Origin of the sequence: Nonomuraea sp. NPDC005983, from assembly GCF_040614375.1 — a bacterium.
In the GTDB taxonomy this organism is placed as follows: Bacteria; Actinomycetota; Actinomycetes; order Streptosporangiales; family Streptosporangiaceae; genus Nonomuraea.
In genome coordinates this window covers 1-41676 of record NZ_JBEXUP010000079.1, presented here as the reverse complement: position 1 = coordinate 41676, position 41676 = coordinate 1, and the positions used below count along the sequence as shown (strand labels likewise).

Genomic DNA, 41676 nt, shown 5'->3' with positions numbered 1-41676 from the left:
CCGCTCACCCGCAGCCCGCCTGCCCGCCCGCAGTTGGTGGAGGCTCTGGCGCGGCGAGGCGACGAACTCCATCGCGCCCAGCACGTGCGCGACCACCGGACGGCACGCGGAGGCGAAGCGATGACCGGCACCGGCAAGCTGATCCGCCTCGCGCTGCGGCGTGACCGCGCACTGCTCCCGCTGTGGGTCTTCCTCCCGTGGCTGTTCCCGCTGGCGTTCGTCGCAGCCTTCAACAGCGGGTACCCCACCGCACAGGCGCGCCAGGAGTACGCGGAGACGAGCACCCACAACACGGCCTTCACCGTGACATACGGCGCGCTGCACGGATCGAGCCTGGGCGAACTGGTCGCCTGGCGTGCGGGCTTCATCCCGATCGTGGTCGGGCTGATCAGCATGCTGACGGTCATCCGGCACACCCGCGCGGAGGAGGAGGCAGGCCGGCGCGAACTGATCGGCGCGACCGTGGTCTCCCGCCACGCGGGCCTGGCAGCCGCCCTGATCACGGCCGGTGGCGCGAGCCTGGTCCTCGGCCTGCTGGCGGCGCTGGGGCTGATCAGCCAGGGCCTGCCCGCCGCCGGTTCGCTGGCGTTCGGATCCGGGCTCGCTGCCGTCGGGTGCGTCTTCGCCGCGGTGGGGGCGGTGGTCGCCCAGCTCACTACCGGCGCGGGGAGCGCCCGCGGCATCGGGATCGTCGTCCTCGGCGCCGCGTTCCTGCTGCGCGGCATCGGCGATGTCAGCGGCAAGGCCGGCGGCGGGCTCGGCTGGGTGTCCTGGCTGTCGCCGATCGGCTGGGCCGGTCAGTTCCGGCCGTTCAGCGGCGAACGCTGGTGGGTCCTCGGGCTCGCCGCCTGCGCGGTCGCCGCGCTCACCGCGGTGGCCGTCACCCTGTCCGGACGGCGGGACCTCGGCGGCGGCCTGTTCCACGACCGTCTCGGTCCTGCCGACGCCGCACCCGGGCTGCGCACGCCTCTGGCGCTCGCATGGAGGCTGCACCGCGGGGCACTGGTCGGCAGGGTCGCCGGCTTCGCCCTGGTCGGATTCGCTCTGGGCAGCATCGCGGAGAGCCTCGGCGAAATGATGAACAACAGCACTCCGGCAGCGCGAGAGGTCCTCGCCCGGATAGGCGGTCCTGGCACCGTCGTCGACCAGTTCCTCGTGGGCATGATGACCATGCTCGGCGTGGTCTCCGCCGGGCTCGCCATCCAGGCCGCGCTCCGACTGCGGGCGGAGGAGAGCGGCGGGCGCGTGGAATCCGTCCTGGCCACCGCGGTCGATCGGCTGCGGTGGGCGGGCGGCCACCTGACCTTCGCGCTGCTCGGCAGCGCACTCGGACTGGTCGTGTTCGGAGCGGCGGTCGGACTGGCGTACGGGACGAGCACCGGTGACGTCGGCCGGCAACTGCCGCGCATGCTGGGCGCCGCTCTCGTCCAGCTGCCCGCGGTATGGGTGTTCGCCGGGGTCGCGTTCGCGCTGTTCGGCCTGCTGCCCCGCCTTTCCGCAGGCGCGTTCGCCGTACTCCTGGTGAGCACGCTGTTCGGTTGGGTCGGCGCGGAGCTGCAACTCAGCCAGTGGGTGATCGATCTGTCGGTGTTCGCCCATATCCCGCAGCTTCCCGGCGGTGAGGTCAGGGTGCTGCCGCTGGTCGTGCTGACGGCGATGGCGGTGGTGCTCATCGGGCTCGGCCTGGTGGGCCTGCGACGCCGTGACCTGCCGATCGGCTGAGCCCGCACAACCTCACAGATGACGACCAGAACCAGGAGGGCTCATGGACAAGATCCCGGCCGACTTCACCGGCGTGCGGGCAACCGCGCTCCTCGAGTTGTACCTTCGATGGCTGGACAGCCGAGATCGGCGCCCCATCCTCCGCGATCCCTGGCCATACCGGGCCGTACAGCGCCTCGGCTTCGACTTCTCTCCGTTCAAGTCCATGGCCATCGCACGGTTCGCCGTGGCCGTCCGGTCACGCGTGATGGACGGGTGGGTCGCGAAGTATCTGGCGAACAACCCGGATGCGGTCGTTCTGGATCTCGGGTGCGGGCTCGACTTCAGGGTCTTCCGGATCGATCCGCCGCCTGGCCATCACTGGTACGACGTGGACTTCCCCGACGTCATCGAGGTAGCGCGGCAGCTCTACCCCGAACGCGCGGAACACAGCACCATCGGCGCGTCCGTCGTCGATCCGGGCTGGCTCGCGCAGATCCCGGGCGACAGACCCGTGGTGGTGGTGGCCGACGGCCTGTTCGGGTTTCTCAGCGAGGACGAGGCACGACAGGTCTTCCGGCAGATCATGGACCATTTCCCGCGAGGGGAGTTCGTCTTCAACAACATTTCGTCGTCGATCAAGAAACGACATGAGAAGCGACCGTCAGCGCTCTTCACGAAGTTCGGCATCGAAGAGAAATGGGCGCTTGACGACGCGCGAGGAGCCGAGAAGCTCGATGACCGCCTGCTCTTCGTGGACAAGGAGAACCAGCTGGACACGCCCTTGCTCGCACGCACTCCGCTCTACTATCGGGCACTGTGCGCCTTGATCAGGATGGTTCCGTCCTGGAGGGAGAGCGGCTGGATACTCCGCTACCAGTTCTGACCAGGTGAGGAGATGGCTGCCCCTTTCCTCGCCCAGCCGGCGCTTTCCTCCTTGCCGCGAACCGCGTGGTTCGCCCGCTTTCGATGGCTCTAGGCTGTGCGCTGTGACTCCCGGGCGGATGGTGATCGACGGCCGTTTCGAGCTGCTGGAGCAGCTGGGCAGCGGCGGCATGGGCACGGTGTGGCGGGCCTACGACCTCGCCCTCCAGCGCGAGGTGGCGCTGAAGGAGGTGCGCGCGTCCGGCCCGGAGGAGCAGGACCCGGGCAGGGCGCGGATGCTGCGCGAACGGGTGCTGCGCGAAGCGCGCGCGCTGGCCCGGCTCCATCACCCCAACGTGGTGACCATCCACCACATCGTGGACGCGCCGAACATGCCGCACCCGTGGATCGTCATGGAGCTGGTACGCGGCCGGTCCCTGCAGGACCTTCTCGCCCGGGGGCCGCTCCCCCCGGCGGAGGCGGCACGGCTGGGGCGCGGGATCCTGGCCGCGCTGCGGACCGCCCACGCGGCGGGCATCTGCCACCGCGACGTGAAGCCCGCGAACGTCCTGCTGCGACCCGACGGCAGCCCGGTGCTCACCGACTTCGGCATCGCGGCGCTGCACGACTCGCCCGGCCTGACGGCCAGCGGCGACGTGGTCGGCTCGCCCGAGTACATCGCGCCGGAGCGGCTGCGCGGCCAGGAGGGCAACCCGGCCTCGGACCTGTGGTCGCTGGGCATGCTGCTGTACGTGGCCGTGGAGGGCCGCCACCCGATGCGCCGCGACACGCCCATCGCCACGCTCGCGGCCGTGCTCAACGGCCAGCTCCCGCCGCCCCGTCAGGCGGGTCCGCTGACGAACGTCCTCAGGGCGCTGCTGGTGCCGGACCCCGCCGCCCGCCCGCAGGCCGCGGAGCTCGACTGGATGCTGGCGCAGGCGTCCGGCCAGATCTCGGCCGCCGACACCACCGCCCCGGGGTCGCGACCCGGCTCGCGCCGGGGCCGCGCGGTGACGATCGCCGGGGTGGCCGGGGTCGGCGCGATCCTCACCACGGTCCTCGTCCTCCTCCCCAGGCTCCAGGACGGCGCCGTCGCCAGGTCGACCCCCGATCCCTCGACGCCCGCCACCGCGACCATGAAGCGCAAGACGCCCGCCACCCCGACCACGGCGCGCGAGACGCCCTCGACCTCCGAGACGGAGCCGGAGAGCCCCGAACCCGGCACACTGCTGACTCCCAGCCGGATCAGGGACGTGATCGGCGTGCTGGAGAAGGAGGCGCACGGCGCCCAGTTCGCCGACTTCACCGTGTACGACGACTTCGCACGCGCCAAGGTCCTCCTCCGCGGCTCGAAGAAGCTCCACGACATCCTCACCTACCGCGACGGGCAGGTCAGCCGGGATGTCGGCGGAAGCTTGCTGATGCCGGGCGAGGGCCCGGTCAGGCTGGGATCGTTCAACTGGAACGCGCTCCCGGCGCTGCTGCGCACGGCCGACCGGAAACTCGGCGTCCGCAAGCCGACCAGTCACTACGTGACGGTGGAGGCCGCCTGGCCGTTCGCGGACAACCAGCCGGTCCTGCTCGTCTACGTCATGGACGATTACGGCGGCGGCTACCTCGCGGCGGACAGGAAGGGCAACGTGCTGAAGTTGATGCCGCGGTAGGGCTACGTGCATCGCGGGCGGTGGGTCGACGCCTGGGTTAGCTCCCCTCTCCGCGAGGAGCTACCCGCCCCCGACGCCATCCCGGCCCCGCCGGCGGTCGGCGGTCGCGGCATCATAATGACGTCATGGACCTCGCGCCCTACGTTGACTATCTCCGCCGTGAGCTCGCGGTCGCCGCCGACGCTGGCGGCCCCGACGCGCGCGCCCTCGCCGAGCGGCTGGCCGCGCCGCTGGAGTCGGCCGCCAGGCTGGCCCTGCTGGAGGCGCTGTCGGCCGCCGCGGACGAGATCACCCGCGATCTCGCGCCAGGCTCGGTCGACGTGCGGCTTCGCGGACGCGACCCCGACTTCGTCGTCACCGCGCCGCCGGGCGGCCGGATGTTCGAGGAGGCGGCCGAAGGCGCGCAGGCCGGTGTGCCGACCACCCGGCCGCCGGTCCAGCCCCCGCCGCCGGAGGCCGACGAGGGTGGCACGGCGCGGATCTCGCTCCGCGTCCCCGAGCATCTCAAGCCGCGCATCGACCAGGCGGCCGCCTAGGAGGGGCTGTCGGTCAACGCCTGGCTCGTCCGCGCCGTCTCCGCCGCGCTCGAAGGAGACGACCGCCGTTCGGGCCGGCGCGAGTCGCAGATGGGCCGGCACCACACCGGCTGGGTCCGCTGACACCATCCGGCTCACCGGCCGTCAGTTGTCACTCGTACCGGCAGCCGTGACTGCCGCCGTCAGGAGGGGAGCGTCATGCCGGCGTTCGACACGCCCGAGCCGATCGACGTCACCATCGACCTCGCCGTCGGCGACGTGCGCGTGTACGCGAGCGACCGCGCCGACACCGTCGTGGACGTGCGGCCCAGCGACCCCTCCAGCGACGCCGACGTCCAGGCCGCCGAGCAGACCAGGGTCGAGTACTCCCACGGCAGGCTGCTGGTGAAGGGGCCCAGGAAGAGGGCCTGGTCGCTGCTCGGATGGGGAGGCTCGGTGGACGTGACGGTCGAGCTGCCGTCCGGGTCGGGGCTCGACGCGAAGAGCACGGGCCGCTTCCGCTCCGACGGCCGGCTCGGCGACTGCAGGCTCACCACCGCCTCCGGCGACATCTGGCTGGACGAGACCGGCAGGCTGCGGCTGAACACGGCCTCCGGCGACATCTCGGTGTCCGGCACGGCCGGGCAGGCCGAGGTCACCACGGCCAACGGGGAGATCCGGATGGGCCGGATCGACGGCACGGCGGTGGTCAGGACCGCCAACGGCGGCATCTCGCTGGGCGAGGTGACCGGCGACCTGCGGCTGAACACGGCCTCCGGCGACATCGCCGTGGACCGGGCCCTCGCCGGGGTCGACGCCAGGACCGCCTACGGCAGCGTCCGGATCGGCGAGGTGGCGCGCGGCTCGGTCACCCTCCAGACGGCCTACGGGGAGCTGGAGCTCGGGGTGCGCGAGGGCACCGCCGCCTGGCTGGACGTCCGCACCCTGTCCGGGGCCGTCCGCAGCTCCCTGACCCCGAGCGACGGCCCCGAACCCTCTGACGAGACCGTCGAGGTGCACGCCCGCACGTCCTACGGCGACATCGTGATCCGCCGCTCCGCCCGCCCCTGAGCGCGCCGACAGGCGTGGTGAGGACCAAGGTCCCACCGGGGCAGGGCCGCTCGACCCTACGGGCCGGCTCCCGGCTGCTGGACGCTGGCATGGGACCCTCGACCGACAGGAGCGAGCTGACATGAACCGCGTCGTGGTCGGCTATGACGGTTCGGACTTCTCCATGCAGGCGCTCGACTGGGCGATGGACGAGGCCGAGTACCGGAAACTGCCGCTGACCGTCGCGCACGCCTGGCAGTGGCCGTACGGCGAGGCCGACGACGAGGCCAAGGCGCACCTGCGCAAGGCGGCCGAGCACGTGCTGTGGCACGGCGCCGAGTGCGCCCGGTCCACCAGTTCGGTGGTGGACGTCGAGACGGACCTGTTCGAGGGGTCCGCCGCCCGGCGTCTGGTCTCGCTGTCGGACGGGGCGGCCCTGGTCGTCGTCGGTTCGCGCGGGCTGAGCACGCTGCCCAGGGCGGTCATGGGCTCGGTGGCGGAGTACGTCGCCGCGCACGCCGGCTGCCCGGTGATCGTGGTCCGGGGGCCGGGCCCGCTACCCGCCCCGACCCGGCCGGGGCCGGTCGTGGTCGTCGACAGGGAGCCGTCCGAGGCCGTTTTGGAGTTCGCGTTCGACGAGGCGGCCATCCGCCAGCTCGCCGTCGTCGCCGCCGGGGACCTCGCGGCCTGGCGGGCGGGCCACCCGGACGTGGAAGTCAAGGCGGCCCCGGACCCGGGCCGGCCGGCGACGCTCATGGTGGTGGGACGCGGCGAGAACGGCCATCTCGGCGGCGCGGAGACGGTGCTGCAGCACGCGCCGTGCCCGGTCGCCGTCCTGGGCTCGCACCCCGCGAGGGCGTGACCGAGGGCCGACGTCCTGCCGGGAAAGGACTTTAGACCCTCACGCCGCCCCCTCCGCTCCTGTTCAGCTGGACGTACGAGCAGGCAGAGGGGGCCTAGCATGATCGTAAAGCAGCGTGCCGAAGCGGTACACGCTGCGCTGGAGGCGGCGCGTTCCGCGTCGTCGGTGCACGACGAGCAGCCGTTGTCGTTCGACGTCGCAGGCGAGGAGATCGGTGTGTGCGCCGATGGCGACGGGGGGCAGCGCCCGGCCGACTCGGCCGGGAGAGAGTTGCTGATCAATTGCGGGGCGGCTCTGTTCAACATGCGGACCGCGTTGCTGGGTGAGGGGTACAGGCCGGTAGTGCGGGTCATGCCCGATCCGGACCGGCCGTGCTTGCTGGCCACGGTCGACGTGGGGTCGGAGATGCCGGCCGACGCCCAGGCACGGATGCTGGTCCAGGGGTACGAACCGCGGCTCATCCATCGGGTCGGGTTCACCGGGCTGCCTGTTCCCAGCGTCGTGGTCCAGTCGCTGGCCAGGCACGCGGCCGGTGAGGGGGCCAAGCTGACCGTGATCGGCTCGCCCGAGGCGGTGCGCGTCCTCGCCGCGCTGACCCAGGCCGCGCAGGCGGTGCAGGCGCAGGGCAGGGGGCGGTTCGCGTTGGAGATGCTGCACTGGGCCCGGCCTCTGGGGGCGTCCCACGTCAACGGCCACAGGCGCAACGAGCGGGACGGCCAGGCAGATCACCGCGCGCTCGGTGAGACCGGGGTGGTGGCGCTGCTCAGCACCCCGCGCGACACCCAGCAGGAGTGGATCGCGACCGGGCAGGCGTTGCAGAGCGTCCTGCTGCGCGCGTCGGCTCGCGGGTTCAGCGCCGCGTTCCACAGCCAGGCTCTGGGGGTGCACTACCTGCGCGAGTTCCTGCGCCAGGAGCTGTGCGCGGGCGAGTACCCGCAGGTGATCATGCGGCTCGGGGTCGCCGCCGACGACGAGCAGTCGGTCTGCCGCCCGCTGCCCGGCGTCCTGGACTGACAGTGATGATGTAGATGAGCGCTTCCCGCCAGGGGCACAGCCCTTCGGTGGGATCGGGCTGGATACCCGCGCACTACCTACGTAGAAATAGGTACCGATATGGGGATTTCTCACGTCCCCCGTGTGCGGGTTGTGGGGAAGGCTGACGAGAACAGGTATCTCCATCGCTGGAAGTGAGGATCGAAGGTACGAGCCATGTGCCAGCACCAGCCCCCATGTCCGCCCGCGGATGCTCCCAACCGCGAGGCAGCGCGTCTCGTGGCGTACCACCCGGAGCAAGGATGGGGTCTGCTCTGCAACGGGGTGGTGTGCTTCGACGACGCCGGGGAACTCCTGCCCGACGGACGCAGCATCCCCGCCTGCACCTGCCCCTCCGGACATGCGGCATGATCGCACGAGTCTGGGGCAGGTTCGTCGCCCGGCTGAGCGGCCACCCCGTCGTACCCCATCGTGCCTCGTGGACGTTCGCGGCCAAGCCCGTCTCCATCCCCCGGGCGCGCAGGCTGACGCGCGCCCAGCTGGAGGCGTGGGGCTTCGACGGCCCAGGCGAGGTCGCGGAGCTGCTGGTCACCGAGCTGACCACGAACGCGATGCGGCACACCCGAGGCACCTTCCGGCTGAGCCTGTCGGTCGAGGACGGCCTGCTGCGCTGCGAGGTCGAGGACGCCGACCCGCGGCCGCCGTTCGTGCGGACGGCCCGCCTGGACGACGACAGGGGGCGCGGCCTCCACCTGGTGGACATGCTGGCGTGCTGCTGGGGCACCGAGCCCGCCGGCCCTGGGAAGATCGTCTGGTTCGAGCTGCCCGCGCTCGTCCTCCCCACATTGAGCCCGTGCAGCCCCGCGCTGCGGGCCTACGAGCCATCCTGAGCCCCCACCCTGGGGAACGCCGGGGCCGAGCAGGTCATCGATCGGCCCCGGCGTTCTTCGAACGTGCTCACGCGCCGGGCGAGTACAGCCACGGCTCGCGCAGGTCGACGTAGGCGGGCCGGCCCTCGAACAGGCCCATCCACTCCTCCAGCGCGCCACGCAGCTCGGGCGGAGGCTGCATGCGCTCCCCTTCCCTGGCCTCCTTCTCGGAGGTGAAGTAGGCGGTCTCGGTGTATCCGTCGTCCTCGTGCAGGGCGATGGTGCCGCCGATGAGGTCGGGCCGGAACGCGGCCAGATCCCGCTCGGTGCGGCGGACGATCTCGCTCATCCGCTCAGGATCGCGGGTCCGCCCCTGGATCACCTGGACGAACCCCGCCGAGTCGGACCCTCCGCCCAGATACTGGTGGACCCGGACGCAGTCATGGAAGACGATCTCCCCGGCGAACAGCTTCGCGGTCTCGACCCACCACTGGGTCTGCTCGGGCCGGTCGGCGTTGCGCTGCGCCGCCTCTCGCGACTCGAAGCGCACCGCGGCGATGAACTGGCCGTCCTCCGTCAGGCCCGCCGTCGTGCCGAGCCAGCCGGGCGCCTCCGGCGACAGCTCGCGGGCCCACCGGCCCAGGGCCGACCGCAGCTCTCCGGCGTCGGCCGGCCGACCTTGAATGAGCTGGATGAACATCACGCCTCCCCCTTGAGGCTCTGTGACCTCACCGTCCACGCTAGGAGCGCCACCGTCAAGGTCGGGACGCTGAGCGCCCATACCACGTCAAACTTCGCACCCGCCTCAGGTTGCGCGCTGATGAGCACAGTGCCGCACAGGAAACGGCCTTCGCATAACCTGAATAGTGACGGTCCAAATCCAGCATCACGGTGACCGGCTGGATGGGCCGTCATAAGGCGGCTGATGACATCTGTTACAGGCACCTCCAAGCGGCAGCAGACAGGCAACCTGCCCGCCGAGGTGACGAGTTTCGTGGGACGTCGGCACGAGGTGGCCGAGGTCAAGCAGTTGCTGTCCGGCTCACGCGCGGTGACCCTGACCGGGATGGGCGGGGTGGGCAAGACCCGGCTGGCCCTGCGCGTCGCGCACGAGGTGCGGCGGGCGTTCCGCGACGGCGTGTGGCTGGTCGAGCTCGCCGTGCTGGAGAGCCCCGACCTGCTCGGCCAGGCCGTGGTCGAGGCCCTGGAGATCCGCGACCACAGCGCCGACCCCGTCCTGCAGATTCTCATCGAACACCTGCGCGACAAGCAGGCGCTGATCGTCCTGGACAACTGCGAACATCTGGTCGAAGAGTGCGCCATCCTGGCCGAGACGCTCCTGCGCTCCGCCCCCGAGCTGCGCATCCTCGCCACCAGCAGGCAGGCGCTGGGCATCGCGGGTGAACAGACCCTGCCCGTACCGACCCTCGCGCTGCCGGACCTCGAAGGGGCCCGGCAGTCCGTCGAGTCGCTCATGCAGTTCGACGCGGTGCGGCTGTTCACCGAGCGCGCCAAGGCCGTGCTGCCGACGTTCGCCGTCACCGAGGACAACCAGAGCCTGGTGACCCGGATCTGCCGTCGGCTGGACGGCCTCCCGCTCGGGATCGAGCTGGCGGCCGTCCGGCTGCGGGCGCTGTCCGTCCAGCAACTGCTCGACCGGCTGGACGACCGGTTCCGGCTGCTCACCGCCGGATCGCGGGCCACACTGCCCCGCCACCAGACGCTGCGCGCGCTGATCGACTGGAGCTACGGCCTCTGCTCGGACAAGGAACGGCTGCTGTGGGAGCGGGTGTCGGTGTTCGCCGGCGGTCTGGACCTGGACGCGGCGGAGGCGGTCTGCTCCGTGGACGGCATCGACCGCGACGAGGTCGTCGACCTGGTGATCGGCCTGGTGGACAAGTCCGTCCTGATCAGGGAGGAGTACCGGCTGGGCGTCCGGTACCGGCTGCTGGAGACCATCCGGCAGTACGGGCGCGACTGCCTCGTCGAGTCCGGCCAGGAGGCCGTGATGAAGGCGCGGCACCGCGACTACTACCGGGACCTCGCCGCTCAGGCGCGGGAGGAACTGTTCGGGCCGTCGCAGGTGGACTGGTTCACCCGGTTGCAGCTGGAACACGCCAACCTGCGGGCCGCGCTCGAACACTGCTTCACCGAACCGTCGGAGGTCAGGTCCGGCCTCACCATGGCCACGGACATGCTCTACCACTGGATCACCAGCTACTACCTCGGCGAGGGCCGGCGCTGGCTGGACCGTGGGCTGGCCGCCGACACCGACCCCACCCGGGTGCGCGCGCGGGCGCTGTGGGCCAACAGCTGGCTGGCCATCATCCAGGCCGACATCACCGCCGCCACGACGATGCTGGACGAGAGCCGCCGCATCGGCGAGCAACTGGAGGACGACTCGGTCCGCGGGTACGTGGCGCTGTACTGCGGCATGATCGCCATGTACGGCGGCGACGCCGAATACGCGATCAAGCTCTACGAGGAGGCGCTGTCGCTGCTCCGGGCCGTCGAAGACCCCGTGGGCATGGCACTCGCGCTCATCCGGCTGTCGCTCGCGCACTCCTACCTGGGCGACTCGGCCCTCGCGATCTCCCTGGGCGACGACTGCCTGGCCGTGTGCGACTCCTACGGGGAGGGCTGGCACAAGGCGTACACGATGATGGCCCTCGGCGTGGAGGTCTGGCGGCAAGGGGAGGCAGAACGCGCGATCGACCTGGAGAAACAGAGCCTGGCCGTCAACCGCTCGCTGGACGATCCGCTGGGCGTCGGGGTCAACCTCGAGGTGCTGGCCTGGGTCGCGGCGACGCAGGGGAACTTCCAGCGGGCGGCGCGGCTGCTGGGAATCCTGGAGACCCTCTGGGGTTCGATCGGAGCGCCCCTGTCCGGGTACGGGCACCTGGTTCAGTATCACGACGAATGCGAGCGCCGTACGCGCAAGGCGCTGGGGGAGCCGGCGTTCAACTCCGCGTTCCGGCAGGGCGCCCGGCTCGGCTACGACGACGCGATCGCTTTCGCGCTCCACGACGAGATGCCCGGCGAGACGCAGGCGGCGAAGCAGGCGGCGAAGGGCGGCCCGGCGGCGAGGAAGGAAGCGGCGCCGCTCACCCGGCGGGAGATGGAGATCGCCGGGCTCGTCGCCCAGGGGCTGACCAACAAGGAGATCGCGGCCTCGCTGGTGATCGCCCAGCGCACGGCCGAAGGGCACATCGAGCACATCCTGAACAAGCTGGGCTTCAACTCGCGCGCCCAGATCGCCGTGTGGGTGGGTGAGCAGGCCCGAGCCGTGGACGAGGACCCGGCGTCCCGCCAGACTCCTGGCGACAGCGGCAACCAAGGAGCTTGAGGCGCGCGGCGCTCAACCCGGGAGGTGCGAGTGGGAAGCCTGAGCCCGGCGGCTATCTTGGGCTGCAGACCTTTCGCCCCCGACAGGAAGGCACCCATGCATCTCGTCCGCTGCGCGGGCTCCGCTCTCTGGGCCGTCCGCACCGAAACCGGCGACCGTCCCCTGCCTGACGGCTTCTCGCTCGGCGAGGCGCTCTCCGCCGACCTCGGCCACTTCCGCGACCTGCTGGAGAGCGCGTCCGGCGAGCTCGGCGAGGTGTCGCCCGCCGCGCCCGTGGACCCCGACACCGAGGTGTGGGCCGCCGGTGTCACCTACCGGCGCTCCCGCGAGGCCAGGGTCGAGGAGAGCACCCAGCCCGACATCTACCAGCGGGTCTACGAAGCCGAGCGGCCCGAGCTGTTCTTCAAGTCGGTGGGGTGGCGGGTCCGCGGCCCGGGCCGGACGATCGGCGTGCGCCCCGACTCCACCTGGGACGTCCCCGAGCCCGAACTGGCCGTGGTGGTGGCGGCCAGCGGCGAGATCGTCGGCTACACCGTCTGCGACGACGTCAGCTCCCGCTCGATCGAGGGGGAGAACCCGCTGTACCTCCCGCAGGCCAAGATGTACCTGGGGGCGACCGCGATGGGGCCGGGGATCCGCCCGGTCTGGGAGGTCGCCGACCCCTACGACCTCGCGATCGAGATGTCCATCTCGCGTGGCGGCGAGGTCGCCTGGTCGGGGTCCGCGAGCACGGCCGACCTGCACAGGCGCATCGAGGAGCTGGTGGAGTACCTCTTCGTGGCGGATCGGCACCCTCGCGGGGTGATCCTGTCGACCGGCACCTGCCTGGTGCCGGGCCAGGAGTTCACCCTGCTGCCCGGCGACCGGGTGGAGATCGGCATCGCCGAGATCGGCGTCCTGGTCAACGAGGTCGTCCCGGTCGGGAAGATCGAACTGCCGTGATATTGACCGGTTCTTGACGCTCTCACCGGCCGTTTCCCCCTCCTGGCGTGAGTAAGGTGCCTTGCGGCCTTTGATGTGGGGGTGGCCGGAATGGTGCTGGCGGGGCGGCCGGGGCCGACGGAAGGAACGCTGCGGTCATGGCTGTTGGAGGGTCTGCAGACCGACCGTAAGCAGATCGAGCACGGCCCGCACGTGAAGCACCCGTGGTGGCGGGTGATGTGCCTGACCGGCGTCGACTACTTCTCCACGCTGGGCTACCAGCCGGGGATCGCGGCGCTGGCGGCCGGGCTGCTGTCGCCGCTGGCCACTCTGTTCCTGGTGGCGCTGACGTTGCTGGGCGCGCTGCCGGTCTACCGGCGGGTGGCCGCGGAGAGCCCGTACGGGCAGGGCTCGATCGCGATGCTGGAGAAGCTCGTCCCGCAGTGGTGGGGCAAGTTCTTCGTGCTGGCCCTGCTCGGGTTCGCGGCCACGGACTTCGTGATCACGATGACGCTGTCGGCGGCCGACGCCACCGCGCACATCCTGGAGAACCCGTTTGTCCCCGGCTTCCTGCAGGGGCAGCGGGTGCTGGTCACGCTCGTCCTGCTGGCGCTGCTCGGCGGGGTGTTCCTGATGGGGTTCACCGAGGCGATCGGCATCGCGGTCGTGCTGGTCTTCGTCTATCTGGGGCTGAACGCGGTGGTGGTGGCCGCCGCGATCGTGCACGTCCTGGAGCTGCCGGGCGCCGTCGTGAACTGGAAACAGGCGCTGACCACGAGCTACAGCAGCCCGCTGGCGATGATCGGGCTGTCGCTCCTGGTGATGCCCAAGCTCGCGCTGGGCATGTCCGGGTTCGAGACCGGCGTGGCGGTGATGCCGGTGGTCGAGGGCGACGTCCAGCAGCGGATCCACGGCGCCAGGAGGCTGCTCACCACGGCCGCCGTGATCATGAGCGTCTTCCTGATCTCCTCCAGCTTCGTGACCACGGTGCTCATCCCGCACCACGAGTTCGCGGCAGGCGGCAGGGCGAACGGCCGCGCCCTGGCGTACCTGGCCCACGCCTATCTGGGCAACTGGTTCGGCACCGCGTACGACGTGAGCACGATCGCGATCCTCTGGTTCGCCGGGGCCTCGGCGCTGGCGGGCCTGATCAACCTGGTGCCGCGGTACCTGCCCCGGTACGGCATGGCGCCGGAGTGGACGGGCGCGGTGCGCCCGCTCGTGCTGGTGTTCTCGGTCATCGGGTGCGCGATCACGATCATCTTCCGGGCGAGCGTGGACGCGCAGGGCGGCGCGTACGCCACCGGCGTGCTGGTGGTCATGCTGTCGGCCGCGGTAGCGGTGACCCTCTCCGCCAGGGACAAGGGCCAACGCGGGGCGACGGCCGGGTTCGGCCTGATCGCGGCGGTCCTGGCGTACACGCTGGTCGGCAACGTCATCGAGCGTCCCGACGGGGTCAAGATCGCCTCGTTCTTCATCGCGGCCATCATCGTCACGTCGCTGATCTCGCGGGCCACCCGCTCCACCGAGCTGCGCGTCACCGACGTGCACCTGGACCCGCTGGCGGAGGAGTTCGTCAACGAGGCGTGGGGCGACATCCACCTGATCGCCAACGAGCCGCAGGAGCGCGACCAGCGTGAGTACAACGACAAGCTCCGCGAGACCTGGCTCAACCACCGCCTGCGCAGCTCCGAGCCGATCATGTTCGTCGAGGTGTCGGTCTCGGACGCCTCGGAGTTCGAGACCGAGCTGCACGTCCAGGGCGATGAGCGGTACGGGCACAAGATCCTGCGCATCGAGAGCTCGGCGGTGCCGAACTCGCTGGCCGCGCTGCTGCTCTACCTGCGCGACCGCACCGGCGGCGTGCCGCACATCTACTTCCACTGGGCCGAGGGCAACCCGATCCTGGCGATGCTGCGCTACCTGGTCTTCGGCGGCGGCGACGTGCCACCGGTGACGCGCGAGGTGCTGCGCCAGGCCGAGCCCGACCCGGAACGCAGGCCGCACGTCCACGTCGGCTAGAAACACTACACTCCATTGACGTCGCGAGATGAACATGTCGAGAATGAGAAGGGAGCGCAGACCAGGAAGGCGGCGTGATGTCCGTTACCGAAGCCGTGGCGGCGCCCGAGGTGTCCTTCGACACCGACCCCGCCCGCTACCGCCACCTCCGGATCGAGCTCGACGGCGAGATCGCCCGCCTGGTCCTCCAGGTCGACGAGGGCGGCGGGCTGAGGCCGGGCTACGAGCTGAAAGCCAACTCCTACGACCTGGGCGTGGACATCGAGCTGTACGACGCCGTGCAGCGGCTCCGCTTCGAGCATCCCGAGGTCCGCGCGGTCGTCGTCACCGGCGGCCTGGAGAGGGTGTTCTGCGCGGGCGCGAACATCCGGATGCTGGCGAGCTCCCCGCACGCCTGGAAGGTGAACTTCTGCAAGTTCACCAACGAGACCCGCAACGGCATCGAGGACGCGACCGAGCACTCCGGGCAGACCTACCTCGCCGCGGTGAACGGCACGGCGGCCGGTGGCGGCTACGAACTGGCCCTGGCCTGCGACCGGATCATCCTGGTCGACGACGGCTCGTCGGCGGTGTCCCTGCCGGAGGTGCCGCTGCTGGCCGTGCTGCCCGGCACCGGCGGGCTCACCCGGCTGGTCGACAAGCGCGGGGTGCGCCGCGACCTGGCCGACGTCTTCGCCACCAGAAGCGAGGGCGTGCGCGGGAGCACCGCCGTGACCTGGCGCCTGGTGGACGAGGCCGTCCCCCGCAGCCGCTTCGAGGAGACCGTGCGGCAGCGCGCCGCCGAGGCCGCCGCCCGCTCGGACCGTCCCGCGGACGCCAAGGGGATCGCGCTCACGCCGCTCAGCCGCGAGCAGGACGCCGACACGATCACGTACTCGTCGGTCAGGGCCGAGCTGGACCGCGCGTCCGGGCTGGTGACGATCACGGTCAGCGGCCCGCGCGAGGACGCGGTGGCCGTCCGCGAGCTGGACACCGGATTCTGGCCGCTGGCGATGACCCGCGAACTGGACGACCTGATCCTGCGGCTCCGCACCAACGAGCTGGAACTGGGCACGTGGGTGATCAGGACCGAGGGCGACCCCGGTCGCGTCCTGTCCTACGAGCCGCTCCTCGACGGCGACGGCTGGCTGCCGCGCGAGATCCGCCACTACTACAAGCGCACGCTCAAACGGCTCGACGTCACCAGCCGCAGCCTGATCGCGCTGATCGAGCCCGGCAGCTGCTTCGCCGGGCCGCTGCTGGAACTGGCCCTGGCCTGCGACCGCCAGTACATGCTGGACGACCAGGAAGGCGAACCGGCCCGGATCACGCTCACCGGGTCCTCCAACTTCGGGACGTACCCGATGGGCAACGGCCTGTCCAGGCTCGCCACCCGGTACCACGGCGACCCCGAGCGGCTGGCCGGGCTGCGCCAGGAGACGGGCCGGGCGATCGACGCGGCGGAGGCGCTGGAGCTGGGCCTGGTGACGTTCGCCCCCGACGACCTCGACTGGGACGACGAGATCCGCATCGCCCTGGAGGAACGCGCCGCCCTCAGCCCCGACGCGCTGACCGGCATGGAGGCCAATCTGCGCTTCGCCGGCCCCGAGACGCTGGAAACGAAGATCTTCGCACGGCTCACGGCCTGGCAGAACTGGATCTTCAACCGTCCCAACGCCTCCGGCCCCGAGGGTGCCCTGCGGCGCTACGGGACCGGTCAGCGAGCCGTCTTCGACAGGAAGCGGGTCTGACGACATGTCCATCGACTACAGCGAGCGCATCCCCAACAACGTCAACCTCGCCGACGACCGCCGGTTGCAGCGGGCCCTGGAGTCCTGGCAGCCCCGCTTCCTGCAGTGGTGGGGCGAGATGGGCCCGACCCTGCCCACTCAGGACGTCTACCTGCGCACCGCCGTGGCGGTCGGCCGGGAGGGCTGGGCCCACTTCGGGCACGTCGCGCTGCCCGAGTACCGGTGGGGGATCTTCCTGGCAGAGCGCGACACCGACCGGCGCATCGCGTTCGGCCAGAACAAGGGCCGCCCGGTCTGGCAGCAGGTGCCGGGCGAGTACCGGGCTGAGCTGCAACGGCTGATCGTGGTGCAGGGCGACACCGAGCCGGCCAGCGTCGAGCAGCAGCGCCGCCTCGGGCTGACCGCCCCTTCGCTGTACGACCTGCGCAACCTGTTCCAGGTCAACGTGGAGGAGGGCCGCCACCTGTGGGCGATGGTCTACCTGCTGCACGCCTACTTCGGACGTACGGGACGGGACGAGGCCGAAGCCCTCCTGCTCCGCAACTCCGGCAGCGAGGACTCTCCCCGCATCCTGGGCGCGTTCAACGAGGAGACCCCTGACTGGCTGTCGTTCTACATGTTCACCTACTTCACGGACCGCGACGGCAAGTACCAGCTCGGCACCCTGAAGGAGTCGGCGTTCGACCCGCTCAGCCGTACCTGCGAGTTCATGCTGAAGGAGGAGGCCCACCACATGTTCGTGGGCACCACCGGCGTGGACCGCGTGGTGGAACGGACCGCCCAGCTCATGCGGGACCACGACACCGACGACATCCGGAAATTTGGCGGTATATCGCTCGATGTCATCCAGAAGTACATCAACTTCCACTACAGCGTGAGCCTGGACCTGTTCGGCGGAGAGACCTCGACCAACGTGGCGAACTACTACACCGCCGGCCTCAAAGGACGCTGGCAGGAAGAACGCCGCAAGGACGACCACCAGCTCACCGAGGCGACCGCCGCCATCCAGCAGGTGGAGCACGGCCGCCTGGTGGACGTCCACGTGCCGGCGCTGACAGCGCTCAACGCCGACCTGCGCGCCGAGTACGCCGCCGACTGCCGCAACGGCGTCACCCGCTGGAACCGCATCCTCGCCGACCACGGCGTGGACACCAGGCTGAGCCTGCCGCACCTCGGCTTCAACCGGCATGTCGGTGCCTTCGCCGCCCACCACCTCACCCCAGACGGCCGCCTGGTGGACCAGGCCACCTGGGAGGCGGGCAGGTCACGCTGGCTGCCGACGGCCGACGACAAGCTCCACGTCCAGTCCCTGATGCGTCCCGTCTACGAACCGGGCAAAATCGCAGCCTGGGTCGCCCCGCCCCGCAACGGCATCAACGGCCGGCCCTTCGACTACGAGTACGTCCATTTCTGAGACCTTTCCAGGCGCAAAGGCCTTCGCAAGCGGCGCTTCGCGCCCACCGGCTCAGGCGGCCTTCCCTTCGGGCCAAGGCCCGACCTCTGCCCGGCCGGACGCATGGTGAATGCCTCGGCAGCGAGTGCGCGGCGCGCGCTATTCGTCGGTGGGCCGGCATGGGCTATCTGGTGGCTTTGCTGAGCAGGTGCCCGGCTTGAGAGGTGATCGTCGTCACGATCTGCCTGGCCGGGGCCTGGCCGTGGATGAGGCCGACCGCCTGACCGGCGTAGAGAGCCAAGGCCGCGGGGTCTCCGGTCATGCCGGGGATGGGAATCATGTCGCTGTAGCGCAGGTGGGTACGGCCGTGGGCATCGGTGGCGACCACCTCTTTCTCGCCGGGCCGGTGCGGGGCCGCCGGGCATCCGGCGGCCTCCCACCTGGCGATGGTGGCGTTGCGGATGGTCCGGTGAGGAGCGTTCGGCCAGCCGCCGTCGAAGCAACGGGTGTGTACGGCGTCCTGCCCGGCCGCGTCGACTATGGCCTGGCGGTAGACCCGATGGGTGGCTGCCTCCTCGGCCGTCAGGAACCGCGTGCCCAGCCAGCCCGCCTGAGCGCCCAGGGCGAGCACGGCGGCCAGTCCGCGCCCGTCGCCGATGCCGCCGGCGGCGATGACCGGTACCGCTCCTACCGCGTCCACCACCGCCGGGATGAGCGCCATCGTGGTGATCTGGCCTCGGACGTGTCCTCCGGCCTCCCAGCCCTGCGCGACCACGATATCGACCCCAGCCCTCCGGCGTTCGAGACAGCCGCGACGAGTTCAGGCGTGACGGCCGAGCCGACCGGGGCCTGAACAATGGGCAGGTCGATGGCAGCGCTCGACCTGTTCGGGAGGCGCTGGAGCCTGCAGATCGTCTGGGAGCTCCACGACGGCCCGTCAGGTTTTCGCTCGCTACAGCAGCGCTGCGACGGCATGTCCTCCAGCGTGCTGCGCCAACGGCTTCTCGAACTGGCCGAAGCGGGCCTGATCCGCCAAGCGGACGACAGGCGCTACGCCCTCACATCCCTTGGCGAGGACGCGTACCAAGCGCTGCGCCCACTCGTGCAATGGTCCCAGCGATGGGCCGACACGCTCACCGACCACGACCCCGGCGAGTAACGCTAGAGGTCTGCACTCCGAACACGCCCCGGGCCGTCCTGGCGACGCGATTCCGCGGCGAGGTCGCGGGGCGAGGTGGTGCGGCGGCGGTAGTAGTGCACGGTCACCAGGGCGAGCAGAGGGCTCCAGGCCGCCAGCGGCCAGTACATGACGTTGAAGATCACCGTCTGCCAGCCGTTCGTGACCATCCCGCCGGGATCCCCGTTGATCTTCATCCCGAAGCTGATCATGATCATCGCGTACGGAAAGATCAGCAACGCGAGGGCGCCGAGGCCCGCGGGGATGACGGCGGCCATGACCGGCACCCGGCGGCCGCGCAGGACCGGTACCCAGCGCGGCCACGCCTCGCCCCACTCGCTGACCAGCCCGACGGCGAGGAAGGCCACCGCCTCGCTGACCACGCTGAGCAGCAGGATGTACCACCACCCGCCGGCCGGCCCCTCCGGGGCGCCGCCGGGAGGCGTGGCGTCGAACTCCAGCAGCGGCACTTTGACGACAAAGGCGGCGATGCGCCACACATCCCGGCGTCCGCTCCAGAGCTGCGAGAAGCCGTCGCCCTGCTCGCCCGCCGCCTGGCGGCGATGGCCGGGACCGGCGGACGCGCTCAGCCCTTGGTCGGGTTCTGCGACTTGAGGGGGTGTAACAGAGGGTGAGGGGCCGGATACCACCCCGGCCGCCGTCACCGCAGGGCAAAGAGCTCCGCGAAGAGTCAGCGCCGGTCTTCGACAATACCCTCTGCTCGCGACTGAATGCGCAGAGTAATCAAAAGGTGGCTCCAGAGAACTTCTCGGATTTCGTCTCGTGTGGTGACACACTCGCCCGGATCTTCAGGCGTACAGTTTCTACATCGACAATCTGTAGTCGGTCAAGTACCAACCGTCACAAATACGGACATTGTCGATATAGCTCCGCGAAGCAGTCAAAAGGGGGCTTTCCCCGTGTCCGGAAGGGGGCACACCAATGTCCCAGCTGTCTCTTCTGTACGCCGCAAGCGTCATCCTCGCCGTTCTCTGGCTGACCTACTACGCGATCCGGCGACTCTCCGCTGTCGCACCGACGACGATCGCAGCCGTCATCACGGCCCTCGCCGCGCTACTCACCGCTACGGCCCACCTACTCGGACTCCTGCCTGCTTGACCGTGTCCAGGCGGTCGCGCATGCGGCCTGGCCCTTCTCGGCCAAGGGCCAGGCCGTCCCGGGCGCTGCGCGAGCCCACATGCGCACTCCGATCAGGCGCTCTACCCTCACACCGTGAACCTCGATTTCCAGCAGTTGCTCGACGACGCCGGCCAGGACGGCATCACCAAGGTCGTGGCCGGCGCTGTCGTCCACTCCGGTGGCCGGGTTCTGATCCTGCGCCGCTCCGCCACCGATGATTTCCTGCCCGGCATCGAGGAACTGCCCTCGGGCGGCGTCGAGGACGGCGAGGGCCTGCTCGCCGCGTTGCGGCGGGAACTCGCCGAAGAGATCGGCTGGACCGGCCCGCTCGTCCTCGACGTCGGCTTCGTCACGCACTTCGACTACGTGTCCGGGTCCGGGCGCAGGGCGCGCCAGTTCACCTTCGGCCTCGCCCACGACGGACGGCCGGTGACGCTGTCGGCCGAGCACGCCTCAGCTCGCTGGATCGTTCCGCAGGACGTGGACGACACGGATCTCACCAACGAGAGCATCCAGGCCATCCGCGACTGGGCCGCCGCGCAAGGGGCGTAGCCGGGAGATGCGAGGAAGCCGCTGTCGCGCGGAGTAGGCGTCCCCGATCGGAGAGCAGCACGGAGTCGTTCGGGCCCGCAGTACGGCCACTGTCTGGGGTTGGGCCGCTCAGGTCGGGCGGGCTCAGTGGTCGGGGCGGTTGCGGCGGTCGAGGAAGGCGGTCATGCGCCGGCGTTTCTCGTCGGTTTCGAAGAGGACGGCCTGGGCGACGTCGTCGAAGCGCGGATGCGCGCCCGGTGGGGCCGCCAGGGCCAGTTTGGTCAGGCGCAGCGCGAGGGGCGCGCCGGTGAGGATGCGGTCGGCCCACCTGTTGGCCGCGTCCAGCAGGTCCTCCTCCGGCACCAGCTCGTTGACCAGGCGCACCTCGGCGGCTTCGGCGGCCGACAGGACACGGCCCGCCAGCAGGACCTCCTTGGCCAGCGGTTCGCCCACGAGATCGCGCAGCCGCCAGCAGGCTCCCGCCGCGGCCATGATGCCGAGACCCGTCTCCGGGTTGCCGAAGCGGGCGCGTGGGGTCGCGAGGCGGAAGTCGCAGGCGTAGGCCAGCTCGGCTCCGCCGCCGAGCGCGGGGCCGTCGACGGCGGCGATGGTCGGCAGCGGGAGCCGGGCGACACGGTCGAACAGGCCGCTGTTGATGCCTGCGAGCGCGTCCTCCCGGCCGCGTTCCCGCAACTCTCGGATGTCGGCGCCGGCCGCGAACACGCCCGGCGCGCCGGTGAGCACCAGCACCCGGGGGTCTTCTTCCAGGTCGGCGCAGACCTCGTGCAGGTCGGCCACCATGGCGGCGTCGATCGCGTTGCGCACGTGTGGCCGGTCGAGCCGGACCAGCAGGCGGCCTGGCGCCTCTTCGATTCGCAGGGTGCCGTTCACGAGGGTCATGCTACAAGTTCTTGACGTCGCTTGGGGGAATCGTGGAACGTGTGGACCGCTCCCGCGCTGTGCGGCGACCATGTGGAACGCGCCGGGCAGGTGCCGGGTGCGATGGGGGCGCGCAGGCGCAAGTGCTATGCGGAGCGGGCGTCGGCGTGACTTACGGGCTCTGTCGCGGGTGGGGACAGGGTGCGCCAGTGGCGTTGGGCGGGCTCGTGCCAGGCGTGGTGCAGGTCGGCGAAGACGTTGGCCGCGCGGACGCCGATCCAGCCGGGCGGCAGCAGGTCCAGCGGCAGCTGCGGGTCCAGCATGGGGAAGCGCCGCCACTCGTGCACCAGGCGGATCTGGGCGAGCAGCGTGGCGTCGCCGGGTTCCGGACGCAGCCCCGCGAACTCCTGGATGAACCCCTCGTAGTCGGCGGCCAGCTCGTCCAGGTGCCAGGCCTGCTCCACCAGGGTGCGCTCGGAGCCGATGCCGCCGTACGGGCCGTTGAAGGACAGGGCGCCCACGTCCAGGCCCAGTTCGGTCACGACCTGCTTGGCCTCGCCCTCGCGTGAGGTGTGCGGGCTGACCCACACGCCGGGAGCGGGGCTGCCGAAGCCCGCCCACGTCAGCCGGGTGCGCAGCTGGTGGCGCAGCTCGCGCCTGCTCTCCGGGACGGTGACGACGAGCACCACCCATCGGCCGTCCCACGAGTCGCGGTCGCGGCCGAAGGAGTAGATGCGCTCGGCCCCCTCGGTGAGCAGGACGCGCCCGGGACGCGTCAGCGACCAGCGGACCCGGCGCCCCGATCGTTCGGCGACGATCCAGCCGTCGGCCGCCATCCTGGCCAACGCCTGCCGGGTCGACTTCTCCTCCACGCCCAGGCCGCCGAGGACGTGCAGCAACGTCGACGTCCACGCCGGCTCGCCGCCCGGCAGCACGTACTCGCCGAGGACGGTGAGCAGCAGCGACCTGGCGCTCCCCGACCCGGCCTGGTGGCGGCGGGAGTAGGACGGCTGGACGGGCGCGCGGGACATGACCGGCGGGGACTCCTCTCGTGGCAGCTACCGGCAAGTATCCCATGAATGCTACAGGTCATTGACGCTGCATAAATTCTGTGTAGAGGATTTGCCTAGGATGCACCCGTCGGCAGATAAGGGACGGCCATGCCCGACACCCCCGAGTCGTTCAACGCCAGCGTCTATCTCGTCGACCGCCAGGTCGAGGCCGGCCTAGGTGATCGCACCGCCGTCACCGGACCGTCAGGGACCCTCAGTTACGCCGAACTGGCCGGACTCGTCGCGGAGCTCGCCGCCGGGCTCAGGATCCACGGGATCAGGCCTGAGGAACGTGTCCTGATGGTCATGTCCGACCGGCCGGAGACGCTCGCCACCATCCTCGCCGTGATGCGGATGGGCGCGGTCGCCGTGCCGGTCTCCACCATGTGCACCGGCGCCGAGCTGGGCGCGCTGTTCCGCGACGCCCGCGCCAGGACGGTGGTCGCCACCCCCGAGTTCGCGGACGCCGTCAGCATCGCGCTCGGCCAAGCGCCGGAGGTCGCCACCCTGATCCTGGCAGGCGACCAGAGGCCGGGCGGCCGCGAGCAGGCCAGCCACGAGCGGGGCGGCCGTGAGCCGGGTGGCCGTGAGCGGGGCGGCGAGGAGCCGGGCAGCCACGAGCCGGACGCCGGTGTCGCGGTCCTGGCCTGGACGGACGTCCTCGCCGCAGGGCGGGCGTCCGGAGCGGAGGGCGCCTACCCGACCTGGGCCGACTCGCCCGCGCTCTGGCTGTACACCTCGGGCACCACCGGCGCGCCCAAGGCGGCCATGCACCGGCACGGCGGCGTCAGGGGCGTCTGCGAGGCCTACGCCCGCCAGGTCCTCGGCATCACATCCGGGGACCGGTGCTTCTCCGTCGCCAAGCTGTTCTTCGCCTACGGCATCGGCAACTCGCTGTTCTTCCCGCTGTCCGTGGGCGGCGCAACCGTCCTGGAACCGTCCAGGCCCACCCCGGCCGGGGTCGCGGAGCGGGTGCGGGCGGAGCGGCCCACCCTGTTCTTCGCCGCCCCGACGTTCTTCGCCGCGCTGCTCGCCGCCGACCTCCCCGCGGACACGTTCGCGTCCGTGCGGCTCGCCGTCTCGGCCGGTGAGGCCCTGCCTCCCGAGATCTACCGGCGGTTCACCGCCCGCCACGGCGTGGACGTCATCGACGGCATCGGGTCGACCGAGGCCCTGCACATCTTCATCTCCAACCGTCCGGGGCAGGTCCGGCCGGGCACGTCCGGCACGGAGGTGCCCGGCTACGAGGCCAGACTGCTGGACGCGGAGGGCGCGCCCGTCAAGGACGGCGACCCCGGCGACCTGTACGTCAGGGGCGACTCGATCGCGACCGGCTACTGGTGCCGCACGGCCACCACCCGCCAGGTGTTCCAGGGGGAGTGGCTGCGCACCGGTGACACCTACGTCCGCTCCCGGGACGGCTACTTCACCTGCCTGGGCCGGTCCAACGACATGATCAAGGCGAGCGGCATCTGGGTGTCGCCCATGGAGGTCGAGGCCCGGCTGCTGGAGCACGTCTCGGTCGCCGAGTGCGCGGTCGTCGCCTTCACCGACGCGGACGGCCTGGAGAAGCCGGTGGCGTGCGTGGTGCCCGCGGCGGGCGCGACGGTCGACGCCGGGGAGCTCGTCGCCTTCTGCCGCGAGGGCCTGGCCTCGTTCAAGCGTCCCCGGGAGGTGCTGGTGCTTGAGGGGCTGCCGAAGACCGCCACGGGCAAGATCCAGCGGATGATCATCCGGGGGATCGCCGCCCGGATACTGGGCGGCTCCTAGCGAGAGGCCCCGCCCCCGCGCGGCAGGACGTGGGGGCGGGGCCGTTTCAGGGGGTCAGCGCAGCGCGTACGCGCGAGGTCCTGACTTGTCGTGATTCCGCCGTCGGCGCGAGACGGATGGGTTGACATGTCACGACGCGTCCCAGGAAACTCTCCGGAAACACCAGACGCGTGTTCGGTAAACGTTTACAGGGAGCGGTCGATGCCCGTAACTCGATGGGGTGGTGGCGTCGGCGCGCTCGCGGCCCTGGCGCTCGTCCTCCTGCTGGCCGTGCCGGGCGAGGCCCGCGTCCAGCCGTCCAGGACCGGAACCGTCACGGCCCGATCCGCCCCCTCCCAGGCGCTGGGGGAGAGCATCGCGTACAACGTCTACCTGCCGTACGGCTACGACACCGGCGCCCAGCGCTACCCCGTGCTGTACCTGCTGCACGGCCGGGGCGACACGATGCAGGCGTGGACCCGGGTCAAGGACACCCTGGACGAGATGATCAGGACCAGGAGGATCCCGCCGCTCATCGCCGTCCTGCCCGACGCGCCGTGGAGCGAGCGGGGCAGCTGGTACGTCGACTCCCGGTACACCGGCGCCGACCTGCCCGGACGCCCGGTCGAGACGGCCCTGACCCGCGACCTCGTCGGCCACGTCGACGCGACCTACCGGACGGCCGCGATCCGCGAGGCCCGCCTGGTCGGCGGCTACTCCATGGGCGGCGCGGGCGCGCTCCGCTACGCGCTGGCCCACCAGGACCTGTTCAGCGGCGCCGTCGTCCTCAGCCCGGCCGTCTACACGCCGCTGCCGCCGTCCGACTCCTCCACCCGCGACTACGGCGCGTTCGGGCGCGGCGGCGAGAAGTTCGCCGACGAGGTGTACCGCGAGCTCGGCTACCCCAGCCTGCTGCCGAAGCTCGACCCCGACCTGCCCGTGCGGCTGTTCGTCGCGGTCGGCGACGACGAGTACGCCAACCCCGACCCCGCCGACGCCCACCACGACCTGGACTTCGAGTCCGCCGCCCTGTACAACGCCGCCAGGCGGTCACCCACCGTCTCCGCGCAGCTGCGCGTCCTCGACGGAGGGCACGACTGGACGGTCTGGGCCCCCGCGTTCGAACAGGCCATGGCCGAGCTGGGCCCCGGCCTGAGCACCACCCCGGCCGTCGGCCTGCCCGCTCCGCTGCTCGGCACGTCCGCGACCGACTGGGCGGGCGGCGTCGCCGCGCACGCCGACGGCTCGCTCACGACCGGGTTCGCGGCGGGCGGCCCCGTCGACGGCCAGCCGCACGCCGGACGCCTCGACGCGGTGCTGACCCGCACCTCCGGCGGCACGACCCGCTGGACCAGGCAGCTCGGCACCGCCGCCGACGAGCGGCTGTACGGCGTCGCGGCGCTGCCCGACGGCGGAGTGCTCGCCGCCGGGTACACCAAGGGCGACCTCGACGGCCGCCACCCGGGCAACACCACCGACGACGCGTTCGTGGCCCGCCTCGACGCCGACGGAGCCGTCCGCTGGATCACCCAGTTCGGCGCGCCCGCCGCCGCAGACCGGCTCTACGGCCTCGCGGCCGCCCCCGACGGCGGCGCCTACGTGGCCGGATACACCAAGGGCGCCCTGGACGGCCCCAACAGCGGCGACAAGGACGCCCTGGTGGCCCGCCTCACACCCGGCGGCGAGCTGTCGTGGGTCCGCCAGTACGGCGGCGCCGGGGAGGACAAGGCGTACGGCGTGGCCACCGACGGCACGAACCTGTACGTGACAGGCAGCGCCACCGCGTCCCTGCCGGGGACGGCCGCGCTCGGCGGCCTCGACGGCTGGCTCGCCGCCTACGACCAGGACGGGACCCGCCGCTGGGCCACCACGGTCGGCGGCACCGCCGACGACCGGCTGAACGCGGTGGCCGTCACCACCTCCGGCCTCGCGGTCGTCACCGGCTCCAGCGGCGGCGACCTGCGGGCGGCGGCCTACACCTCCAAGGGCGAGCAGAGCTGGACCGCCACCGTCGCCACTCCCGCCGCCGACGAGGGCGCCGCAGTGGCACCCCTGCCGGGAGGGGAGGTCTTGATCGCCGGCTACACGCGGGGCCGGGTGGGCGTGACGGCGGGCGGCGCGGACGTCCTCACGGTCCGGCTGGACGGCAGGGGCAAGCAGCGCGCGTCCGCGCAGCTCGGGACGGCCAGGGACGACGCCGTGGACCCGTTCGCCGAACCCAACCTGTACGCCACGACCACCGCCTCGGGCCAGGTGGCGATCACCGGCCTCACCTACGGCACCCCGGCGGGCGGCGACTCCCTCGGCAACGGCGACGTCTTCCTCGCCACCATCACCCCCACCACCGGCCTGCCCCCCACCGCTCCCCAGCCCTGACAGAGCGTGAAGCGGCTCACTTGACGATCTCAAGGACCGCCATCATGCCCGCGTCCTCGTGGTTGAGGATGTGGCAGTGCAGGACGGTCTTGCCGGTGTAGTCGGCGAAGCGGATCCGGACGACGATCTGCCCCTTGGGGAGCACGCTCGCGGTGTCCTGCCAGCCGTGGCCCTGATGCCGCCGGCCGTTGATGCTCATCAGCTGGAAGTCGTTGGTGTGGACATGGAAGGAGTGCTCCTCGTTGCTGTCGTTGCGGACGGTCCACTCCTCGACCGTGTTCAGCTTCGACCGGATGTCCACCCGGTTCATGTCGAACTGCTTGCCGTTGATGTAGTACTTCGTCCCGGCGGTGTTCTCGGAGAACACGATGGTGCGCCGGGCGGCGACGGCGGCGTGGCTCAGGTCCACTGTCGGCGCGAAGGTCGTGGGCAGCGCCTCCGGGTGCACCGGAGCGCCTTCGGAGACCATGGTGGCCAGGGTCGCCTGCGGGAAGTTGTTACCGGCGGGCCCGGTGCTGTAGGGGAGCGTCTGCAGCTGGGTGCGTCCGGGCGGACCGCCTCGTACCAGCACGTCGAACCTGGCGCCGGCCGCGAGCAGGAGCGAGTCGGCGGGCCAGATCCGGTCGACGGGGTTGGCGTCGTGCGCGATGACCTGGAACCGCTGCCCCTGCAGGTGGACCTTGTAGTAGATGTTGGCGCTCACATTGGCCAGCCGCCAGAGCTGGATCTCCCCTGGCCGGATGTGGATGGCCGGGTTCAGCTGGCCGTTGACCGTGCGGTTGGTCGGCGCGCTGATGTGCAGATCCTTGGTCTTCACCGCGTCGCCCTGGACCTGGAAGTCCTTGAGGGCGATGACGCGCTCCTTGATGCCACGCAAACCCGGCGGCAGGTACCGCTTGAGCCCGTTGACGACGATGACGCCCGACATCCCGCCGGCGACCTGCGGCCCCGAGATCGGGTGCGCGTGTGAGTGATACCAGTAGGTGCCGGGTGCGAGGTTGTCGGGGAAGCGGTAGGAGTAACGGAACGTCTGGCCGGGACGGAGGTGGATGAGCACATTGTCGGAGTGGCCCCTCGGTGACACGTGCAGCCCGTGCACGTGCAGGTTGGTGAACGGCTCCAGCCGGTTCTCCATCGCCAGCTCCACCCTGTCACCTGGCCGGATCCGTAGCGTGGGCGGCATGAAGCGGCCGTTGTAGGTCAGGGCCCACAACTTGCGGCCGGCCACGTCCACCTGCCGCCGCTCCACGACCAGCCGCGTCCGCAGGTGTCCGTTGTGGCTCACCAGTTGTGGCGGGTCACGCAACGGAGCCCCTTCTGGCGCCGACGGTGGCGAGGAAGTGCCGGCGAGGCCGCCCGCCGTGGTGGCGACGGCGAGCATCACGGCTCCGGCGAGGTTGCTCAGGTTGCGTCGAATCCGCATTCCACCCTCCGATATGAATGCCGTCCGTCAAGCTCCCCGGTTCAGTCATCCCTGCCCGTGGACGACGAGCCGAAAGGCCGAGTTGGTAATGACAAGGTGAGACGTCCGTAGATTTCACACGCTGGGGAGGGTGTGGCCGTCGGTGTCGAGGTAGCCGCGACAGGAGTGCTTCGGCGTCCAGCCCAGCAAGCACCCATGTCCAGGTCGCCGCAGTCCAGAAGTGGACCGCGATCCAGCGTGTGCACAGCCTGACAATCGACGACCTGCTCGCCTGGCATATTCTCGCGAGCCTTTATTCCGGTTGCGACGCTGGAGACTGTGGCCCCCGCGATGATAACCATCTGTGGCCGAGGCGACGGGCTTGAAGGGTCCGTAAGTGGGCGTTACGATCGGTTCGATCGTGACGACAAAGAGCCGTACAGAACACCTTTGGAGCTTCGCTTCCCTGCAGGCGCGTCAGTCGAAATTTGTTCCTTTCCAATAGATGCTGAATCTCGTCGCTGTACAACTTGTGAGGTGATGCGGCCGTTCGGGGCCCACGCAGAAGTTGTTCGGGGTGGCCGGGTCGGCCCGAGGGAGGCTTCCAAATGTCCACGCCGATCGCCGACCTGCTCAAGGGCGGCACTATCAGAGTTGTGTTCTGATGAATGTCCTGGAACTGAAGAACGCGCTGGCAGAGAGCGGGGTAACCCCTGACCGATACCGTCTCCTGGAGGCTCCAGACGACAATACCTGGTGTCTGAGGCGGCAAGGTAAAGCGTGGCTGGTCTTCTATTTCGAGCGCGGCACCAAGCGGGACTTGCAGCGATTCAAAGTGGAAAGCATTGCCTGCGAATACTTTTACAACAAGCTCGTTCATGGGTGAGATCGACGTTCGATGGCCGGGCGCCCTGTAGCGGACCTGCGCGAGGCGCTGGTCGCGCTGATCGAGGAGGTCGGTCTGTCGCTCACCAGGACGACCTCGGGGGCGACCACGTCCAGCAGGCCCTGCAGGTCCCCGGCTTCGAGCGCGCGCTGGAACGACTCCATAGGTCTCTTCCAGTGAGACCCGGGCGGACTGCTCCAGGTCGGCCTTGACCCATCGCAGCCAGGTTTCCTGGAGGACGTCTTCGGCGTCGGCCGCCGATCCGAGCATCTCGTATGCGACGGTGAAGAGCAGGTTGCGGTGGACGAGGAAAGTCCAGCGCCCCGCGGCCGTCCGCCAGATCGCGTACCGCGCCCGCCGGCACGTCGAAGCCCGCCGCCCGCGCGAGGCGCTGCGCAGGCGGTTGAGCGACTGCCGGGTGGCGATCCGGATCAGGTAGGCGCGCTGGTCGTGCACCGTCGTCGCGCTCCGGGTCGAGGACGCCCGCATCACCGGCCTCTACTACGCCCGCAACCCGCAGAAGCTGACCCGCATCGAATCCCAGACCCCGCTCATCCTACGATGATCATCGGTGGTGAACAGCCGTGGCTGACCAGGCACCGCGTCTGGCTTCAACCCGGAAGAGCCCTGAACAAACTCAGCCAGATCTCATACTGGGAGGTCGTTCATGACGAAGAGTGTTGCCAGCGAACTCGCCGACCTGGAGCTGCCGGTCGAGCGCGGCTGCCCGTTCGCCCCGCCCGCCGAGTACGAGCGACTGCGCGAGCAGGCGCCGATCAGCAAGGTTCGCCTGGTGAGCGGCGCTGAGGGGTGGTTGGTGTCCGGGCATGAGGAAGGCCGTGCCGTCCTCGCCGACCGCCGCTTCTCCTCCGACCGGCGCAAGGACGGCTTCCCGTTCCTCGTTGCCGATGCGGCGACCCGGCAGCAGCTCCGCAGCCAGCCGTGGTCGATGCTCGGCATGGACAGCGAGGAACACGCCGCGGCCCGGCGTCCGATGATCGGCGAGTTCACCATGAAGCGGCTGGCCGCGCTGCGCCCGCGGATCCAGGAGATCGTCGACCACTTCATCGACGACATGCTCGCCACCGACCAGCGCCCGGTCGACCTGGTGCAGGCGCTGTCCCTGCCGGTGCCCTCGCTGGTGATCTGCGAACTGCTCGGTGTGCCCTATGCCGACCACGACTTCTTCCAAAGCCGCACCGCTGTGGTGGCGCGCCGGAGCGCCTCATCGGAGGACCGCCGGCGGGCCTTCGCCGAACTCCGCGCCTACATGGATGACCTGATCACCCGCAAGGAGTCCGAACCCGGCGACGACCTGTTCAGCCGGCAGATCGCCCGGCAACGCCAGGAGGGCGCCCTCGACCACGAGGGCCTGGTCAGCGCGGCCTTCCTGCTGCTGACCGCCGGGCACGAGACCACGGCGAACATGATCTCGCTCGGCGTGGTCGGGCTGCTCAACCAGCCGGAGCAACTGGCCCTGATCACGGCCGACCCGGGCAGGACCCCCATGGCCGTGGAGGAACTGCTGCGCTACTTCGCCATCACCGACACGGTCGCCTCCCGAGTGGCCACCGAGGACGTGCAGATCGGCGGGGTGAGCATCAAGGCCGGCGAGGGCGTCGTCGTCTCCAGCCTGTCGGCCAACTGGGACCCCGCGGTGTTCAAGAATCCAGCCGAACTGGACGTCGAGCGCGGGGCTCGCCACCACCTCGCCTTCGGATTCGGCCCGCACCAGTGCCTCGGCCAGAACCTGGCCCGGATGGAACTGCAGATCGTCTTCGACACGCTGTTCCGCCGCATCCCCACCCTGCGGCTCGCCGCACCGGTCCCGGATCTGCCGTTCAAGTCGGACGCCGTCGTCTACGGCGCCGACGAACTCCCGGTCACCTGGTGAGGAGAGCATGATGCGGATCTAGCGGGGAGGGTGCGGCCGTCGGTGTCGAGGTAGTCGCGCCAGGAGCGCTTCGGCGGCCCGGCGTCCGTCAGGTCGGCCTGCTGGTATCGGGGCGCGCCGGGCCGGTGGAAGGCCAGGTGCTCAACGCGCATGGGCTGCGATCCGTACTCCCTTGCGTCTCTCGACGACCAGCAGAAAGGGAACCCCCATGCCACGAGGAGCTCTCCTCGCCGGGGTCATGGCCGTGACCTCGGCCCTGACGATGGCCACGCCCACCCCGCCCGCGCACGCTGCTCGCACGGACGCGGTCCTGGAATGGTTCGACGTGTACACGTCGGCGGTTCCGCCCTCGACCCGACAGAACCCTCAGGTCACCAACGGCCGCGCCTGGGCCATCGGCTGGATCGCCGCGAGCCGCGCCCTGCGCGGTGGCGATCCGTCCCGTAACTTCCAGGAGGCGGCGCTCGCGCAGGCACTGCACGATGCGCTGATCGAGCTCGTCCCCGGCCGGGCGGAGGCGCTCGACCGGGCCCTGGCCGGCACGCTCGCCCGCATCCCCGCCGGGAACGCCAAGGACGAGGGGGTGCGAGCCGGACGCGACCAGGCCCGCAGAACCCTGCGGGAGCGGACGGGTGACGGACTCGACCCCGCGTCGGTCAACCCGGCGTACCCGCCCCCTCCCGCGGCGCCCGGGATCTGGCGCCCCACCCCTCCAAGCGAGGAGAGCGCCGTCGGGGCGGGACAGGCGCGCGCCAAGCTCTTCCTCCTCGGCCAGGCCGGCCGGTTCCGTCCCGGCCCTGCCCCGGCGCTCGACTCGGAGCGATACCGCAAGCACCTCGACGAGGTACGCGTGTACGGGGTCAAGGACGCCTCGGCGCGGACGCCGGAGCAGACCACGATCGCGAAGCTCTGGTCCCAGGCTTCGCTGTCCGGCTACACCCAGGCGCTGCGGGCGGTGCTCTCGCGGCCGGGGCAGTCGCCTGCGAAGCGCGCCGAACTGGTCGCCGTCTTCCATGCGGTGACGGTGGACGCGCAGATCGCGGTGTTCGACGCGAAGTACGCCTACACCCGCTGGAGGCCGATCACCGCGATCAGGGCGGGCGGCGATGCGACGTGGGAGCCGCTGATCGCGACCCCGCCGCATCCGGAGTACCCGGGCGGACACTCCACCTACGCGGGCGCCGCCGAACAGGTGCTCAATGAGCTGGCAGGCCCGAAGACGGCGCCGTTCGCCATCACCGGGCCGGAAGGAACCCAGCGAACCTATACGGAGTGGCGGCAGCTGACCGCGGACAACGTCAACGGCCGCGCCTGGTCGGGTATCCACTTCCGCTTCTCCGACGAGACCGGCGCGCAACTCGGAGCCCGGGTGGCCCTGTGGGACCTGGTCAGAGCCGGAAGCCTCTTCCGCTGAGCAAGGAGCCGTTCATCCGTCACGGGTTCTGACCGATCGGCCCCGCCGCACCCGAGCCGCGGGGCCGATCGGCCGGCCCGTCAGTGGCTGATCGGGGCGCGCAGGACGGCCGGGCCGCCGGGTACGGTGCTCAACCCCAGGGCGACGGTGTCGTCACCCTGAACGGCCGCCGAAAGCTCCATGGTCAATCCCATGCCTCTGGCGGTGAAGCTGCCCGCGGGGACGCGGCTGCCGTCACCTCGTTCGAGCCAGACCAAGTAGCGTTGCCCGTTGTCGAGGCCGCTGACCTTCAGGTTCACGGCCGTACCCCACTGGCGGGCGGCCAACTGGGCCGAGATCTGCATGCCCTGCGCCCCGTAGGTGACCGTGTGCCCTTCGGCACCTGACAGCAGCACCGTCACGACGGCGGCGGCCGAGGCCGCCGCGGTCGCGAGGCCGCCGGTCCACGCCAGCAAGCGCCTGCGCCTGCGTCTGCGCAGGTGCTGGACGCCGACCGCGGTCACCACGCTGTGACGCAGCCACGGCGGTGGCTCGGGCGAAGAGGCGACCCGGTCGGGATTGGCGTGACCGAGGGCGCCGGCCACCTGGTCGAGGGAGTCGAGCTCGGCCCTGCAGGCGGGGCAGCCGTCGGTGTGCGCGAGCAGGGTCGCCATCTCGGCCTCCGGAAGACGGCCCAGCGCGTGCATGCCCAGCAGAGAGTGATAGTCGCGGCAGTTAGTCACCGTCCCACCCCATCTCCTCCAGTACCAGGCGCAGCGCCTTGAGCGCATAGAACACCCTGCTGCGCACCGTACCCGGGGGAATGCGCAACTCGGCGGCGACCTCGGTGGGAGCGCGGTCTCGCAGGTGCACCTCCACCAGAATGTGCCGCTGTTCGGGAGACAGCCGCCGCAGCGCCTCCTCGACCTGCATGCCGAGGAGCAGCTGCTCCAGATCGGTGTTCCCTGGCACATCGCTCTCCTGGCCGGCGGAGAGTTGCGGTCGTACGGAACGCGCGCGCAAAAGGTCGATCACCACGTTCCTGCAGATCGCGAACAACCACGTCCGGGGAGACGACTGCCTGCGGTCGTACCGCCCAGCGCTACGCCACGCCCGCACGAAGGTCTCCTGAACCGCGTCCTCGGCCAGCCCCGTGTCACCCAGGGACCTTCTGGCGAAGGCGAACAACTCGCCTCCGTAGTCGTCGTAGACCGCCTGCAAGGTGGCCTCGTCATCCAACCGCACGTCTCCTCCTGCCGTTCCGATGGGCATACGGAACGAAACGCTGCGGCGTTCAACCATTGTCGCCTGAACGCTGCCCGCCTCGCCTCCGTACACCCCCTCGTCATCAGCGACAGCGAAGGGATCAGCTATGCGAGCAGTTGTCTGGGCATCGATGCTCGGAGTCGCCGTTACCGCCGCCGCCACCATCGCGGGGCCGGCGCTGGCCCAGCAGGGCGGCGGGTCCGAGCGGCGCGCCCACGTGCAGGTTCACTCGCCGAAGGCCGATACGGCGACCGGTGTGGAAGGAGCCGCCTGGATGGTGGAGCTCTCCGTGGACTACCGCGACGGACTCAAGGCGGCCGGGTGGAGCGGGCCCCAGGTCACCGGCCCCCAGGGCGGGACGGGGTCGTTCGGCCCCGGCAAGGACGACAAGCTGCCCGGCCTGGTGGTGCTGCTCTCCACGACGACCGGCTTTTCGGGGCCGGGCACGAACCTGGCCAACCTGTTCAACGTCACGGGCGTGGCCGAGCGGGACAAGGCCGGCAACGGGGTGAAACTGTGGGACTCCTGGCTGGTCGGCAAGCCGCTGTTCGGAAAGGACGTCCGTAGCGTGCTCACGGTCGCGGTCGTGGGCGACCTGAACCGCAACGGCGTGCTCGACGACGCACCCGACACGGTGAAGGATCTCACCGGCGACGGCCGCATCGACGCCGAGGACCTGCGCAAGCTCGGCGTGACGTCGAACATCGCCGAGGTGCCGTTCCGCATCACGGACTCGGCGGCCTGAGGAGCAGTGGTTCTAGAGGCACCTCCGCACACAGGGCAGGATTGAGGCACAGCGTCCTGGTGCGGGGGGATACGTGGTTGTTGGGCAGCGGGCCGGTCGCGTCCTGCGCTGGGTGGTGGCCGTCGCGGCGGTGCTCGGGATCGTGGTGCCGGAGAGCTGGGCGTCGGCCAGGTACGTCCCCGGGGAGTGCCCGCCTCCCGACCCGCGGGTGGCGACTCCCTACCCGATCACCGGGTACTGGCTGGTGCCGCGCCCCGACCGGTGCGTGACCCGGCGGACGGTCGAGGCGATCCACGGGATCGGCGGCGACACGCTGATCACGTTCGGTCCGCGGCTGGTGCCGAGCGCGGTCGACGGCGCGGGGCGGCTGCTCAGGGAGGGGAGCGTCGATCCGGACTTCGCCGACTGCGTGGACGGCGGCAGGCCGTGCTACCTGGCAGCCCGTGACGCGGTCCGGGGGAGGACGATCCGTCAGGTCTACGGGTACGCGGTGAACGAGCTGTTCGGGCCCGCGCTGTTACGCTGCCCCGGGCTGGACCGCCGGATCGAGAGCCGCGGGCGCGTCTACTACCGCCTGCTGCTGGGCGGGTCCTGCGACGACAGCGCGTACGACCTCGTCCTGGTCGCGACGGACGGCGACGGCGTCGGGAACCTGCTGGCCGAGGCGGCGGGGCTCGGGATGAAGGTGTTCCCCGGCCTGCCCGCCGCGCCGCAGGACACCGCCCGGCCGTGGCTGCCCGACCTCGCCCACCTGACGCCGCTCGACAGGCTCACCGAGCGGGTGCTGTCCGACTACCGGCAGCGGTACGCGGCCTCGCCCGCGTTCGGCGGGGTGTACCAGTCGTTCGAGCTGGCCATGAAGGAGCGGCCCAGGTCCGACCCGACGCTCGCCCTGTATACCGCCCAGCACGCGGTCGTCGCCGCCGCGCTGCCCGGCGGCAAGATCCTGGTCAGCCCCTACTTCGACGCCCGCAGGACGCACGGCTTCCCGCCCGGGCAGGTGGCGCGGGGGCTGGAGGAGATCGCGGCGACGCGGGCGGGCGCGCCCATGGCGATCGCGGCGCAGGACGGGCGCGGCACGGGGAAGGCGCCGGTCTACGGAGCCGACGAGAGCGACGCGAGGGTGGACCCGAGGCTGGCTCCGATGGTGGGGGACGTGACCAACAGGCAGGCCTACTACGGCTCGACGCGCGACTACTTCGCGGCGGCGGCGAGCCGTCCCCTGCCGGGGGTGGAGCTGTGGGCGAACGTCGAGTCCTTCGAGCCCACCCAGGTGGCCGGCGAGTGCGGACGGGCCGATCCGCTGCCGCTCAGAGGACGCACCGCCAAGAGCCGGATCGACCGGCAGGTCGCGGCCGCGGCCCCGTTCACCGCCAAGATCATCTCCTACGGCTGGGACCCGTTCTTCACCTGCCAGGACGGTTTCGCCAGGCCCTCCCTGAGCGACACCCTGGCCTCCGGATGGAACGAGCCGATCATCGTGGACGCGTCCAGGAAGAGCGTGGACGGGCGCGACGGGATCGCGGTCGAGGGCTACAACCTGAAGGGCGGCACGCTGCGCTTCACGTACCAGGGGAGGAGCGTGACCGCCCCGCTGGAGCAGCGGGGCGGTCACGCCTGGGCGCCCTTCGCGTTCGGCGACGCGGGCGGTGCGTGGATCTCCGTCACCGCGACCAACGGCGCGGGCCGCTCCAGCAGGAGCGGCTACGTGATCCGTTAGAGGGTGGCGGCGTGCGGGTCCCAGTCCGCGGGGAGCGGGTCGGGTGGGGTGAGCGTGGAGCGGAGGCGCTGGAACTCGCCCTGCTCTCCCGAGTCGCTGATGGCCGTCATCAGCTCCAGGACGTGCAGCGCGAGCTCGCCGGACGCGCGGTGCGGGGTTCCCGCGCGCAGGGACCTGGCCAGGTCCAGGACGCCGATCCCGCGCCCCGCGGTGGTGCCGGCGAGCGGCTGCTCCCGCCAGTCGGCGTCGTCCAGGCTGCGCACGTGCAGCGGGCCGTCGAAGGTGTTGGGGTCCGGCAGCGACAGCGCGCCCTCGGTGCCGATGATCTCGATCATCCGCCGGTTGACGGACGAGTCGAAGCTGAACGTGGCCGCGGCCGTCGCGCTGCCCGGGAAGTCGACCAGCGCGTTGACGTGCGTGGGCACCTCGACGGGGAAGGCCGTCCCCGCCTTCGGCCCCGAGCCGACGACGCGGTGCGCTCGGGCCCGGCGGACCCCCGCCGCGACCCGGGAGGCGGGCCCCAGCAGGGCGACGAGCGTGGTCAGGTAGTAGGGGCCGAGGTCGAACAGCGGGCCGGCCCCGCGCTGGTAGAGGAACTCGGGGCTGGGATGCCAGCTCTCGGGCCCGAGGCCCTGCGTGGCGGCCGACACCGCGACGGGGTCGCCGATGAGGCCGGAGCGCAGCGCGTGTAAGGCCGACTGGATGCCCGCCCCGAGGAAGGTGTCGGGGGCGTTGCCGACGCGCAGCCCCCGGTCACCGGCCTCCGCCAGGACCTTCGCGGCCTCGTCCATGTCCAGGGCCAGCGGCTTCTCGCCGTACACGTGCTTGCCCGCGCGCAGGGCCGCGAGCGCCACCTGCGCGTGCGCCGCCGGGACGGTGAGGTTGACGACGATCTCCACCTCGGGCACCGCGAGCACGGCGCCGGGCGAGCCGGAGACGGGCACCCCGTGCTCCTGGGCGACGGCGGCGGCCCGGTCCTCGTCGAGGTCCGCGACGCCGAGCACCCGGACGTCCGGGAAGGAGGTGAGGTTGCGCAGGTACTGGCCGCTGATCACGCCGGCGCCGACGACGGCGACGCCCACCGGTCCGCTGGTCAAGAGGCCTCCAGATAGGCGTGGCTGTCGGCGAGGGCGGCGAAGACGTCCCCCTCGCAGCTGTCGAGTTCGACGATCCGCAGCGCGCCGGGCGCGGCGGCGAGGATGTCCCGCACCGGCATGACGCCCGCGCCCACGGCCGTGTGCGGCGCGTCCTTGACGCCGGGTCCGTCCTTGACGTGCAGGGCCAGCGTGCGGGAGGAGAGGCCGCGCAGCAGGTCAGGCACGTCCGCGCCGCCGACCGCCGCCCAGTAGGTGTCGACCTCCAGGAACACCTCGGGGGCCAGCAGGTCCGCCAGCGCCTCCAGGGCGTGCCTGCCGTCGATCCTGGGCTCGATCTCCCACCAGTGGTTGTGGTAGCCGATCCGCACGCCGTGCTCCGCCGCCTGCTCGGCCAGGCCGTTCAGCAGGTCGGCGGTGCGCGACAGGCCGTCGCGGGTGGTGAACTCCTCGTGCGCGATGCCGCCGGGGATGATCGCCAGGTCGGTGCCGATCGTGGCGATGGCGTCGAAGACCGGGCCGGGCTCCTGGCCGAGCAGCGCGTACGCGTGCGTGCTCGACACGCTGAGCCCCAGGTCGTCGGCCACCTGGCGGAAACCCGCCGGGTCGGCCATCGGGTCGAACGGTTCGACGGAGTCGTAGCCGATGCCGGCGATCCTGCGCAGCGTGCCGTCGCGGTCGGCGGCGAGCTGGTCCCTGACGGTGTAGAGCTGGACGCCGGTCATCAGGCCGCCCCTCGCACGCCCAGCAGGTGCTCCAGGGCGAGCTGGTTGAGGTGGCTGAAGTGGTAGCCGCGCGCGGCGGCCACGTCCGGGTCGAAGCCGTCGTCCGACAGGCCGGCCAGGGTCTCGCCGGGCGCCAGCGTCGGGGTCGCCAGCTCGTCCACGCGCGAGGCGCGCAGCGCCTCCCGCACCTCGGGGTCGGCCCGGAACGCCCGCGCCTTCTCGCGCAGGATCAGGTAGGTGCGCATGTTGGCGGCGGCCGACACCCACACGTCCTCGGGGTCCTCGGTGCGCAGCGGCTTGTAGTCGAAGTGCCTCGGGCCCTCGTAGCCGCCGTGCTCCAGCAGGTCCACCAGGAAGAACGCGCTCTTCACGTCGCCGTGGCCGAACACCAGGTCCTGGTCGTAGCGCGGGCCGTGCTGGCCGTTGAGGTCCAGGTGGAACAGCTTGCCGTGCCAGAGCGCCTGGGCGATGCCGTGCACGAAGTTCAGCCCGGCCATCTGCTCGTGCCCGACTTCGGGGTTGAGCCCCACCATCTCCGGGTGCTCCAGCTCGTCGATGAACGCCAGCGCGTGCCCGATCGTCGGCAGCAGGATGTCGCCGCGCGGCTCGTTCGGCTTGGGCTCGATCGCGAAGCGGATGTCGTACTCCTGCTCCTTGACGTACGCGCAGAGCAGGTCGAGCGCCTCCTTGTAGCGGTCGAGCGCCGAGCGGACGTCCTTGGCCGCGTCCGACTCCGCCCCCTCGCGCCCGCCCCAGCACACGTACGTGCGCGCGCCCAGCGAGGCGGCCAGGTCCAGGTTGCGGCGCACCTTGCGCAGCGCGTACCGGCGGACGTCGCGGTCGTTGCTGGTGAACGCGCCGTCGCGGAAGACCGGGTGGGTGAAGAGGTTGGTGGTGGCCATCGGCACCTTCATGCCGGTCTCGGCGAGCGCCTTGCGGAACGCCGCGACCGCCCGCTCCCGGTCGGGCTCGACCGCGAGCAGGTCGTCGTCGTGGAAGGTGACGCCGTACGCGCCCAGCTCGGCCAGCCGGTGGACGCTCTCCACCGGGTCGAGCGGCGGGCGGGAGGCGTCGCCGAACGGATCTCGGGCCTGCCACCCGACCGTCCACAGGCCGAAGGTGAAGAGATCATCGGACGTGGGGGTGAACGCGGGCATGTGGTGACCCCTTCTCCTATATTTAGTCCATAATCTGCACATAATCCTGGGAGGTGGACGTGACCTCGTCAAGAGGCGTGCGGCACGATTCCATGCGCGCCCGCAACCTGGCCGTCGTGCTCGGGGAGCTGCACCGGGGCGGGCCGCTCACCAGGGCCGCGCTCGCCGAGCTGACCGGGTTGACCAAGACGACCGTGTCCACGCTGGTGGCGGACCTACTGGAGAGCGGGGTCGCGGTCGAGTCGGGGGCGGTGCGCGACGGCGAGCGCGGCAGGCCCGGCGTGGCGGTCAGCCTGAGCGGCCACCGGGTGGCCACGCTCGGCCTGGAGATCAACGTCGACTACCTGGCCCTCTGCGTCGTGGACCTCACCCGCGCCGTGCGGCTGCGCCGCACCCAGCCGGTCGACAGCCGCAACTCCCGCCCGGACGACACGCTGCGGCGGCTGCGCGAGCTCGCGGACGCGGCCACGTCCGAGGCCGAGCGCTCAGGGCTGCGGATCGCCGGCGCCGCGCTCGCCGTGCCCGGCCCCGTGCGGGACGGCCTGCTGTGCAACGCCCCCCACCTCGGCTGGCGGGACGTGCGCGTGTCCGACCTGCTCGACCTGCTCGACCTGCCGCTCGCCGTCGAGAACGAGGCGAACCTGGCCGCGCTGGGGGAGCTGTGGTTCGGCTCGGCGGAGCCGGACTTCCTCTACGTGTCCGGCGAGGTCGGCATCGGCGCGGGGCTCGTCGTGGACGGCTCCGTCTTCCGGGGCACGTACGGCCTGGCCGGGGAGCTGGGCCATGTGGTCGTCGCGCCCGACGGGCCCGCCTGCCGGTGCGGCGGGCGCGGCTGCCTGGAGGTGTACGCGGGTCAGGACGCCCTGCTCGGCGGCGCTGCCTCGATCGCCGACCTGGTGGCGCTGCTGGAAGCCGGCGACCGGACGGCCCTGGCGGGCTGCGCGGAGGCCGGGCGGGCGCTCGGGCTCGCGCTCACCTCGGCGGTCCACCTGCTCGACCCCGGCATGATCGTGCTGGGCGGCGTGTACGCGCCCCTGTTCCCCTGGCTGGAAGGGGACATCAGGGCGACGCTCTCCGCCCGGCTCGGGCAGATGCGCAGGGTCCCGCCGCCGCTCGCGGTGTCGGAGACAGGGGCGGACGCCGCCGTCCTGGGGGCCGCCGGGCTGGTCATCCAGCAGATCATCGCCGATCCGGCGCGGGCGCCGCGGCTGTGGTCAGGGCCGTCGTCAGGGCCTCGGTGAGGACGTCCACGATCAGGGCGGCCTGGGAGCCGTCCTCGTCCAGGTCCGGGTCGAGGATCGAGACCTCCAGCCCGGCCGCTCCCGGCAGCTCCAACAGGCCGCGGAGCAGGCCGGAGAGCTGGGCGGGGTTCAGGCCGCCGGGGGTGGGCGAGTCGACGGCCGGCAGCACCGACGGGTCGAGGACGTCCACGTCCAGGTGGATCCAGAAGCCGTCGAGGTCGTCGCGGGCGAGCACCTTCCTGGCCGCCTCCAGCCCGGCTCCCGCGACGATGTCCGCGCTGGACGCGTACGCCACGCCGGAACCCTCGAAGTCGCGCATGTCCTCCTCGTCGCGGACGCCGAGCACGATCACGTCCTCGTCCCTGACGTACGGGCGCAGGCCGTCGATGTCCGTGAGGTAGTCGTCGCCTCGGCCGGTCACCAGGGCGACGTCCTCGCCGGCGGCGGCGCCGACGTGCGGGGAGTTGCCGAGATGACGGAAGTCGGGGTGCGCGTCGACGTAGGCCAGGCCGTACCGGCCGGTCCTGCGCAGCGCCAGGGCCGGGCCGAGCACGATCGAGCAGTCGCCGCCGAGCAGCACGGGGAACCTGCCCGACTCGCGGATCGCGGCCACCCGCCCGGCCAGCTTCCTGGTGTACGCGGCGATCGCCCGGCCGTTCCTGACGCCGTCGCCAGGCTTCCACGTGGCCACGTACCGGGGCGGAACCACTGCTCCCGCGTCGTGCGCGCCGAGCCGTTCGACCAGGCCGGCGTCGCGCAATGCCCACGGGGCCTTGTAGGTGCCGGGGATCACGTCGGGGGCGGGCGGGCGCAGGCCGAGGTTGGATGGGGCGTCGAGGACGGCGTATCGGCTGTCAGGGGTTATTGTGTTCATAGTCGTGACGTTAACAGGAAGGGGGCGGGATGCGCCAGTACGCCGAGACGGGCCTGGTAGCGATCGACCTGGCCAACACGTGGGACGAGTACCTCGACGACCCGGAACGGCTACCGGACGTCGCGGCCCTGCTGCGCTTCTGCCACGAACTCCACGAACCGCCGGACACGACCGCCCCAGACAGGCCTGACACGTCCACCCCGCGCGCGTCCACCTCTGGTATGGCCGCTCCGGGGATGGGGGGCCTGGACGGCGGCGACCTCGACGCCGTTCGGGCGGTGCGCGAGCGGCTGCGGGCCGTCCTGCTGGCCGAACCTGGTGAGCGCACCGCCGCCCTCGCCCGCTGGGCCGCCGACCTGCCGTTGCGCGCGCTCGTCCAGGACGCCGACGGCCGCCCGGAGCTGCGGCTCGTCGCGTCCGATGAGGCGAGGCTCTCGGCGCGGCT

41 protein-coding genes and 2 pseudogenes are annotated in these 41676 nt (G+C 71.2%); 28 read left to right on the top strand and 15 right to left on the bottom strand.

Annotation, left to right across the window (positions count from 1 at the left end; genetic code table 11):
* The 9 genes from ABZ297_RS29510 to ABZ297_RS29470 all read left to right on the top strand — a co-directional run.
* The coding region (locus tag ABZ297_RS29510) for a hypothetical protein (protein WP_355352444.1) at window positions 1–1722 on the top strand (1722 nt) is incomplete at its 5' end.
* Between the two features lie 43 nt (window positions 1723–1765).
* On the top strand, window positions 1766–2587 hold the full coding sequence (locus ABZ297_RS29505; RefSeq protein WP_355352441.1) for a class I SAM-dependent methyltransferase: 822 nt from the start codon (window positions 1766–1768) through the stop codon (window positions 2585–2587).
* Between the two features lie 103 nt (window positions 2588–2690).
* A complete protein-coding gene (locus ABZ297_RS29500) occupies window positions 2691–4229 on the top strand; it encodes a serine/threonine-protein kinase (RefSeq protein WP_355352438.1) in 1539 nt (512 codons plus the stop codon).
* A gap of 125 nt (window positions 4230–4354) precedes the next feature.
* Window positions 4355–4765, top strand: coding sequence for a hypothetical protein (locus ABZ297_RS29495; protein ID WP_355352435.1), 411 nt, complete (start codon window positions 4355–4357; stop codon window positions 4763–4765).
* A gap of 198 nt (window positions 4766–4963) precedes the next feature.
* The gene (locus tag ABZ297_RS29490) at window positions 4964–5815 is read left to right on the top strand and encodes a DUF4097 family beta strand repeat-containing protein (protein WP_355352432.1); all 852 of its coding nucleotides are present in this window, start codon (window positions 4964–4966) and stop codon (window positions 5813–5815) included.
* A 121-nt stretch (window positions 5816–5936) separates the two neighbouring features.
* Complete coding sequence (locus ABZ297_RS29485) at window positions 5937–6656, top strand: universal stress protein (RefSeq protein ID WP_355352429.1); 720 nt, start codon at window positions 5937–5939, stop codon at window positions 6654–6656.
* A gap of 99 nt (window positions 6657–6755) precedes the next feature.
* Window positions 6756–7670 (top strand): hypothetical protein, encoded by a 915-nt coding sequence (locus tag ABZ297_RS29480; protein WP_355352426.1) that lies wholly within the window; start codon window positions 6756–6758, stop codon window positions 7668–7670.
* Window positions 7671–7865: 195 nt separating this feature from the next.
* Window positions 7866–8060 carry a DUF5999 family protein gene (locus ABZ297_RS29475; protein WP_355352423.1) on the top strand — a complete coding sequence of 65 codons (195 nt, stop codon included), beginning with the start codon at window positions 7866–7868 and terminating at the stop codon, window positions 8058–8060.
* Window positions 8057–8539, top strand: a complete 483-nt coding sequence (locus tag ABZ297_RS29470; RefSeq protein WP_355352420.1) for an ATP-binding protein — start codon at window positions 8057–8059, stop codon at window positions 8537–8539. The genes ABZ297_RS29475 and ABZ297_RS29470 overlap by 4 nt, the downstream gene beginning before the upstream one ends.
* 67 nt (window positions 8540–8606) lie before the next feature.
* Here the strand turns inward: ABZ297_RS29470 and ABZ297_RS29465 are convergent, their stop codons facing one another.
* Window positions 8607–9218: a hypothetical protein gene (locus ABZ297_RS29465; RefSeq protein WP_355352418.1), complete on the bottom strand. Its 612-nt coding sequence runs from the start codon at window positions 9216–9218 to the stop codon at window positions 8607–8609.
* 225 nt (window positions 9219–9443) lie between these two features.
* On the opposite strand from ABZ297_RS29465, the gene ABZ297_RS29460 reads away from it, so the two are divergent.
* The 5 genes from ABZ297_RS29460 to boxB all read left to right on the top strand — a co-directional run bounded on the left by ABZ297_RS29460 (window position 9444) and on the right by boxB (window position 17951).
* A complete protein-coding gene (locus ABZ297_RS29460) occupies window positions 9444–11864 on the top strand; it encodes a LuxR C-terminal-related transcriptional regulator (protein ID WP_355352415.1) in 2421 nt (806 codons plus the stop codon).
* A 96-nt stretch (window positions 11865–11960) separates the two neighbouring features.
* Window positions 11961–12806 carry a fumarylacetoacetate hydrolase family protein gene (locus ABZ297_RS29455; protein WP_355352412.1) on the top strand — a complete coding sequence of 282 codons (846 nt, stop codon included), beginning with the start codon at window positions 11961–11963 and terminating at the stop codon, window positions 12804–12806.
* Window positions 12807–12950: 144 nt separating this feature from the next.
* The gene (locus tag ABZ297_RS29450) at window positions 12951–14807 is read left to right on the top strand and encodes an amino acid transporter (RefSeq protein ID WP_355352409.1); all 1857 of its coding nucleotides are present in this window, start codon (window positions 12951–12953) and stop codon (window positions 14805–14807) included.
* Window positions 14808–14884: 77 nt separating this feature from the next.
* A complete protein-coding gene (boxC, locus tag ABZ297_RS29445) occupies window positions 14885–16537 on the top strand; it encodes a 2,3-epoxybenzoyl-CoA dihydrolase (protein WP_355352406.1) in 1653 nt (550 codons plus the stop codon).
* A gap of 4 nt (window positions 16538–16541) precedes the next feature.
* Window positions 16542–17951, top strand: a complete 1410-nt coding sequence (gene boxB, locus ABZ297_RS29440) for a benzoyl-CoA 2,3-epoxidase subunit BoxB (RefSeq protein WP_355352404.1) — start codon at window positions 16542–16544, stop codon at window positions 17949–17951.
* 163 nt (window positions 17952–18114) lie between these two features.
* Here boxB and ABZ297_RS29435 read toward each other — a convergent pair.
* Window positions 18115–18711: pseudogene (locus ABZ297_RS29435) on the bottom strand (nitronate monooxygenase); the annotation flags it as partial.
* On the bottom strand, window positions 18618–18905 hold the full coding sequence (locus ABZ297_RS29430) for a nitronate monooxygenase (RefSeq protein WP_355352401.1): 288 nt from the start codon (window positions 18903–18905) through the stop codon (window positions 18618–18620). The pseudogene ABZ297_RS29435 and the gene ABZ297_RS29430, both read right to left, overlap by 94 nt.
* Between ABZ297_RS29430 and ABZ297_RS29425 the strand changes: the two genes are divergently transcribed.
* Window positions 18799–19089, top strand: a complete 291-nt coding sequence (locus tag ABZ297_RS29425; RefSeq protein WP_355352398.1) for a helix-turn-helix domain-containing protein — start codon at window positions 18799–18801, stop codon at window positions 19087–19089. The two genes, ABZ297_RS29430 and ABZ297_RS29425, sit on opposite strands and share 107 nt — an antisense overlap.
* A gap of 2 nt (window positions 19090–19091) precedes the next feature.
* On the opposite strand, the gene ABZ297_RS29420 is transcribed toward ABZ297_RS29425, so the two are convergent.
* A complete protein-coding gene (locus tag ABZ297_RS29420; protein ID WP_355352395.1) occupies window positions 19092–19607 on the bottom strand; it encodes a hypothetical protein in 516 nt (171 codons plus the stop codon).
* 442 nt (window positions 19608–20049) lie between these two features.
* Here ABZ297_RS29420 and ABZ297_RS29415 point away from each other — a divergent pair, with 442 nt between their 5' ends.
* Window positions 20050–20226, top strand: coding sequence for a hypothetical protein (locus ABZ297_RS29415; RefSeq protein WP_355352392.1), 177 nt, complete (start codon window positions 20050–20052; stop codon window positions 20224–20226).
* A 114-nt stretch (window positions 20227–20340) separates the two neighbouring features.
* A complete protein-coding gene (locus ABZ297_RS29410; protein ID WP_355352389.1) occupies window positions 20341–20799 on the top strand; it encodes an NUDIX domain-containing protein in 459 nt (152 codons plus the stop codon).
* Between the two features lie 123 nt (window positions 20800–20922).
* Here ABZ297_RS29410 and ABZ297_RS29405 read toward each other — a convergent pair whose 3' ends face one another.
* Complete coding sequence (locus ABZ297_RS29405) at window positions 20923–21678, bottom strand: enoyl-CoA hydratase/isomerase family protein (RefSeq protein WP_355352386.1); 756 nt, start codon at window positions 21676–21678, stop codon at window positions 20923–20925.
* Between the two features lie 125 nt (window positions 21679–21803).
* Entirely contained in the window at window positions 21804–22688 is an 885-nt protein-coding gene (locus tag ABZ297_RS29400) for a PaaX family transcriptional regulator C-terminal domain-containing protein (RefSeq protein WP_355352383.1), read from the bottom strand.
* A gap of 129 nt (window positions 22689–22817) precedes the next feature.
* Here ABZ297_RS29400 and ABZ297_RS29395 point away from each other — a divergent pair, with 129 nt between their 5' ends.
* Both ABZ297_RS29395 and ABZ297_RS29390 read left to right on the top strand, forming a co-directional pair.
* A complete protein-coding gene (locus tag ABZ297_RS29395; protein ID WP_355352380.1) occupies window positions 22818–24479 on the top strand; it encodes a benzoate-CoA ligase family protein in 1662 nt (553 codons plus the stop codon).
* A gap of 201 nt (window positions 24480–24680) precedes the next feature.
* Complete coding sequence (locus tag ABZ297_RS29390) at window positions 24681–26834, top strand: alpha/beta hydrolase-fold protein (RefSeq protein ID WP_355352377.1); 2154 nt, start codon at window positions 24681–24683, stop codon at window positions 26832–26834.
* Window positions 26835–26850: 16 nt separating this feature from the next.
* Here the strand turns inward: ABZ297_RS29390 and ABZ297_RS29385 are convergent, their stop codons facing one another.
* Window positions 26851–28257 (bottom strand): multicopper oxidase family protein, encoded by a 1407-nt coding sequence (locus ABZ297_RS29385; RefSeq protein ID WP_355352374.1) that lies wholly within the window; start codon window positions 28255–28257, stop codon window positions 26851–26853.
* Window positions 28258–28900: 643 nt separating this feature from the next.
* Here ABZ297_RS29385 and ABZ297_RS29380 point away from each other — a divergent pair.
* Window positions 28901–29122: a hypothetical protein gene (locus tag ABZ297_RS29380; RefSeq protein WP_355352453.1), complete on the top strand. Its 222-nt coding sequence runs from the start codon at window positions 28901–28903 to the stop codon at window positions 29120–29122.
* Between the two features lie 12 nt (window positions 29123–29134).
* The gene (locus ABZ297_RS29375) at window positions 29135–29302 is read left to right on the top strand and encodes a hypothetical protein (protein WP_355352450.1); all 168 of its coding nucleotides are present in this window, start codon (window positions 29135–29137) and stop codon (window positions 29300–29302) included.
* Between the two features lie 33 nt (window positions 29303–29335).
* On the opposite strand, the pseudogene ABZ297_RS29370 reads toward ABZ297_RS29375, so the two are convergent.
* A pseudogene (locus ABZ297_RS29370) lies at window positions 29336–29464 on the bottom strand (sigma factor); the annotation flags it as partial.
* Here ABZ297_RS29370 and ABZ297_RS29365 point away from each other — a divergent pair.
* Window positions 29406–29561 carry a hypothetical protein gene (locus tag ABZ297_RS29365; protein WP_355352447.1) on the top strand — a complete coding sequence of 52 codons (156 nt, stop codon included), beginning with the start codon at window positions 29406–29408 and terminating at the stop codon, window positions 29559–29561. The pseudogene ABZ297_RS29370 and the gene ABZ297_RS29365 overlap by 59 nt on opposite strands.
* A gap of 228 nt (window positions 29562–29789) precedes the next feature.
* On the top strand, window positions 29790–31016 hold the full coding sequence (locus tag ABZ297_RS29360) for a cytochrome P450 (protein ID WP_355352371.1): 1227 nt from the start codon (window positions 29790–29792) through the stop codon (window positions 31014–31016).
* On the opposite strand, the gene ABZ297_RS29355 is transcribed toward ABZ297_RS29360, so the two are convergent.
* A complete protein-coding gene (locus ABZ297_RS29355) occupies window positions 30983–31168 on the bottom strand; it encodes a hypothetical protein (protein WP_355352368.1) in 186 nt (61 codons plus the stop codon). The genes ABZ297_RS29360 and ABZ297_RS29355 overlap by 34 nt on opposite strands.
* A 56-nt stretch (window positions 31169–31224) precedes the next feature.
* Between ABZ297_RS29355 and ABZ297_RS29350 the strand changes: the two genes are divergently transcribed.
* On the top strand, window positions 31225–32430 hold the full coding sequence (locus tag ABZ297_RS29350) for a vanadium-dependent haloperoxidase (RefSeq protein WP_355352365.1): 1206 nt from the start codon (window positions 31225–31227) through the stop codon (window positions 32428–32430).
* Between the two features lie 80 nt (window positions 32431–32510).
* Here ABZ297_RS29350 and ABZ297_RS29345 read toward each other — a convergent pair whose 3' ends face one another.
* Complete coding sequence (locus ABZ297_RS29345; protein ID WP_355352362.1) at window positions 32511–33152, bottom strand: zf-HC2 domain-containing protein; 642 nt, start codon at window positions 33150–33152, stop codon at window positions 32511–32513.
* On the bottom strand, window positions 33145–33654 hold the full coding sequence (locus ABZ297_RS29340) for a sigma-70 family RNA polymerase sigma factor (protein WP_355352359.1): 510 nt from the start codon (window positions 33652–33654) through the stop codon (window positions 33145–33147). The genes ABZ297_RS29345 and ABZ297_RS29340 overlap by 8 nt, the downstream gene beginning before the upstream one ends.
* Before the next feature lie 127 nt (window positions 33655–33781).
* On the opposite strand from ABZ297_RS29340, the gene ABZ297_RS29335 reads away from it, so the two are divergent.
* Both ABZ297_RS29335 and ABZ297_RS29330 read left to right on the top strand, forming a co-directional pair.
* Window positions 33782–34420 (top strand): hypothetical protein, encoded by a 639-nt coding sequence (locus ABZ297_RS29335; protein WP_355352355.1) that lies wholly within the window; start codon window positions 33782–33784, stop codon window positions 34418–34420.
* Between the two features lie 73 nt (window positions 34421–34493).
* Entirely contained in the window at window positions 34494–36140 is a 1647-nt protein-coding gene (locus ABZ297_RS29330; protein WP_355352352.1) for a DUF4434 domain-containing protein, read from the top strand.
* Here the strand turns inward: ABZ297_RS29330 and ABZ297_RS29325 are convergent.
* The 3 genes from ABZ297_RS29325 to xylA are packed head-to-tail and all read right to left on the bottom strand — an operon-like array spanning window position 36137 to window position 39116.
* Window positions 36137–37237, bottom strand: a complete 1101-nt coding sequence (locus ABZ297_RS29325; protein WP_355352349.1) for a Gfo/Idh/MocA family oxidoreductase — start codon at window positions 37235–37237, stop codon at window positions 36137–36139. The genes ABZ297_RS29330 and ABZ297_RS29325 overlap by 4 nt on opposite strands.
* Complete coding sequence (locus ABZ297_RS29320; RefSeq protein ID WP_355352346.1) at window positions 37234–37959, bottom strand: sugar phosphate isomerase/epimerase; 726 nt, start codon at window positions 37957–37959, stop codon at window positions 37234–37236. The genes ABZ297_RS29325 and ABZ297_RS29320 overlap by 4 nt, the downstream gene beginning before the upstream one ends.
* A complete protein-coding gene (gene xylA, locus ABZ297_RS29315; RefSeq protein WP_355352343.1) occupies window positions 37959–39116 on the bottom strand; it encodes a xylose isomerase in 1158 nt (385 codons plus the stop codon). Before xylA ends, ABZ297_RS29320 begins: the two co-directional genes overlap by 1 nt.
* Window positions 39117–39175: 59 nt before the next feature.
* Between xylA and ABZ297_RS29310 the strand changes: the two genes are divergently transcribed.
* Entirely contained in the window at window positions 39176–40357 is a 1182-nt protein-coding gene (locus ABZ297_RS29310; RefSeq protein WP_355352340.1) for an ROK family transcriptional regulator, read from the top strand.
* Here the strand turns inward: ABZ297_RS29310 and ABZ297_RS29305 are convergent.
* A complete protein-coding gene (locus ABZ297_RS29305) occupies window positions 40296–41231 on the bottom strand; it encodes an arginase family protein (protein ID WP_355352337.1) in 936 nt (311 codons plus the stop codon). The genes ABZ297_RS29310 and ABZ297_RS29305 overlap by 62 nt on opposite strands.
* A gap of 29 nt (window positions 41232–41260) precedes the next feature.
* On the opposite strand from ABZ297_RS29305, the gene ABZ297_RS29300 reads away from it, so the two are divergent.
* Window positions 41261–41676 (top strand): ABATE domain-containing protein (locus tag ABZ297_RS29300; RefSeq protein WP_355352334.1); only part of this gene is annotated, 416 nt, incomplete at its 3' end.

Bases quoted from the DNA above. Each gene is read 5' to 3' on its own strand.
- ABZ297_RS29430 (WP_355352401.1), bottom strand. From the start codon at position 18,905: ATGCCGTCGCAGCGCTGCTGTAGCGAGCGAAAACCTGACGGGCCGTCG.
- ABZ297_RS29350 (WP_355352365.1), top strand. From the start codon at position 31,225: ATGCCACGAGGAGCTCTCCTCGCCGGGGTCATGGCCGTGACCTCGGCC.
- ABZ297_RS29320 (WP_355352346.1), bottom strand. From the start codon at position 37,959: ATGACCGGCGTCCAGCTCTACACCGTCAGGGACCAGCTCGCCGCCGAC.
- xylA (WP_355352343.1), bottom strand. From the start codon at position 39,116: ATGCCCGCGTTCACCCCCACGTCCGATGATCTCTTCACCTTCGGCCTG.
- ABZ297_RS29465 (WP_355352418.1), bottom strand. From the start codon at position 9,218: ATGTTCATCCAGCTCATTCAAGGTCGGCCGGCCGACGCCGGAGAGCTG.
- ABZ297_RS29425 (WP_355352398.1), top strand. From the start codon at position 18,799: ATGGCAGCGCTCGACCTGTTCGGGAGGCGCTGGAGCCTGCAGATCGTC.
- boxC (WP_355352406.1), top strand. From the start codon at position 14,885: ATGTCCGTTACCGAAGCCGTGGCGGCGCCCGAGGTGTCCTTCGACACC.
- ABZ297_RS29470 (WP_355352420.1), top strand. From the start codon at position 8,057: ATGATCGCACGAGTCTGGGGCAGGTTCGTCGCCCGGCTGAGCGGCCAC.
- ABZ297_RS29475 (WP_355352423.1), top strand. From the start codon at position 7,866: ATGTGCCAGCACCAGCCCCCATGTCCGCCCGCGGATGCTCCCAACCGC.
- ABZ297_RS29385 (WP_355352374.1), bottom strand. From the start codon at position 28,257: ATGCGGATTCGACGCAACCTGAGCAACCTCGCCGGAGCCGTGATGCTC.
- ABZ297_RS29505 (WP_355352441.1), top strand. From the start codon at position 1,766: ATGGACAAGATCCCGGCCGACTTCACCGGCGTGCGGGCAACCGCGCTC.
- ABZ297_RS29305 (WP_355352337.1), bottom strand. From the start codon at position 41,231: ATGAACACAATAACCCCTGACAGCCGATACGCCGTCCTCGACGCCCCA.
- ABZ297_RS29495 (WP_355352435.1), top strand. From the start codon at position 4,355: ATGGACCTCGCGCCCTACGTTGACTATCTCCGCCGTGAGCTCGCGGTC.
- ABZ297_RS29485 (WP_355352429.1), top strand. From the start codon at position 5,937: ATGAACCGCGTCGTGGTCGGCTATGACGGTTCGGACTTCTCCATGCAG.
- ABZ297_RS29360 (WP_355352371.1), top strand. From the start codon at position 29,790: ATGACGAAGAGTGTTGCCAGCGAACTCGCCGACCTGGAGCTGCCGGTC.
- ABZ297_RS29460 (WP_355352415.1), top strand. From the start codon at position 9,444: ATGACATCTGTTACAGGCACCTCCAAGCGGCAGCAGACAGGCAACCTG.
- ABZ297_RS29355 (WP_355352368.1), bottom strand. From the start codon at position 31,168: ATGCGCGTTGAGCACCTGGCCTTCCACCGGCCCGGCGCGCCCCGATAC.
- ABZ297_RS29490 (WP_355352432.1), top strand. From the start codon at position 4,964: ATGCCGGCGTTCGACACGCCCGAGCCGATCGACGTCACCATCGACCTC.
- ABZ297_RS29390 (WP_355352377.1), top strand. From the start codon at position 24,681: ATGCCCGTAACTCGATGGGGTGGTGGCGTCGGCGCGCTCGCGGCCCTG.
- ABZ297_RS29455 (WP_355352412.1), top strand. From the start codon at position 11,961: ATGCATCTCGTCCGCTGCGCGGGCTCCGCTCTCTGGGCCGTCCGCACC.
- boxB (WP_355352404.1), top strand. From the start codon at position 16,542: ATGTCCATCGACTACAGCGAGCGCATCCCCAACAACGTCAACCTCGCC.
- ABZ297_RS29415 (WP_355352392.1), top strand. From the start codon at position 20,050: ATGTCCCAGCTGTCTCTTCTGTACGCCGCAAGCGTCATCCTCGCCGTT.
- ABZ297_RS29400 (WP_355352383.1), bottom strand. From the start codon at position 22,688: ATGTCCCGCGCGCCCGTCCAGCCGTCCTACTCCCGCCGCCACCAGGCC.
- ABZ297_RS29405 (WP_355352386.1), bottom strand. From the start codon at position 21,678: ATGACCCTCGTGAACGGCACCCTGCGAATCGAAGAGGCGCCAGGCCGC.
- ABZ297_RS29335 (WP_355352355.1), top strand. From the start codon at position 33,782: ATGCGAGCAGTTGTCTGGGCATCGATGCTCGGAGTCGCCGTTACCGCC.
- ABZ297_RS29480 (WP_355352426.1), top strand. From the start codon at position 6,756: ATGATCGTAAAGCAGCGTGCCGAAGCGGTACACGCTGCGCTGGAGGCG.
- ABZ297_RS29380 (WP_355352453.1), top strand. From the start codon at position 28,901: ATGAATGTCCTGGAACTGAAGAACGCGCTGGCAGAGAGCGGGGTAACC.
- ABZ297_RS29375 (WP_355352450.1), top strand. From the start codon at position 29,135: ATGGCCGGGCGCCCTGTAGCGGACCTGCGCGAGGCGCTGGTCGCGCTG.
- ABZ297_RS29395 (WP_355352380.1), top strand. From the start codon at position 22,818: ATGCCCGACACCCCCGAGTCGTTCAACGCCAGCGTCTATCTCGTCGAC.